This is a genomic window from Lysinibacillus sp. UGB7, assembly GCF_049058285.1.
Taxonomy (GTDB): Bacteria; Bacillota; Bacilli; order Bacillales_A; family Planococcaceae; genus Lysinibacillus; species Lysinibacillus sphaericus_B.
Window position 1 is genome coordinate 111690 of sequence record NZ_JBMGUV010000001.1, and the last position, 52535, is coordinate 164224.

Below are 52535 nucleotides of genomic sequence, written 5' to 3' on the forward strand. Positions count from 1 at the left end.
GAATTGGTAATTGAGGCAACTAAGATGGTATATGATCATCGTTATGAAAAAATGCCTTATGAGGGAATTGCGGTGATTGAATTATTTGATGAAGCGTTGTTATTCAGTTTTGTATTCAATGAGCAGCGATATGTAATGAATGTTATTCGGGATCAGGTAATATTGACGACTGAAGGTAAGGCAAAAATCGAAAGTCTTTTACTTATGCCTGTAAATGAATTGTTATACGGATCATTTCTGAATAATGAATTGACGGTGCTAGAGCTATTTAAGGAAGCAGATGTTGCTTCAATTATACGTATTGGTTGGATTAATGGACGTATTTATCCATTGATTCCAGTAGAAGATTTTATGGATATACAAGACATGATAACTGTTCCTAGTCTATATTACAGCGGAAAAATCAAGCTACAATTGGCTGATGATACAATTGAAAATCGGTTAATCATAGCGTTGCAAAATTGGCAGATTTCAGCGAATAAGATATTGCAGCAGTATGCATACAAAAGTATTCCGTTAGAGGCATTCCCATCGAGTTTACGTAGCATTGTCTTGAATCATAAATCTTATGACGAATCCTTAATGACGCATTTTAAAACAGTAATTCAAATAAAGAAATTAGAGGTGGATGCAGATCTCCGCCATACAACCAATAATTTAATTGCCTTATTTGATCTAAGTACAGAATTATTGGAGCATATCCTAAAAAAGAGAGGTTGGTGAAGTAAAATGAGTATTGTAAAGCATATCGAATCGATGAATTGTCAGGAACAGCAGTCGTTGAGAGAAGAATTGATCCTTTTAATGAATGAGGACGCTACACTATTAAAGGATAACCCTACGAAGCGTTTTATTGTGCCTGTAAATGCGGTGATTGCTGACAGGGTAGATGTAGTGGAGGATTTAATGGATGTGATTGAGCGTGTTGACAGCGGCACTGACTTTTTTGTATCAGCATTGTTGATTCTAGTTAAAATATTTACTTCTGAACAATTGATAGGTATTAGCCATTTGGAACAAGCGAGCTTTTATGAACAATTTAAGGCTGCTGGTTATTTAGATGAAATATCTACAAATATTTAAGTGTCCATACTGATAAAAAGAGCGTTTTCTTCTAAGAGAAGGAAGCGTTTTTCTTATGAACGTGTGTTCGATTCTGTGAGTTGTAATAAAATTGAAGAATAATTTGTATTAGCTTTCCTATATAGGAGAGCTTTTTTTGAATAAGTGAATCGCTAAAAACATAGTGTGTAGAAATAACGTAAGCAGGAGTGATGAAAATGAATTGTAAAAAATGTTTTCGATGTAGCGATACGTATCCAGTAGATGACTTAACACCTGATGGTTTCGGTGATTCAAGTGTATGTATGTGTAATTCATGCATGAGTGAGTTAAAGACGGATCATAGTCGCTATATATTAGTAGAAACACCTAATTATTGTGGCACAACTTTTGTTTTGAAGCAGGAGCTGGCGAATTTACAGGAATATTGGGGAAAAGATCAAGTAACTGTTTTAACACCAATTGAATAAGCTATATAAAAGTACCTTTGTTTAAAAATAAGGTACTTTTATTGTTTTTAAGCAAACAAAAAAGCAAGCTCTCATTTGAGAACCTGCTACCTTGATTAGAACACTTTCGTATCGATGGCAGTCAGGAATTCGTTAAAAGTGATTAATTGAATACCAGCATTTTTCTTTTCATTTAATGATAAAAAACGTTTATGCTTTGTTCCATCTTCATAATCACGTCCAACAATAAAGTAATCCGTATCTACTGAAAGCTTATCATCATGTTCTCCACCATGTAATACGATAATTCTGCGTACATGTTTATTAGTCATGGGGAATGAGCCAGCTAATACAAAACGTTTATTTAAAAACGTATCATATTTTACTACCGATTCATCTTTTTGTGTAGCAACCTCTTCAATACCAACATTCATTTTGTACAACATAATAAAATCCATCCCTCCATAATTGTTCACTAAGGAACACCTGTATTATTAAAATCCTTATACTCTATGTAGGAAAGTGTCGTTCACTACTGATATTTGTAAATATTTCTTGAAAAATGTGTCTGATCAGCAATGCTAAAAAATCGTTTGTATATATGACTATTTTGATATACAATAATATTATGTGTAACGTCAATTATTATTTACAATAACGATTTATGAATTATAAATTAATTAAGAAAGTGCAAGGGGGTATTTAGTTTGACCAAACAAAGTATTTGGGAAATTCAACATCCGAATAAGCAGCTTGTGGAAGCATTTATGGAAGAATTCAAATTAACATCTATTTCAGCGAAGATCCTGGCGACTAGAGGATGTGAAACGATTGAAGATGCTCGCAAGATGCTTTATGCAGATATTAGCGTAGTCCATGATCCTTTTTTAATGTATGGAATGGATAGGGCAGTAGCACGAATCAAGCTGGCGATTGAACGAAAAGAAAAAATTCTTGTTTATCACGATTATGATTGTGATGGCGTTTCAGGAGGAAGCGTAGTTATTGCTGCTTTAGAAGAGCTAGGAGCTGACGTAACGTATATTGCTCCAAACCGATTTAAACATGGTTACGGTCCACATGCTGATTTATTTAGAGAGGCACACGCAAATGGCATCCAATTAATTATTACAGTGGACAACGGTATTAGCGGTATTGAGCCAATTCGAATAGCAAAAGAATTGGGTATGGACGTAATTGTAACGGATCACCATGAGGCAGGTGAAGAATTGCCAATTGCAGACGTGATTTTGCATCCACGTGTTCCTGAAGGACACTATCCGTTTGGAGAGCTTGCTGGAGTAGGCGTAGCATTTAAACTGGCACATGCATTACTAGGGAGATTCCCAACAGAACTATTGGAGTATGTAGTTATTGGAACAATTGCTGATATTGTGCCGCTTGTTGATGAAAACCGTTATTTTGTACGTGAAGGCTTAAAGTTGCTTCGCTATACCGATAGCTTATGGGTAAAAGAAGCATGTCGTGTGTCAGGTGTTACACAATCAACTATTAATGAAGATAGCATTGGTTTCTACATTGGACCTCGTTTTAATGCAGTAGGACGATTAGGTGATGCAATGCCAGTTGTAGAGTTTTTAACAAGTCGTGATCCTGAAGTAGTGACAAGATTAGCAGATACGTTAAATGATGCTAATAATAAGCGTAAAAAACTTGTAGAGGACATTATGAATGAATCAATTGAGATGATTGAAAATGATCCTAAAATTGCAAATAGCGATGTTTTGATCGTAGCAAAAGAAGGGTGGAATGCTGGCGTAGTCGGAATCGTAGCCTCACGCTTAGTAGAGCGTTACTACAAGCCAACGATTGTTTTAGGTATCAATGCAGAATTAGGCTTAGCAAAAGGTTCAGCTCGTAGTATTGAATGTTATCATCTATACAATTCACTTGCTGAAGCGAGGGATTTAGTGCCTCATTTTGGTGGGCATCCAATGGCAGCAGGTATGACGCTCCCTGTAGAGAATATAGATGCATTGCGAGAGCGATTAGATGGTATTGCTAAACGTGACTTAACGCCTGAGCAATTAATTCCGAAAATTAAAATTGATATGTCTCTAAGCTTAGAAGAAATTACGGTGAAAGCGATTGAGGATATGAAAATGTTGTCACCATTTGGAGCTGCATTTGCTCGTCCAGTATTTGCTATCGAGGAAGCAAGAATAGTAGATAAGCGTAAAATGGGTAGTGAAGGGACGCATTTAAAGATAACAATCGAGGACATGTATAACAAAATTGATTGCGTTGGTTTCGGTAAAGGTGAAATGTTTGACGACATCGTAATCAAAAGCATGATGGCGATGGTAGGTGATTTACAGGTAAATGAGTGGCGAGGGAATAAAACGCCTCAATTTATGCTGAAGGAGCTACGTGAGGCTGATGAAAGAATTGTGGATGTGCGTTTCCCAACAAACTTATATGATATTAATCGAGTGATCCCCGATTTTAGCAATGTAGAGTTTGTTGCTTTTCGTAAAGATACAAAGGATATATATGCAGGTAGAGTACCGATGTCGATCACACATATTAAATTGGGGAATAATTTATCAAAATCATTTTGGGATAATTTAAAGCCGAATATCGTGTTACTAGATTTCCCTACTCGTATTGAATCGTTACGTGATGTATTTGCTAAAAAATCATTCAAAAAAATATATGTATTTGGTCATGGCGTAAAGCCGTATCGCTTAGATACATTCCCTGGTCGTGATATTTTCGGGTGGTATTATAAGCACATTCAATCGTTAGAACATGGGCTCGACATTATGAATGTCAAGGAGATGGAAAGCATAGCGTACAGAAATAACATTTCGTTCCGAGTGCTTATGTCAATGACATTAATTTTTACAGACATTGGCTTGTTTGAATCAAATAATGGCATTATTCGAGCGGCAGTAAATCCTGAGAAGAAGGAATTATCATCTTCTACTTATTATAAGGACTTACTTGTTCAGATCAATACGGAACAAAGGCTGCTGGAAAATCCAGTAGATGATTTAAAGGAATGGTTTAGAGTACGAATGTAAATTAATAATGACAAGCTTTTTGAAAGTGGAGAATGCTTCTAAAGAGCTTGTCATTATTTTTTCGTTTATTCATATTGATTAATAAAATAGACGATGTGAACGTCTTAAAAAATCACTTATTACATTTTCAAAGCGGAATGCAATTCCTGAGCATACTAAGATAAAAGTACACAATAAGAAAGCTTGTGAAGCATATGATTGTCGAACTGCATTTTCGATTTGTAGAGCTGAAGTAGAGACGTGTTGTTGAACATCAATCGTAGCATTTGAAGCTAGTGGATTAGTAAGCATTTTATCGATAGGCTTCATAAGCGATTCATAAATGCTATAGAATGTGATGTTTGCTTGATAGAAAAGCAATATTGCAATAAATACAGTTGTGAAACCAATGAATATAATTGTTGTTCTTACTGCTGTTTGAGCATTGATCAATAGATGTACCTCCTTTCAAAATATCTTTCATATATAAGTAATATCGGAGGAAATATTGTTAATAAGAGGGGATTCTAAAAAAAAGGAGTGAAGTGAATGAATTCGAAATTGAAACTAGCTATTTTACTATCAATCAGTAGCTCTATTTTATTAGGGTGTGTAGAATCGTACCAATATAAAGATGTTAAAGGTGTTGTGATGGCAAAGGAACATGATCCAGCTGGTTACACTACGAAAACAAAAATTGATTCAGAGGGTAATACGGTTAAGAAAAAAGTCTATGAAGCAGAGGAATTTGAAGTAATTATTGCTTATGGTGACATCGAAAAAGAATTTGAATTTGAAGATGATCGTTTCTATAACAAGATCTCTATTGGCGGTGAAGTTCCGCTCGTTTTAGAGCAAGGGTTAGATGCAGAAGGCAAGATTGTCACACAAGACATTGAATTGAAAGAAAAAAATATCGGAGAGAAATAATAGGGGGATTCATTAATGAAAGAACAAGTTCTATTGACGAATAATTATTTAGCCAATAACGTGCAAAACTACATTGAAAAAATAGGAAAAGCAGTGCATTGGGTAATTAATCGAAGCGGATTAACGGAAGAAGAGTATGCTGGCTTAATAAAAGGTGAGTATACTGAAGAAGGATTAACTAAGTTAAATAAACTATTCCGAATTTCCGATCAAAATTACTTCTTATCAAAAGATATTATCTTGCCACGGTCACTTGATGAAATTGAGGCAGATCGGGCAGATCGTAAGGAAGAGCCTGTGTATGTGCATGATCCACGTATTTTGAAAGTAGAGGAAATCGAGATTCAATTGGCTGAATTAATGGGAAAGCACAATATTTCATACGATTCTCCTTTAGGGAAGGATTTATTTGAAATCATGACTAATATTCGTTATAAGATGAAAGCAGCTGAAGAAGTGAAGCAAAATCTAATGGAAATCGTTAAGTCTATTTAGATAACGTAGTGAAAGGTCAAAGTTTTTAATTGTAATCAATGCGAGAGAACAGTGTATCAATTATAAGAAAGAAATGTGCAGTATAAGAGAACTTCAAAAAGCCAAAGAAGGCAATTTGAAAGTGATTTATTATTAAGCAACGAACCATGAAATTCAAGGTTCGTTAAAAGATAGTAGATAGACCATGTTTACCATCTTGAAGTTCACGATGGTTAGCAAAACGTTAAATTATTTGTGTGAAGAAAATGGTCTGTCACGCAATTGAAAAAGAAATAAGAAGGAGCAGAATCAATGAAAAAGGATTTTTTTGATGCATTACAAGAAGTGTATACCAAAGGTGGTATAGGGAATACGCTTATGTGCCAATTTTTTGAAAATAGTAATGGTGGAGGCGAAAGCCAATTTGCAAAGCTTGCTGTATATATGGAGTGGAAATACGGGATCACATGTACAAAGCAAGTAAAAACAGAGCACATATATGAACTTTTAGAGCTTTTAAAGGAGAACGGCTTTAAGGATACAACTCTTAAAGGCTATATATCGGCTTTTAGACAAGTTTATAAGTGGAATAAACACTTGTTTTTGGAGAGTTTTGAGATACCAACAAACACAGGATTTGCAAAATGGGCAGAAAAAAGAAACACTTAATGAATGATGAAAGTAGCAGAGCCATTGCAATCTATATTTAGTTAATTTATGAAGAGGTTGAGGATTAATTTCGTACTCGAAAGAAAATGTGCTGTTTGGAATTGGAAGGTGATATGAATGGAGACGCAGCGAGCTAAAGAAATAATTCGAGCTGGGTTCTCGTGGGCTGATTGGACAGATGAACAAAAAGAAGCGTTTAAAGTGGCTTATGATGCTATCGACAATTATACTAAATTGCAATTTGATTTTAACCAGTTAAATCAAGAGTGGCTTGAATTAGCTACCTTTAAACGAATAGCAGAGCAAATACTAACAGAAAAACAATTCGAAGAAATTCAATTGGAGATGTATCGACAATTTGAAAAATAACTACTGAACATTTTGATTAAAATTAAAAGTTAATAGAAAGGAGAATTTTCAATGAATGATATTGCGAATGACATTGTAAAGGAATTAAGAAAATTTGAACAACAGAAGCAACAGAAAGAAATAAATTTTGCTATTGCAAATATTAAAAATGAAATGAATGAAATTAGAAACAAATTTTATTCAGTACAGATTGTTATGTTGCTTATTCCTACAGTCGTTTTGATATTGGTAGAAAGTCCAATACGATTTCTATTAATGCATTGGGTAATTCAATTTACAATAGGAGCTTTAGCGATTACGTACATGTATCGTATACAGAAGAAATCTATATCCAATTTTTATAGAAGGCTGGTTGATATTGTTGAGTAGATTGCAAGAAGGAGATATTGTTTATATAACAGGTGGTCTAAGGTGGCATAAAATACCTTTAAGCACTCAAGTAAAAGTATTATCGGCAAAATACTTTGTGGATTATTTACGTTCGGTCTATGTTGATTTTGAAGGTAAAAAGGTATTTATTGCAGGCAGACATATCGAGAGAATGAAAAAATTATGAGAGTGGAAGTTAAGATTTGGGCGGCTTAATAAGCTGTCCTTTTTTTATTGAATGAGTAAATGGGGTGAAGCATAGCATATGTATAAAAAGGGATGGTGATGACATGGTAGTATATATGATCGCTATGATCATTGGTGCAGCATGGGGCATTTTAAATATATGGGCATATCATAAAGAAGGTAGCAGCATGGTCAAAATGTATGTAGGAATTTCTAAGTTTATGCTCATGGGTTTAACATTCTCGCTATTGGTTAGACAAGGGGTGATTGCGTGACTGGATTATTAATATTGATTGATATATTTTTCGCCTTTTTTAACTTTAAAATGTACGAAAAGACTAATCTGAAATTTTATCAAATATGTGGCTTTATCTATTTGGGTTTCATTGCTGTGATCCTATGGAAGTCTACAAATACATTTGAAACATCATTGATTAAAGGGTGGCTAAGCTAATTAGGTTGTATGGAAACAAACAAATAGAACAGAAGGAGAGAGAATGCGTGAATGAATTGTTAGATCGATTGAAATTACCAGGAGAAATTTTATCGAATGCGGCAAGAGGCTTGATGAAAAAGCGTGAAGGAGCGGCTTATGAGGTAACAACGAGATTGATGATTGATTTGGAGCAACAAATGTCTTATGTGGTCCATATCCTAATCGGCTTCAATTATGCAGCATTTGAAAAGCGATTTAAAAAAATGATTAAGGAGCTCGACTTAGGGATACATCAGGATTTCTATTATCAAGAAGTAGGTACTTTCTTTAAGCCTAAGCAGGAACTGCGGTTAAAACTTGATGTTTTCTAAAATCGAAAAAGTGCTATCGTGAAAAGTGTAGTGGCGGAAGTAGCAAGCTTTGGGATAATCGAATTGAATTTAGCTTCAACGACATTTAGTTTGAAAGGAATCGCTAATCAAAAATTCAAGTTTGTTAATCGTGAACGTGCAGAACTTTTCATGGAGAAAATGGGAGTAGTGTTGAACGGATTATTGGAGCAAGAATACGAAATTTACGCTAAATTGGTTTCTGAGATCAAAGCTGAGAGTAATCGAAGTTTGAATTAATGGGTAATACCCTTCTACGAATAGCCTTGTAGAGACAGGGCTATTTTTTATATCAAAAATGCTATAAGTTTAGTCATGAAATGAACTTTTGGCGAGTTAAACCGTTTTTCCATGAAAAGTAGGCTACTTTTAGCCATTTTCCATGAACTTTTGGGTTTTAATAGACATTTTCCGTAAACATTTAGGAAGATATTTGAAGTAGAAATGGTTAATCTAGAAAAAGTATAGACAAATAGAAGGTGAAACAGGTGGTGTTAAAGATGATGAATGAACAGAATTTGAATAAATTTGGGAAGCAGGTATTTACCATGCTAAATGAGCAAAAGGAAATACTGCATCATAGGCAATCTCTTTTTTTACTGGACGATCCGATTGCTCCAGGTGAAAGGATTGAAAGTTTGCAAGGCAACTTTAGAAATAAATTAAACGTGCTGCGTGCAAAGCCTATTGAGCTGAATATAGGATTTATTAAATCACTTCATAACAATTTTTAAATAAATATAAAGTAAAAAAAGGGAGATTAGATGGATTTGACGGATTATTATTGGTTAATAGAGATTTTTTTTATTGCAATAGCTATACTTTCACTGCTGCTTGCCTATTTGAATTTTTCCACGCTTAGGAACAGTTTGGATAGTGTGTATTTGTATATGGGCTGTACTTGTGTTGTATTAGCTATTTTTGCTATATATATAGGCTACTTTGGCGGCATTGAAGAGTTGGTGAGTGGTTTAAATAGATGAAAGTAAAGGTCTTGCTGAGCAGGGTTTTTTATGTTTAAAAGCATATAGATTGCGTTTCGGAAGATAATTGAAGTAGGAATATTAGATTTGTGACAAGCATAGAATAATGGAAGTAAGGCGGTATTTAAAAAACTTAACAGAAGGGTGGAATTAAAATGAATGTGTTTGACTTAGTATTACTTATTGTAGGAGCGATTTTAATTTTTACAGGAATACACTTTTTATCGAAGAAGAATTTTAGTAAATCGGCTATATACGGAGGTATTGGTCTAACAATGTTGGTCCCCGCATTGCTTCATGAAAAAACGATTGATGTGCTTTGCTTAGTATTGCTTATTGCAGGTGCGTTATTTACATTTAAAGGATTGCTATTTCTATTGAATTTAAATAATGCTAAATCAGCAGTTATATATGGAGGTATTGGTGTAATAATGACATCTCCTGTGTCTGTTTATGTATTTTATTTCTCCCCGATGGCTTAAATGAAAGTTTGTAAGAAAACTTTTAAAACAAGTAGTTTGTGCTGCGTGCAAAGTCTATTGAGATGGGAAGTAGTTTGAATAGATGAAAGTAAAGGTCTTGCTGAGCAAGGCTTTTTTTTATGCTCAAAAGTATATAAATTGTGCAATAAAATGAACTTTTGGCTAGATCAGGCGTTTTTCCATGAAAAATAGGCGACTTTTGCCCATTTTCCACAAACTATTTGCTACTTGAAGCCATTTTCCATGAACATTTTTGGCGTATATGTTCGTGTAGAACGGCTTTTTTGATTGAAAATGGTAGTAGGGTGGCAGAAGAGTAAAATATAATAGGAAGAAATTGTTCGTAGTATTAACAGTGTTTTTTATTCTAGCTCCAGCAAACACTTCGGTAATTATAAAGAAGTTTAGTAGGGGCAGTAAAGATGCTTAAACGAGTTGATATATTCAATTCGAAGTATGTTGTATAACATTTATATAACATGTATATAACTCGTTGTTGGATACAGAATGAGTAAATATATTGGTTTAAAAATAAGTTGTATAACTTATATATAACATTTATACAACTTTATGTAGAGACTAATAGTTGAGATATATCGCTTTGGAAATAAGTTGCATAACACATATATAACTTGTACATAACTTATATTGAAAATGAAATAATATGAAAAATTAGCATTCTATATTCTTTTGGAAATAAGTTATATAACTTATATACAACATTTGTATAACTTTTTAGAATCAGATAGAATATGCGACTATTTGCAATATATCGAAAATGAAATAAGTTGTATAGTATTTATATAACTTATATGCAACTCTTACATAACTTATGTAATTTTATGCATAATGTCAATATGAATGATATATAAATTTCTTTATCCTCCTTTCAGATGTCTTGTTGGTCAAATGGATCAGCAAGGCGTTTTTTTGTGCTTATTTTGCAATACAAATAACAGTCAAAACCTCTCTAAACCCTTGATGCGACTACGTTCGTGGTATGTTTATATTAGCTTTTACTACACTCGAAACAAGCATCTAAAACCCTTTTCAATTTAAAAGCAGGAAGGTTTAAATTGATACATTTTTACGATTCAATTGTACCTCATTTTAATGATTTTTGAGCCGCTAAAACCTTTCGTATTTTGAAATGAAAAAGCACTCTTTTAATGCCCGATTTTGATGATAAAGCGATGAAAAAAACTTTTAAAAAACTTTTTCACTTTTTTCAGAAGAACCGCATAGTACCAATCCCCCATGCCAAAAACGCAAACGGCAATATCCCCCTCACCGATTGCCGACTGCTCGCTGGATTCGATACCGAATCGGGGGAATCCGTTCACTGCTCCAAAAGGACGTAAATGTGCGTTAAAAAGGTGCTCCAAACAAGTATATTTCCGTAGTCATGAAATATCAAATTTTTATCATCAAATAAGTCTAAATCCATCGCTTCGAAAAAGCGGCATCGTTGCAAATAAATCTGTGTTCGTATCGGTCATGCTACAAATGAGTGGAAAGGTGATTCATTTAATTAAAGTGGAACAGGCGTGGTCAAATGTATTCGATTTACAGGCGTAGAGGTAAAAAGGGGAAATGGTCAGGTGTTTTGCTGAAAACAAGATGTAGCGTGGGTGGTTTAAATTAAGATAAATGCGAACAAAAGAGGCGTAATAGTAGACGCTTTGAAACGGTGAAACTGGATGTAAATTAAGTCGTAGCAAGGTTTGTTCGAAAAAAGAACCTGTTCGGTTTTTAAAATTGCAATGAATAAAACAAAGATATGAGCAAGTTTTTACATTTGGATAAAATCAGTGATTTGTAAAAAGGAAAAGCCGGATTTTTTTAAAAGGCTGGATCAGAAGATGGAATTAAAGCTGGATAAAAGTATGGGGAAAAAGGCAAGGAATCTTGATTGATAAAAAAAATGGTAAAAAGTTTGGTAATAAACAAGGGACAAAAGTGGCGAGATCCGATTGCCCGATTTAGATGAACACATCCCTGCACAATACAGATGATTACTGAAGAATAAACGGTGCGTAACGTGCTCCACATCCCCCTTCGAAAGCATGAAAGTAAATACGAATGTGTTGTAAGTCGTGGTCAAAACGAGTGATGCGGAGTAAAGGGCGTTGTGGCGTGATCAAGGTGTGAAGCAGGTGATAGCAAGAACAGGGATAAAGCACGAAGTCTGCTGAATAGGCGAAGGAGTGAAAGGGTGGGGCGTGGTGAAGGAAAGGAAAATGCAGCGAGGCAACGAGTGGAAGAGTCAGGAGATAGAAAACTATTAATTGGGTGAAAGTTTAGAAGCGGTTGCAGGAAAAAATGCGTCTAGCAAGGCATTCGTAGCTCACCACCAGGAGCGGCAGCAAAGAACCCTTTCAAGCATGACCAATGTGCAAAGAGCTATTTCTCCGAACAAGCCAAAACTCGGCAACGCATTCGATCCGTCCTACACGAACGCACTCGTTACCGCTCAATCTTGTCTTTCATTGACCAAAAATGAATCAAGCCTTCTTCACGCTATACCATGTTTAAGCGTTGAACATCTGTACACGTTATGGAGCAATGAGGTAAAACAGGTAATCACATATAGCTCGTTCTAAGCTTATTAGAATGACCGCTTCATCAGATACGTTTATTAATGCCGAATAAATGCTGGAGAGGGAGAGGGAGGAAGAGAGTGAGATTAAAACGACTTGTAATGCGAGTAGGGAAGTTAAGACGGATTAAACTGCATTCTTGCTGTCAAAAAGGCTACTGGATGCTCAGAAGGACTTCCTAGCAAATCCAAATTCATCGTTTGAAACAATTTAAGCACGTATGCCCATAAGGTATAGTACAAGGCACATGTATTTATGTCTGATAGAGGGGAGAATAGAGATTCGTCTATAGAGGGGATAAACATAGTATTTGCTTGATCGTCTATAGAGGGGAGAGCTACTAACAAATCTATTCGTTATGACACATACGCCTCCTACACCGAATAAACCTGACTTGCTAAATCTATTGATACTACGAGTTATATGTTCGGAGGGCGAGGGGCTACCGCTTCATACACGTCACCTATTCTTAGCAAGCGATTCGTTCAACCTTGCCTTGGTCCTTCTTGCAACCCATTTGAAGTTTTCTACAAGTACTGAGCGGCAACTCATGGAAAGCACAAAACGTGTAGGAGCAACACCTTCGAACAAGTTGATGGAGCAAAGCGAAAGCGAAATAACCATTCTTTGCGTCAAAGGAAGTGGCTACCTACAACGATACAGGGCTACTACGTATTACAAGTATGAAGCGGTCAGGTCAAGGTTGCACCAAAGGATAAGTGATAGTTTAATTGTTCTAAACAATATAGATTATACGTCATTCCATATTGGAAAATTAAAAATCAAGTATGGCTCATAACGCAATCAAATAAGAGAAAGGGAGGAATTTGTCAATGGGATCATTAGAATCTTATTCGTCTGTAGAGGGGAGAGCACCTATAACAAGTTTATTCTTAGTCGGTCATTCATCTGTATTAGGTATAGAGCGTAGGACCACTTTATTGTCCATTCCCTGCCTCCTGCATTCATTCAGACATTCTTCGTCTATAGAGAAGGCGTAACACCTCCGAATAAGCAAGAAGTTCGTTTCATATACATATTTCATAGATTACTAAGAAACTATTCGATAAATCATCCATTTCTAGCCCTTAGAACGTATCAAATTCGTTTGCTAGGAATCAATTTGAACAAATATAGCTTCTTATGACCGACTAGCGTGAAAGCTCGTTCTAAGCATTTATACGTTAAACTGGCAAAAGGAGAGAGAGGAAAAGTGGAATAAATCAAAGTTTTTATCGAAAAGGCCCTTTTCAATGTTTCGTTCAATACATTCTCAAGCATTTATTCGTCTATATGTCTTGCTTCTCTATAGAGGGGAGAAGTCTATAATTGAATCTAACTCTTACTCTTACTCTTACTCCTTATAAGCAGATACTCGTTTGACGCTAGAACTGACCACGTTGCACATTCGTATAACCATGACTGTTCAGGCTATACATTCGAGGGAGCGGCATCTATCGGGTGAGGCGGTGTATCGGTTTCATTGCTACCATTCGTATTGACCGAACAACCTCACAAGCTTTCTCTCTATAGACGCAATTAAGCCTTATTCATTCTTTGCTACGCTATACGGACGAGTGGCAACGAGTAGAAGGTTCAACACATACTTTTCTATTTCTGTCTATTCGTAGCACGTGCCGCTACGGATAATATTCACTTCGTTGCTCTCTACTTGAACGAGCGGCTTCACCATATACATTTTCCAGCAACCACACTTCCTATTCGTATTTCCCAACAAACTACAAGCTCTTTCCATGCTCCTACTTTTGTACACGCCTATTCACTCCTATGCCTACTCCACCATCTCTCTTGCTTTCCATCCAGCCGTTTGTAAAGCTTCATGACCAATTCGTACCGTACTGGAAGCATCCATACTTACTTTTCTATTTTGTGCGTGCTTGACTTACGATGCACCTTTTATTTACTTCCTTTCGTTCGGAGGGGAGTGGCTTATAACAGACTTCTCGCTTCGTTCATTTTTTCAGTTATCAATGTTTAAATCCAAACGTATAACGAAGAAGATTTTAAAAATAAGGATATGGTTACTAAGCCATGATTTTAGGAGGAATTTATTATGCAGCAGCAATTAGAAAACCCTTTAGTAGCACGATCATTTCAAATCGATCCAGCGTTCCCATTTAAGCCACATCCATTTGCGATGTACAGTAAGACAAATAATGGCTACGCAAGCAGTAAGCAATCCTATGAGGTAGATGAATTTGGACGTAAGCATTTTCTAGCAAACTATTACGGTGAAAACCTTTATATTGCACATGAAAATCCATTACTTTACGAATTCAACATGCTCCTACTACGTGAAAATATTAATTTACCTGATTTGAATAATCCATTTGACGTTGCTTATCATAAAGGTTTATACAGAGAATGGCTATTTGATTTAATCAAATCACGTGATCAATTTATTCTTAACACACTGGCAGAGCTAAAGAGTGCTTATTATCAAGTTAATGCACCGACTGACGAGCCACTTCGTATTATTCAATTGGATAATCAATATGATGTACTTGCTCAGATTATCGTGCCAATCCTTGACGAGTTTGTACGTAAATCTTTAGACCAATTACAAAAACGTAGAGCGGATAACCAAATTGCTAACACGATTCAAGGTTTATTCCAGTACCGTTTAATCAGTCAAAGTGGCAATTACGTTTTATTGGATTTAGAGCCTGGACAAACGATGATTGAAATTCAGGGGAATAATGGACAGCCGATTCAATTAGCCATTCAAGATATTTTGAACGGAAACACGTTTATGACGCTCCAACGTTTTAGCGGTGTGACGGACATTGAGGGAAATCCATTATTTGAAGGAGATCAAGTACAGACGTTGCAATCCGAATCGTCTTTTGGTCCATCAACAGCAGTTGTGCAATTCAATTCAGTTGACCAACAGTTTTACTTATTTCGAGAAATGGACGAAGGAGTACGACTTGAGCCTGATATGTTGATTGTAAAAAAATAAAAAAAGGTACAAAGGGATGCACTTGTTAGTTTCGACTAATGACGCATCTTTTTGTTTACAAAAATACAGAAGAGGATATAATATATCACCTGTATTATTTATGCATAATTATTAGTGAATGTGAATATTGTTAAATTGATACAGATAAGGATCACCCGAAATAATAAGCGAAATGATTTCATGGAGCTGTTCCAAATTGGCGAGGGGGATATTGCCGTTTGCGTTTTTTATCTCAAACCTTGTTGTTATGCGGTTCTTCTGAAAAAAGTGAAAAAGTTTTTTTCGAGTTTTTTTAAAGGGTTTTTGAACAATGTTTTTCATTGACAAGGGGTTTTGGGCTTGCATATAAGGGACTCTATATACAAATTTTATGTATAAAACTATGACAAAACCTTCCCCGAAAAAGCCTTATTTTGCAGCGTTTTTAAATACGGATAGGATTGACTAGAAAAAGTATTTCAAAACCTTCCAGTAATTCATCTAGTTGGATAGGATTGACTAAAAAATCTATTTCAAAACCTTCCAGCAATTCGATTTCTTAAATTAGAAGTGGATAGGAACGACAAATAAAAATACAATCATAACCTTCCAGTCAAAATAAGTGTCCAGGATGGTGAGAGAGTGGTGGCGATTTTACGCCAATTTTGGTTCAACAAAGGCATTTTTGTATACATAATTAATCAATAATGAGCGTTTGTTTTACAAAATATGTTTTCTAGTAAACTAAAAAGTCTTGCTAAAAGACCATATTTTGCTGCTAAATATCGCTTTATTTTGCTATAATTGGTTTGAAATCATGATTACTTTTCGGTAGAGGATCACTGTTACTAAATATCGGTAATGAAGGAGAGAGTGACATGCTGACGAAAATCCTCAAATCTTAAAGGTAATGAAGCGTTATCAAAAGTGGGAATAACAACCATTTTTAAATTCAATTTGAAAGCGAGCGAAGTTATGATGATTTACGGATTCACTGAAGGATTAGTTTTCCCCAATATTGCAAGTTACCCCAAAAATCAAGACGTTACATGGTGTGATTTTCAACCAGGTCAAGCCGTTATTTATATGGGTATTCCGAAGATTTCAAGAAACGAGGTAAAAACAGTTAAAACAGGTGCAGTAGAAATCGGTGCATTTCGACAAGACAATGTTATGTTTTTAACATCGAAAATTTATCAACCATCTAAGAAATTGAAAACATCACTTAATTTTGAGTGTATGTATCATCCACGTATTAAAAATGATGAAGAATATGATTATTCAAAACAGATAGCGGAGCTTATCGCTGATCCTCAAATGGAAATGCTGCTTGGAATAGTCCTATTTGATACAACTACAGGTATTACAGAAGCATTGCGTACAGTTCATCTATCGAACGCATCTGCATTAGGTATTCTTCAAATTGTTTCTTCAATTAATCAACATGACATCAGCGAGCAAGAATGGCAAGGGACAATGCAAAAAATTCATCAATATTCTCCTGAAATGACGGAACAATTTGCTACAGTACGTTTTTTAGAAGTGCAGCCTAAACGATAATTTATTATATAAAATGTAAAAAGCTCCTGAAGGTTGTCCTCAAGAGCTTTTATATTATTTATACATATGTTCCTTTGCCATGTTCGATCCAATCATCTAATAATTGTAATAGCTTCTCTTCAGATTCAGGAATGTTTTCAAAAATAATATCATCATTTGTTTTTCTCGCTAAATCAATTAATGCCCAATAATGTGTCACGTTGACGCTTTCCAATGCAATTGTGTCACGATTATTAAGTTCGACCATTAATTCATAGGCTCGATTTTTCCCTTCTCCAATCAAACACAATGTTATCTTATAAACATCGAAATAGGATACCTCTTTACTCCATTCAGGAATAAACACTCGATCCTGCGTTGCTTTAATCTTATTCGTAGCATTTAATTTTGAAGCAAATAGAATGATAAATAACATACCGATTATAGCGATGATGATGATTGGATTAACTCCTAAAATTACTTGCAGTAATGTAATAGACAAAAGGGGAACAAAAGCTGTCATGATTTTAGATTTCAAATCATACATTGTAAAACCTCCTTTTGTTTACTGGATAATAGAAATTAATGCTGTCACAATAAGAGCGATTGTAATCACTGTTATATATAACAAATCATTACGTTTTTCGTGATGACTATCTGCTTCTTTTTGAGTTTGATACGCCTCAATAAGTTTTTGATAATTCACTTCATCCAACGGCAAAGAATCTTCTACATAGATAGCAGGATTGGCATTACGAGCTGCTTTTACTAATTTTAGAAAGTCTTGACAATGAATAGCTTCGAGCGTATAACGATTCCCTTTTTCGGTCACAATATCCAACATCATCTCTTCTGCATTAAACTGGATCATTTCGATGTTTGAATAATATAAGCTTCCTTTACGATGGGGAATTAGTACGTAGTCATTCTGAATTGCTATAGGTTGATAGTATTTCCATTTCGTCAGTCGTAAAATGATTGTCACCAATAATATAAGTGATGCCCATTGCGTCAAGATTAGTAGCTCTTTATAGAAAAATGAGGCAAAGCCCACTAATAATAAAAGCCCTGTTGTTAATAATAGCGTAATTTTTTTCAATATGAACGCCTCCTTTATTTAGTTGGTTAGCATACAATTAAGACGTTGCTTAATTTTGCTGTTTTTGCATTATACGCATTTCGATATAGCAATATTGCTCATTTTGTTAAAAAAATGAAATGATGCTAAGATAATGTCCATCTATTATTTAGAGATTGTGGGATTTTTAAAGCTTTTACATTTCCCCATGACATACGAGTACCATCAAAGCATTTAATTACGTAGTAGCAGCCGTCCGATTTGCCTTCAATTGTTTCTAAAATGCCGATTTTTTTACTAATTGGCACAATAGAGGAAAGATTTGCTAGATAGACTAGGCTGCCTATATTCGGGTACGCCATTTCTTTTTTCAATTCCTTATCCTGCAAATTCTCATATAATAAAAGCACGCTGGCTTCTAATGGCTCTAATAAAATATTTAATTCATCAAAATTAATCGTCATTAAGCATTCACTCCTTTCTAAACGTTTTTATATCCTACGTATGCTTAATAATAATTATTTCGGATGTTGATATTTTTTTGATAAAACAAAAAAGCTCCCCCGATAAAGGAGAGCCATAATCATTTTACTTTTCAGTTGGTATTTCAAACGGATTGATATATTGCATATTTTCAGATGAAGGATTGATCTGAATAACCTTGCCACCGAATGATTCAGCTAGTTTGCTATATTCACCTGCTGTTGGTCCAACTATGATTGTTTTAATCGGTTGCTTTTCCTTCGCTTGTCCAGGCATTTCAACTAAGATAGGTGTTGTTTGATGATCCATATTATTCATTCCCTTCATAAATAGGTATTTTTGTAGTGCTAACATGCGGATTGTAAATAAACTGCACATGATAAGTCTGTTTGCAGCTTGAGCATTCATGAGCGAACTGTCCATCAAGATCTCCTGTATCTACTGCCATATCTGTAATGCCTTCTTGGTTTACATAGTAACAATGAGGGCATTGAATGCGTTCCGTTTGGAGCATATTAGGTGAAGTAAGTAACTCAAAGTCTTGTAATAGATGAAGCATTTCTGTTTTCCCTAAGTCAATATACGTACTTTCCGAATACAGCCGATCCGTTTCAGCATCTAAATGCTGGAGCTCATAGTGCTTACCTTTCCGCCAGGTATGATTTTCATATTTCACATCTTGAATAGTTATTACTAAAATTAATTCTTTCCCCATTCTTTAATCACTTCTTTCGTTAGAGTATTATTTCGAGCACGTAGTTCATGTATGCCGAATTCGGCAATAAATTGTAAGAATACTTGTTTTACAGCTGCAACAAAGGCAGTTACGGCACAAAGCTCATTGCTTTCAAATTTAAAATATAGTTCATGCTTCTCAGGATCATTTTCAGATGAAATTATTTCAAACTCTGACGTATAATCAGCTAGTGCTTGAATGATAAAAATCACTTGTTCTTCTGAAAATACTGGAAGAGGGGAGCCATCATTGTCTACTAGGTAACTACCATTATGAAAGACAACAACATCTATACTCGATTCAGCATGTTCAGCATGAACGCCATTCGGATGTTCAAAGTGTACTTCATAGGCATCTCGGACATTCACCACAAATTCTTCCGTCAATTGCGATTTTACAGAATCAACTTCACCGCTTTTTTCTAGTTGCTGCACAATAAATTCATCATAAATTCCTTTTAATTCACGTTGAACAATGGCATCGACACGTTCCTTGTGTTTAGCGAGGAAGCTTTGAATGTCTTTTATCGTAGATCCTTCAAAGGCTATATCTAAAAATTCTCCTATTCGCTTAACGCCATATAACAGGGAATCATATTCCCAATTTAAAATTTCATTCTTTTTATAGGCTTCAGTAAGAATTGATTTTGCTTTTTCAATGCCTTCAGTTTTTGTATTGGTAATTGTTGACATAACATCACTCCATTCTATAGTTGTTATAGCGGAGCATTTTCCATACAGGCTGCTGGTTGATTTGGTTTAGCTGTAATACCAGCTCCTACGCCAAACCCTTGTATATTTGAACTTATTTTTTCAGTATAGACAATTAAGTATTCACATCCGTCACTATCAACATACTCGCTTACTTCATAATTATGAGGCTCTTTTTCTACAGGTTTAGGATTTTCTGATTTATAGTTGCCTTCTGAACATCCAACGAGAAGTAAAGAAAATACTGCTATTCCTATCATTTTATTAAGTCGGCTCATTTATTATTCATCCTTTCTCGTATTCTACGAGGGATGTCCCACTGCTTATCTTCAGGAATTTCACTCTTATGTTCTTCACAATAGTAATTTCCATCAGTATCACTAGCAAAGAAAGTATTGCAGCCGCAAACAACACATTTTTCTGAAGGCTCAAACACCTTTGATTTGAATATGTTACATTTTTTACAGAAGCCAGCACCGTTTCGGTAGCCTCTTCGTTCAAATTCATGTCCATCACAATTCAATACTCGTTGGTATTGTTCCCATGCATCATCTTCAGCTTCTGAAATCGTTTTGCCTTCGCCACGAATGAAGGTTCGAGGATTTTTAGGGAATGCTTCTACAAAGGCGGTTTTGTAGTTACCCTTATCGGTTAAAACCAATCCAACATCGCCACCTTGTACAGTCGTGTCGCCCCAATCGTATTTTGCTGTATAATTTGTATTTTGAATAATCATCTCAATCACTCCTTTATATATTAAATTTTGACGTTGCTAATCGTTTAGAAATCTGAAAGATATATGGTGAACATTGATATTGTTTGGCTGTTCATGTATCAGATCATTACGATAAAAATAAGTCGCCTTTACATGAAAAATACCTTTCAATATGTTTATATGTTCAAATGTCGGTTTCTTATAGCCATTTTCATATTGCCATATGTCATGTTCAGAAATATTGCTAAGCTCACTCAATTTGATTTGTGTGTAACCATGTAAAATCCGTAAATTGCGTAGGTTTTTGCCAATAAATATAGTGTTCACATCCTAACAAATTGACTATAAAATTATGAGTTTCTTCTATTGTATAGTCGGATTAAATTTTTCTGTTCCACCGTCCCAATTCGGCAAATGATTTTGTGTTTTGCACCAATGTTTGTAATCGTTCATTGATTTAGTAAGTAAATCATAACGTTCAATGAAGAACGGCTGCCATTCATACTCATTAACTGATAAAAACCAGCTCGTAAATGAGAGGGGAGAGATAGAGGGTTCAACATCTTCGTCCTCTTCAAATCCTATCAATGGATTGTGAAATCTCATTTGGGTAAATAAAGCCAGCACCATAATGATTAATAAAGCAATTAAGATAATCCAAGTTGGTGTAAATACACCGTTTTCAAAAAAGCTAGACGTTCCATTGTTTAAAATTAAAAACTGCATATTATTGATCACCTGCATTCATTAAGTTTTCTTTAGATCGAATACGTTTGCCACGTAGAATACGTTCTTTTTCATCCAATTCAAAGGCGTAATAATTTTTACAAGACAGACACCATAAATGCCCTTTATCTGATGTAGATAAATAAGGGTTAAATCGACTTATTTTTCCGTTGCTTCGAACATTTAATATCACAAATGCCTGTCCTGAATAACGCAAGTCACTTCCACATTCGCATATCGGTTTCTGATAAGCCATAAATGTCACTCTCCAAACTTTCAAGTTTCTGTATACTTCTTAATTAGAGTAGAAAAAAGGGGAGCAGTCATTGCCGCCCCCTTGAAATGATTATTTTGCAAAGAACTTTCGAATCAAGCTATCTTCTGCTTCAGGATCGAAATCAATTACTTCACGTATCATAGCGATAGTTTGAGCATTTTTATCTGCCATCTTAGTAGGGTTTACTTTAAGCTTACCGTACATATCGTCATTGCTATTAACGTTTAAAGTGAAGTCCACTTCGTCATTTTGTGATTTGAAAATCACACGATCTAAATGAATGTTGTAAACAGGATAGCCAAACAGCTCTTCATATTTATTCTCATAGAATAAACGTAGTTTTTCAAACAGCTCATAGCCGCTATATACGAGTACTGATAATCCATCGGGATGATCCTCTTCCTCTTCTGCAAAAAATTCAATCGTCGCAAACACTGGAAAAACTACTTCATTTTCTTTCATGTTGATCAAGCTCCTTTAGTTAAATGATTTGTGTAAAAAGTATATTCATTTCAATATAAGTTGGCTAATGGTTATATAACTGTTAATTAACTTATAAAAGTATGTTGCAAACATTTAGGTTTGCTAAAGTTGTTCTATGTATAACTAGCCGAAGCTAGTCTAACTGATATTGCTGAATATCTGCTAAATCTTGATCCAGCTCCTTCAAACGCTTTTCCAATATCGGCTTCATATGAGCCATCGTTGTTTCTTCCTGGATTGTTTTCTTCAATTCTTCAATCTCAAGTGTTAAATAACTAATAGCATAGCTGTAGCATTTACGTAAGTGTTCAGTTTGCACGTTCCCTCAACTCCTTTGTTCTTTATTACAATTCAAATCCTTTTCGGAATATTTAGTTCGCTTTTTCTTTTAATTGATTTTCAATGTCTTTTTCAATCTCTTTAACAAAAGAAAAATAAATAAGTCCAAAACCAACGACTAAAGGAATTGCTGTTAATACTAAATACATTTTTATGATTCTCCCTTCGCTTATTAAGCTTTTTTTCGTATTATTCTCGAATTATTTAGTATTAAATCCAATCTTTAAATGTGTTGAAACAAACAATAACTACAAAGTGCAAAGACAAAGTATGCTGCGTAGTACCTCTTTTTTTCGAAAATATCTTCTTCAATTATCTATACTCAACATTTTTGACGTTATGTTGAGTTAAACTAACACACGAAAAAATACCAAGTCCATTGTCGGATACATGCGTCCAGAAGCAATAAAGTAATGTTTGTGACACAATAGTTCTTCAATATTTGTCCTCATTTTTTCACCCCACTACTGCACAAAATGTTTCAAATACTTAGTCGGATATTTCAAATGTTAGATTCCACTATTTATTATGAATAGCCCATGCTAGTGAGCTCCTTTTTCAGTAAATTCATCTACGCCTTTTTCTATAATCTTTTCTAAGTTTCGTTTCGAATCAATCAATGCGTTCCAAACGCCATTTTTCAAACAATTGTCCTGCTTCATTAGTTCTTTATATTTTCCAACCAATCGATCCATATGTGCCAATTCTTCATACATATCCTTTTGAATGCCAGTAATGTTGTGTACTGCATAGCCATCGTCTAGTAACTGCTTAAACATGTGTAATTCATGGTCAAAAACAGGGAAGCCATAATCAATATCGCTTTCATTACGTAAATCATCAAAGTATACATCAGCATATTTCATAAAACTTTCCCATTGCGGAGCGTTGGCTATAATTGGTGTAGCATATTCACGAAGCTTTAAATAACTTTTCCATCGTAAGTTCGGCTGTAGATAGCATTTATTAAAAATCGCTAGAGCAAGTGTTGCCGCTATTAGCAATACAATTTCTATCATAATCCCACCTTCTTTTTCGATGAATTTTGCTCCATCGAACGAATTAAGTTTTTAAGCCTTGTAATTTGAGGCATCACTTGATTTTTCCAATTTGGGATATAGGTATTCATCAGATCTAATGCGAGCGTAAATGAATTGATCCAATTATTCGTAAGCTCCTTGATGATTTTATCTTTTTTCGCCAGCTCATGATGCATGAATCGATTCTGTTGCTCCAGGTAGGCAATGTACTGATCTTTATCCATTAACATATCAACTCCTATTCAATGATTTCATCGTATCGATCTACAATGATGTTGATAATACGCTTTTTATGATCTAATTGAGTAGTCTTTCTAAAATCATAATGCACGTTTTCTGCATATTCAGTTGCCTTTTTAAAAGGCATGTATTCCGTTAAAATCTTATTTTCATAAATAGCGTAATAGGTGTTCATCTTTCTACGCTTAAAGTACGCTTCAATGCCACGCTGAATGCTTTTCATGATTAAGATTGTCACAATCATTATCATTAAACCTTCAATGTCCAATTCCTAGCCTCCCTTTAGAAAGAAAGAAGCTTGCTCGGCTTACGAGTGCGGTACGTAATAGGCTGCTCTTCCTTTAACCGTTTTTTATGTTCATCGTATGTTTCACAAACAGCGTGGTTTTGAACAAATTCATCATATTGGCGTTTTTCAGCAGCTGTCATTTCTTCATATGGTTTACCTTGAATTCGTACAGGCAGCGTTCGTTTTTGTTGCTTTTTCTCCGTTCTTTTGTTCACCAACAAAACCTCCCATGTTAAATGAATAATCTCGTTCTGTTTATTTTATGTAACTCTATTGTCTAATAAAAAATACTATACGTCAATTATTTTTTACAAAAAATATTTGAAAATTTATTTGTTGTACTATACAATAAATTTATTAATGCATTTAATAAAGAAGGGAAGCTGATATTTTGAGTTGGATAGGTGTGAAAGGGAAGGACTTTTTGGATAAGTATTGGGATATTGCAGCCCAAAAGGGGTGTTCGTGTGAAACAGATAAACACTTTTCACAAGACTATTTGGGCTCGGTTCGATGTGATAGATGTGATACGCTCGTTTTGTCACAAGAAGAAATTGACCTGACTGAGAAACGAAAAAAAGATGCTGCTAAGTATGGTCCAGTTGCATTGAAGAAAACAGATTCCAAAGAAGCATTAGACATTGTAAGCATGTTTACTTCTGACATTAGCAGTGGTCTAAGTGATGAAGATAGTTCGATGATTGTGAGTGAATTAGATCTAAAGCGAATGGATGTTTTGAAGCAAACAATTAGAGGATTGGAATCTGACTATGAACGCCTGTATTACAAAATTGTGGCAGTCATGTTGTTACGTGCTCAGGAAATCAATAAGGATGCATTTAGTACAGACTTTATTATGAAAGTGTTGGATGCTATTACTCGATCAGAACGTACACAGGAAGTATCTCAAGAGTTACATTTCGTTCAGATGCAGCAGGAACATCAACGTTTGAAAGATGCGTTAGAAGAAATCTATTCTTTGCCACACGATAAAAAATTAGTAGATGCTAAATATATAGCAGGGCTTTCACTTAACAAAGGGGGATGACAACAGCTGAAAATAACTTTTAAAAAGTTGCAAATAGAAGGAAGTGAGGTAAGCAATCAAGATAAAGTCAATAAAAGTGATGCTGAAACCGAATAACCGACAGCGAACGAAGTTGTTTCAGTACGCCAATACGTCAAGATTTGCTTATAACTGGACCATCGCTAAGCAGCAAGAAAATTATACGAATGGCGGTAAATTTATCTCGGATAGCGAGTTAAGAAAAGAATTTACGCAATTGAAGAAAACGGACAGTCATAAATGGTTAAATGAAATAAGTAACAACGTCACAAAACAAGCAATTAAAGATGCTTGTAATTCATATAAGCATTTCTTTAAGGGATTATCTAAGTATCCTAGATTTAAAAGCAGGAGAAAATCAACACCAAGTTTCTATCAAGACAATGGGAAAATAAAATTTACTGCTACTCATGTCAAGATAGAGGGGTTTTCATCCAGTAAAAAGAAGAATAAGCAGAAATTAAACTGGATTCGATTAGCTGAAAAGCATCGCATACCCTTTGATGAACATGTTAAATACATGAATCCACGTATTACATTCAATGGTTTAAATTGGTGGGTGTCTGTAAGCGTTGAATCGGCTTCAAACGATGCTCCGCTGCAATCAGAGGGTGTAGGGATTGATCTAGGCTTAAAGGAATTAGCTGTAGTGAGTGACCATACGGTTTATAAAAATATCAATAAATCAAACAAAGTGAAAAAATTAGAAAAGAAAAAACGTAGGTTACAGCGTAAGGTATCAAGAAAATACCAATATAATAAGGAAGGAGAACGTTACAAGAAAGCACGTAACCTTATCAAAAGTGAAAAACACCTGTTAAAAGTTTCACGAAAACTAACGAATATTCGTCACAACTATTTACATCAAGTGACTTCTACAATCGTAAACCGAAAACCAAAGTTTATTGTCTTAGAAGATTTGAATGTGAGTGGCATGATGAAAAATAAACATCTATCGAAAGCGATTCAACAGCAATTGTTTTATGAATTTAGACGACAAATTGAGTATAAATCGAAATGGAATCACATACCGTTTATTTTAGCGGATCGATGGTTTCCTTCTTCTAAATTATGTAGTGGCTGTGGTGACATTAAGAAAGATTTGAAATTATCAGATCGCCTCTATCAATGTCGTTGTGGCAATTATATCGATAGAGATTATCAGGCTGCAATCAATTTGAAGCAGTATGGAGAACGTGTTTTACAATCTGCATAATTCATTTTACAAGATGATGTAGATATGTACCGATTCGTTAGTCGGGAATTTAAGACTTTGGAGTGTCATATCAAATGTGAGTAGTGAGAAGTGTGACGAAAACAGACACGTTGAAGAAGTAATGAAACGTAAAGGTTTTGTAACTTTTTATAAGTTTTCTGTAACGGATATGTAAAAATGAACAAATTTTCTATTCAAATTTCAGTACAAAAAGGATATGAGTTTGTTGCCAGTTTATTTAAATCAGGTGAAATTATTGGTGACATTGGATACAGGAATGAGGAACAAGTGTTTCTCATCAAATTGAATCGGACATTAACAGTTCGAGAAATGAGTGAGCTTACAACGTTTGCTTTAAACTTAAACGATTATTATGAGCACGCTCAAATGAGGGTCCTTTTTACTGAAGATATTGAAACGATGAAACAACTTGAGGAAGAAATCCAACGTTTAATTGATGCCGAAAAGCACCTATTAGATGTAATAAGTCAATTGATTCATTACGTCAGGTATTTTCTCCAGCAGAAGTAGATCGCTTTTATATTCGAGGCAGCTTATCGGGTGTAATCGAAGGGATGATGCGTGCTATTCGATTTTTACGTATGCAATCTGAAAATGTAAAGCAGGGTGTTGATTTTGCTCCAGGAGTTGAAACGAAACGTCAGTTAGAAGTTATTCTGTTACGCTACTGGCTAGACAATAAAGTAAATGAAATCTATAAATATAAAAGTTCCATTAAGGAGCATATGGCATCTGAATTAGTAAGCAATTTAGATTTTGGTTTATTTGCAGACATGGAGGATATTGCTTCAGCTGATAAAGGTGAGGAAGCGAAGCGTTATAAAGTGGCTGAATTATTAAAAGTACGTGAGGAAACATTATTGAAAGGAATGGTGAGTAATTAATGTCACGCATAAGCTATAAATATGGACATGTCGAAAAAGTAATTGTCAAAGAAGCTTTTACAGTAATTGAAGTAGATGAATATGATGAAAAGGTTTGTGAAAAATCGATACCTCAAGGAACAATAGGTATTATTGAATCAATGGGTTACGGTACAGGCGATCATGATTTACACTATGACATCTTGTTTACAACAGAAGAATTTGGTGACTTATTTGTAGCTATTTATGAAGGATCATTTGATAAATGGCTGGATATTTTATCTGTAGAGGGGGATAACAATGAAGAAAAGACAGCGTAAAAAAGAGAATAAAAAGTACGTTATTATTCCTTGCGATGAGTTCAATCTAATGACTATGACAGCAGATGAACGTGAGGCGGCATTGAAAGAGCATCAACGATTTGTTAAAAAGTATTGCTATTGCAAAACTTATAAGGAATTAAAAGCTCGAAAGGCAGCTCGATCACATAAAATGCCGTTTTATGCATTTCCAGTCGGCTCAAAGCTAAATGATTCAATACAGCGTATAGCAGCAATGGCACGTAGAACAAAAGTTAAATCGGTGTTAGCTATTCAGACAATGGATGATTTTAAAAAAGCTGAATAATAAGCATGAAAAGCCTTAATGAAATATATTAGGGCTTTTTTAATTGTAAAAAAAATAAGATTTAATGTTGTGATAAATACAAATAAAAAAACAACCTAAAAGGCTGTTTTCTAATGTAACGATATTTATTTAAGCAGGTACTCGTTTGCCAGTGCCATTACACTTCGCACAGGGCTTGTCTGAATTGTTCATTGTTCCTAATCCATGACATTTGCTGCATCGGTTCAGCACTTCAGCAATGGCTGCCGTTAAACTTGTTTGACCATGCCCAACATGTCCAATTTTTCCAATGTTAGCATGAGTTTTTGAACGATCAAACTTTTCTTTCGTCACCAAACCTCACCTCCTACCGTTCTCTTAATTTTTCCGTTTCTATTTGATGTTTTTTCCATTTTTCATTCAGTTCTTTTATTTCATCGAGTGTAGCAGGGCGTAGGCTTTTTGCATTTTTCAATTCCTTAATAGATAAAGAACGAATACGAGCACTAAAGTTCAGATACGTTTCGTCAGTATTGTCATAATGCCATAAAGATACAGCGTGCCACACTTCTATATTATCTTGAGTGCTTGATTTATAGAAGTGTGTGATATATTTCATTGCATTAGGTACGCTATCTGTTTCAGCAGTCCAATAGATTTGAAAGTAATCTGTATGGTCTATTTCTTCTTCAAAATGGCTATGACTTTCAATTGCGTGGATAAACGATGAATCTCCAATAAAATCCTTCCATTGTAGATTGGAAGCACGTTCAATTTCAGAAATGACCATGTTTAAGCCTACATGAGATAATTTACAAAGCAGTTCAGATTTATAAAGTAAGTTGTCGAAATCGATAGTATCTAAGCGGTCTAATTCAGGATTCAACATAATGTGTTCTAACATACTATTAATACTTTTGATTTTTATCTTTTTAGAATAATTCATCATTTTCTCCTTACAATGTTTAATTGCATACTTATTTAGAAAGAGTATTCAATTTATTCGAAATGCTTATCAATCAATTCATCAAGACCAATAAGGGGAAAACTACAAATAATACAATTCCACCAATTAATAAGAAAGCCATAAAGAATCTATCGAAATTTTTACTGACTAAATAACCTTCGACTTTTTTTTCTGCCATATAGTCCTCCTGCACATTTTCTTTCCAGTGTACAAAATACTCAAAGTGTCAGTAGTTATTTATTCTTTTTTTTCGTGCTTATATGGACATTTCTTTTCGAAAGCAGAGTAAATTCTCTTGCATTTATCACATCTTACAACTGGACTCGATTCATATTCCCATTTCTTTCTCATTTCTATTCACCTTCCAATAATCCTCATATTGTGCAGTAATTTTTACGGAATGTTGATTAAATATTTATTTAATAATTGAGTTTTCGGTGTCCGACATTAATGATTTTTCCGTCAGAATCTTCGTCAAATGAGAAATCCGAATTGCAATTAGGACACTCTAAAAACTCCACTCCTAAATCATCATAGTCTTTAGAATGTACTTTTTTAGACAATCTCCCGTCTTTAGTAATAGACCTTATTTCCGAATATTCGTATTTATGAAGATGTTGTAAATTCCCTTCGTTACAATCTGGACATAACATAAGAACACCCCTTTCTTACTCAACAATTTGTTTCTTTTGCTGAACCATTTCTTTTTAGTGTGCAGAAATTTTCTTCATCATTCTTCCACCTCTTTATTAAGCAATTCATCTAATTTATTATCGATAGCTTTATAGTAATCCGTATAGGTGTCATAATGATTTATCGATAATATCCATTTGGTATAATCTTCTATACCACTTTTTGTTCTTTGAAATTTATCGTTTATAATCCATTGATTTGGAAAGGACATCAATATCTCAATCGCTTTTTTCTTTCCTTCATAAATTTTTTCATAGGCTAAAAATTGTTTTATATCCTGTTCTGAATCGAATTCAGCAATAATTTCATCAGTTACTGTATTTAGGATCTGCCATTCTCCATTTTTAGTTTCTATTTGATACGCCATATTTATAACACTCCTTTTGCGGTGGAATCCCCAATGATTTTTTTATTGTTTACTAACCAATTCTACATATTGTGCAGTAATTTTAACTTTATATTTAGTAATCAATCGTATACAGTATTGAAATTCATCACTACATCCCAACCAAATAGCGGTTTTTCTCGCACATTTTTTCTTGATTTCCCTTTACGTGATTCCTCAAAATCTTGTATAGCCTTTTTATCTGTTACTCTCTCGTAAACATTGTATTTAGGTCTATCAATACAAACATTATTTTGATTTATAAACATGTGACAACTACGGGTGAAATGATAAAAGAGTAAGATTTCATTTGTTCGCTTATCTCTATAATGAAGCCCTTCTTTCAATAAAATCACTCTCCTTTTTTTACTGCACAAAATTGTTCTTATACGATCCTCAAGATTATTCCTCAGTTACAAACCAACCATTGAAGCTGTCACCTAACTCAGCATAGTTGGCAATTTTCCATGCAAAGTGTGTCATTTCAATAGAACCTTCTTCAGCAACAAATCTGTCAATATCATCATCTTTGTAACCTAAGTGCATTATCTTTTCTCGGTTTTCGTTGTTATCTATGCATGTGACTGTATAAAGGTCATCACTATCAGTGTCATAGTCAAGCACTGGAATACTATTTAAAATTTCTAATTTAGTTATGAGTTTAGGAAGCTTTGCATTTATCCATCCTTCAAAATCTTCTAATTCAACAACGGCTGGACCAGTACCTAAAAAATTAAATTCGTTTCCTAAACAAGTTGTTATAACACCTTCGTACTCTACTTTGTCACCCTTTTTTAACATCTTCATTTCTCCTTTCTTTGCTGAACAAAAATCTTTCAAATGAATAGTAGAATATAATTTTTAAATATTTTATTCGACTACCAATTACGAACAGCTTTTAGAAATAAACGCTTGTATTTCTTCAGGAATTTGCCAGCCCCATAAGCCTAATTGACCTTTTGCTGGAATTGGCTCAGGTAATGCATATACATTGTCTAATTCCCAACCAAAACGACCTTTTTCGTAAAAACCATATTGATATTCTCTTCCATCAATAACAACATCTTGATTCGATAGGGCGTATTCTTTATAATCTTCAACGATTTCGTGACAGCGTTTGATCTCGGCAGTAGCAACAACTACGCCAACTGGCAAGTCGTTCATTGAATGAATACCATATGTTTTAAGCACTTCTGCAAATCGTTCATATGCATTCTTATCGATTTGTTTACCAGCATGAATTGCGATGATACCTCGATGATGCGTTCTACGAGAGCGTGATTCAAGCTTCTTTTCTCCTAGTGCAATTAAAGTCGCCCAGGGCTGCCTAATCGTTAATCCTTTCATTTCTTCCATTATTACACCAACTCCTTTTGTTTAATAGCTTATTCTTTGAAAAAAAACTTCATAATAAATGTATTATTATTATATGAAGGCATTGTATTTATTCAGTTACTAATTCCCATTCGTTAGCGTCTATCATGTCAATTTTGAAGTACATAGGCGTATCATCATTCATCAGTTCAATGATGACTAATTTTCCTCGATCTTCGATGGGGCAGTGTGTAGGATCATGATACGTTTTTTTCATCGGGTAAAGCGTATACTCTCCGCCAAATGCAAAAAGGTTGTCGCCAATATAATTAATTTTTTGACCTTCTTGTAAGGTTGAAAAGTCCAAATAACTTACCTCCTTTACTTCTTTATTTCGAGCGTGCTTTAGCTTTTAAGAAGCTTTTTAATTTACGTTTCACATAATCAGGTGCAGGATTGAGTGGGACTAATTTAACTTCATTTTGTTCATTCAAATATGCTTCTGATTAGAATTGACAAATTGATTGAAATGAATGACGATTTTTTCGGCATCCTCGTATAATTTATGCATTAATTCGGTTACTGGAATAAGTTTATTTTCATGAAATAATGCATTTAACTCAACTAGCCCTTTAGATGTTAGGTTTAAAACATTTTCGTTAGATTCAATCAATCCTGCTTCTTCATATATGATTAATCGATTATTATCAATAATTGCTTGCCACTTAGGATGAATCGTATAAGATGTTATTCCTTTTTGTACATTTTCATAAAGAGCTTTGATAATGATACCTGTATTGATCTCATTCTCTGTTAAGTCCACTGATACCACCGTCCTTTTTCAATATTGTTTTCGTTCGTTAGTTGCCTTTACAATGGCTTCAGATATATCAGATTGCATTTTCTTCAATAGAGCCTTTGCTTCATCTATGTTTAGATTGTCTATATCGACATCTAAATTAGCGGAAGCAACTTCAACTGTTGATTTATAAGTATCGTGAGCTAATACCATTCCTACGGATACAGCAACAGGTGAGGGCTTAGTACGACAACCGCAATTGTAATAACTAGGGGAATGTTCCTTTATTGGTCCTTTGCAGTAAGCACATTTAGCTTTAGCCATCTAAAACACTCCTAATCTCGATCAACAGTAAAATAGAAGCCTTCTTCGGAAAGCTGCTTGATTCGTTCAAGACTTGAAATCAATGAACGATTATCTTCCTCTATTTCACCTATTGTTTTATTTTCAAAAAGATATTCTATGTCGCCAGCAACTATAATTCGAGGGTTGCTATGCTTTTTTAATAACTCAATTGCCTTTGATGCAGCTGCCGCTACTAACTCAGGCTGAATTAAATCGTTTATTTTATGTGGTTCATTATAGATGTAGTCACATATCGGCAATAGGATATTGTGATGTGCTAATAGCGAATATAATTGACCGCTACTTTGATACGCATAGCCGTAAGAATCGCCATCAAGATAATTGATTTCTCCTGAAAAAGGATCAATGTTATATTCTTTAAAATGATTCCAATCCCTACCCATTTAACACCTCCTAAAAATTACTATACTTCATTATACGCTTACTATAAAGTTGTTGTCAATTATATTTGACAATTACAAAAAGGGGAATATCTTAAAAAGCTTTTCTACATATAATCATTCAGCACGTTTCTATTAATAGGGGCTCTTTTGTTATGAAGAAAACTTTTCCTACATAAAGTATTTTAGATTTTATAAAATAGGAGGCTTTCGTTATGACAGCTAGTTTTAATTTGGACAGTAGATTTTTTATGGAAAAATATGATTTTGTTCATATAAGTTTAGAAGTTGGTGGCAGCAATTCATTTTATCCACGTGTACCTGAATATCGTTCTTCACAAGAGGACAGCTTTACAAAACGTGTATGCGTTGCTCGTGATTTAGAAGGGGCTTTGACTGCGATTCCAGGAGGCTCATCTGGCTTAGGTGTTTATTTGGCGGATAACTCAAATGTATTGAAAGTATGCGGCATTAGTTGTGAAAAGTTAGGGATTACACCAGCAGACATCATTTTGGATACAACGTTGTACGAAAAGGATATGGTTGAAGATGCTAACTTGACAAAAGAGTGTTGGATTACTAAATCATTTGTTGTGCCTGATGAAGATATTTATCATATTACAATTGGTTATTGGAATGAAGCAGAATTTGATTTAGTGCCAGCCGTTGTCCGACATTTAGCAAACGAAAAATACGGAGGAGACTTATCTGAAGCGTGGGATGAACTGTATGATGGAAAAATGCCATCAATTCAAGTAATCGAAAATGTTTATTTCAGCTTAATTGGTCACTGTTCTGAAAATCTATTTATTGTAAATGAAGATGATATTGTTAAATGGTCCGAGGGATTGCAAAAATGCGAAGCAATTAAAAGTTTCTATGTAGAGGATTTTAGCTTTGACATTATGCATACCACTATACCATATCAAAAATTAGTAACAATCCAAATGAAGCAGCAAGAGGAATTGAATGTCACAATGCCTGCCGCTTACGAAAAGCAGATTGTACAGCTCGCTTTGAAGTTTGGAACAATACATTTCAAATCAGAAGGGGTAGACAGATGATTAAAACGATGATTTCAAATGGAATGTTTGCTGGGGTTGGCGTTATGATTGCGATGTTTATTTTAATAGGTTTTACATCAATTTAGATGATGAATGAGCAGTGTCTTTTAGGATACTGCTTCTTTTTTTAGGTTCAAAGGAATATCCTATCTAGCTCATGTGTATATTGAAAAAGATATAAAGGAAGGGTGTTTTTAAAAATGGGACAATCTATTGTTATCATTGTTAATTTATCAGCTTATTTCATATGTTTTGTATGCATTATATTCGTTACAGCTGCCTTAATCTTAATTGTTAATGCATTGAGAGAGAAGGTAAATTTATTGAAATATTGCAATCGATTACCTTCTAAAGAACATATTCGAATTTGGTCATTTGTGTTCTTCGTAGGTGCAACTATTACTTATGTAATATATGTATTTTTTGGTTTATTCATATAAAAATGATAAGGGAGAATGAATATTATGTTAATGACAAAAGAGGCATTAAAGGAGAATCATGCATCTTATATAAAGGGGTTTAACGAAGCACAAGACACTATTGAGACAGCTGTTGGAATATGTACAATTGCTACAATTATTATTCTAGTCGTAGCAGTATTGGTATCGATCCTAAAACATACTACTACTCATGTCATGATTGGCATAGGAATAGTAACGGTTATATGGATGGGCTTTGGTTTGCTTATTATAGCTACAGGCATAAACGAAAAAAAAGATGGTTTAGACGTAGAGTATAAAATTAATACGATCATGCCTTATCTATTTAAAAATGAGGAAACGGCTGATACGCTAAAACGCTTTGATAAGGTAAATATACAGATTGATCAAAATGAGTTATTAAACACTGGCATTATTAAAGGGCAGGTAGTCGTTGACGATAATGGTAAAGAGGTTATTTATCCATTTAAGCAAATTACGTTAGGTGTGACATCGGGTACTGCATCGTATTTAGAAGTTAATATGATGGATGTAGAGTTAAATGAGGACTATCCAAAAGGAAAAGTTTTTAATGTTCTTTATTTGAACGAAATAGATTATACGACATTAATGAACTTGTTTGGTGAAATTCCAATTCGAATAGAAAAATAAATGTTTGCAAGTAAACAATAAGAAAGTGGGAGTGTGAAGATGACGAATTATTGGTTTTATCGATTGAAGGAAGTAACTGATTCAGAATGTGCTTATGATGGCGTTGAAAATGTAGAGCAGGATGTATTTGTGGCAGTTGATCGGGAAGCAGCAAAGCAACATTTAAAAGCAATGTTTCCTGACTTACCGTTTAGGAAACCTAGAAATGCAGAAGCTGGTACACGATATTTATATTTAATAGAAAGTGATGAATATTGGTATAATCGTATTCATGGCAAAGTAACAGTAGATTGTTGCTGGTGTAGTAAAACGGTGACGATTATCGGTGAGCAAAATGTTCCACGCAATCGTCATGGTAGCTTTTGCACGAAAGATTGTCGAGATACTAGTGTCAAAAAAGATCGTCAAGAATTGATCAGTAAAGGTGATCATGTGGCAGTTGTTCAAAAAGAGGGCATTTTAGTAGGTTATGTGTATAGAATTACAAATAAACGTACTATAAAATGCTATGTAGGACAGACTGTACATGCTCCGTTGTTTAGATGGTGGCAGCATTTAAAAATTGATCAAAAGTTTGAACAAGCAGATGTATCAGAATTAGTATTCGAAGTATTAGAAGTCATTCACTATGATCCAAATACAGATAGTCAGTTTGAAAATGCGAAGGATAAGTTGAATAAACGTGAAGCGTATTACATTCGTTTATTCGATGCTGTAGAAGAAGGTTATAATGAGGTTCAACCAAAAGAAAACGAAATCACATTATTTAATTTTGAAACAGCTTAATTTTTAAGGCAATCATCATTCGATGGTTGCTTTTTTTATATTTTATTAGGCATATATTAGGCATTAATAGAATATAACAGAATATGATGAATTATAAAACAATAATTAAGGGAGAGAGTAAATATGCACAATTTTGATTTTGGTATTTTTCCAGTGTTGTTGAAATGTGTTTATAACTTAGATATTTTATTTTCTGAAAAAGCGACTATAAATGAACTTCCTGAAATTATTTTGAAACCAATATAGTAGACGAATTAAAGGGTGCAGTTTAAAGCATGATAAAAGCTGCTTTTATTTTGCCAGGATTTTAAAAAAGTAAGTTTTTTAACATGCTTTTTAATTCTTTCTTTATGAATCTATCAATGCCTACATAGGATATAAAATATCTTATAAAAAAAGGTGTCTATTGATAGACAAAGGAGGAATTTTAGATGGGAATAACGATTGCAGAAGTAGGTTTAACAAAAGCAGAGCAAGTTGAACTGTCATACATGCTGTTCCAGGGTTATACACATGTAAATACGACACGACTAGGAATCACAATTGTTTGGAAGGGAACGATTAGCCCTTCAGGAGAATTTATAAAGGAATGTAGTAAATTGCTGAATCTAGGCAAATATGCAGCGATCAAAGAAAACTATGAATTTGAACTTGTAGAAATCAGTTCAATTGTTGAGATCTAAAAAGAGATTTCATTAAAAAGGAGCGACAATATGAGCATGAGAGTATCTAAGATTATAAGAACACGAATAAGACGTGTATGTTGGGGATGTGGAAAACAATTTGAAAGAGGCTCACTTCTACGTTCGCAGATAGATGCAAGCAAAGGTCTAATTGGAAACTCCTATTGGTGTAAAGTATGTGATAAGACAATTGAAAGTGAGCAGAAGGATTCATTCGATAGGAACATTTTGTTTGCTAGTGTATGTAATTATGAAAGTTGGAAAGATAATTTAACAAAGTATAGCCGCACATATACTACAAAAGAAGATGATAAATTGATTAAATCCTCTACAGAAAGTAAAAAAGAAGTAGTAGCTACAAAAGAAGATGTTGAATTGATTAAATCCTCTACGGAAAGTGAAAAAGAAGTAGTAGCTACAAAAGAAGATGTTGAATTGATTAAATCCTCTACGGAAAGTGAAAAAGAAGTAGTAGCTACAAAAGAAGATGTTAAATTGGTTACATTTCCTACAGATAGTGAGGCGATTTCCTTACATAGTAATGGAGATTATATTGAAGAGTTTCTGAAATATTTCAAATCGTTTAACGTTGATACATTGCTAAACGATTTGAAGGAAATAAAACCAGACTATGAAAACAATCATAAGTTCCTTGACATTGCTGATGATTTAGAGGAATTTGAAGTAATTAAGGATCAGCTGTTGACCAATATTGAAAACTATGTTTTTGAACCAGTATTGAGAGAAGATGAAGATAATCGTTCTTTATATTTAATTTATTTGACAAATAAGCAGAAAAATCCATTAGAAAATCGACTAATCGGTGTTGCGGATAATATGGAACGCTTACAGTATTCAGTAAATGAATTATTAAATCAATATATCATTGGCAAAAACAGCGAAACTTATAACAAAAGGCGTTTTAATGATTTGAACTATTTAAACACAATACCATATTTATTTATTGATAAAACAACATTAAATCATTTTGAAACAGATGCCATTTATCTTTCGGAGGCAGAATGAAACATGAGTATATATCAATCTGTAGCGTTCAAGACGATACAGCAAAAATCGTAGTGAAAATTGAAGAAGCGAAAATAGAGCTGGTTTAAAGGACTAGAGATAGATGGGAAAACGAATCATTCGTATTATAAGTGATTCAATCACGTTTATATGTGCTTAAAAATTAAAACGAATAAAAAAACGTACAAGATCAATAACTGATCTTGTACGTTTTTTTATTCTATTTTTTCGTGAAATACATGAAGCATGAGGTCGCCATCCAGGAGCATGGCAGTGTTTAAATATTGGATGGTTTCTAAATCTAACGGTACAGATACGCCAGTAGGAATGACATGGAATTTATGCGTTTCCTTTTTCTGAGCTATGTTGCCGCTAGAATCTAATACAAGGGCAATATAAACAACAATATTTCCATGCTGTACCTGCATAGATAGAACTTTGCTGTTAAGTGGCAATTCAAATATATTTGATGAATGTGGTTCTAATGTATACTTGTGAACTTTAATCATGTGATTCCTCCAAAATCAGCTCTTTAAGCTGTTTTGATTTTCGATCCTTTAATTGGTAGACTTTGCTTCGTCCATCCTCATTTAAAGGGGTACGAGGCGTTACGATTAATTGAACATCTAAATTTAATGCTTCAGTCAGTCGTAGTAATGTTTGTAATTTTGGAACAGTTACGCCATTTTCCATGCGAGAGATAATTGATTGAATAACAGATGACTGTTCAGCCAGTGTGACCTGTGATACATTTAATACCTTTCGATAAGCGTAAATTTCAGCAATTAGTGCATTACTAATTGTAGATTCAGAAGTGGTAGATGGTTCGGGTATTAAAAAATCATTAAAATCTTGTGTAATATTTGATTTCATTGAATCAACCTCCTTGATGTTTTTTAAGATATATTAAGCTATAGAAAGTGTTTTATTTTCACATTGAATAGCTTCATACGTATGTGTTTGAATGTATCGTAGCTCTAGTACAATTGCCGATTTTTTTGTCATAACTGTTTCATATTCGTTTAATTTGCCATTTTTTATTGAATCTAATATGAAGCGAATATCATTTTCGAATTTTTCCGAATTAGCAGTCGCAAGATCCATGATGTCACAAATAGTCGGCACAACGCTTTTGCTCACCCACGTATTTTGTTCATTGATAGCCTCGATTGATGCTGTAAACGCTTCTACGTTTTCATTTTGATTAATGTTGTAAATTTGGCAGATACGATTGATTTGTACTGCAAATAATTCAACTAATAGCTCTCGGACCGTTTCGGTTGCTTCAGGCGTGAATTGATAATCGATCCAGCTTTCAAATTCTAAAACGTTCATATAGCGATTTAATTCATTCATTATTAATACTCCCTTTCAAAATATATCTAATGCAATATACACATTTGATTTTCTATTTATTCGTAATCATTGCAATTAATCCTGAATATAATCAAAAGTATTGAATAAGCATGGATGCTGAACAGCTAATTGTTTTGAAGGTAACAAATGATAAAATGGAGTGAATGGTTATGACAAAGGTAAATTGCAGTGAAAATCTTGATCACGTAGTACCAAAAATCAGTAAAGTTGCATAAGAGGGGGGATGACAGAATGTTGCATATTGAATGTATTGATTCAACGAACTCTAATACATTAGAAAATGGGAATTTATATTATGGTTTCCCTACAGGTGGCGGAGCATTATATGTAAGTCGCTTTCCGAGAGAAGGCTCTCATATGGGAGCTTTTCAACGTAGTCGATTTAACATTTTAACAGAAGAAGATTTTATTGCAAAGAAAGAAGCGTTAGAGGTTAAGCCTGTAGCGTTAGTAAGCAAACTGTTTAAGCAAGAAGTAGCTTTAGAAAAAGAAGGGATTATTAAAGAGATTATCGAGGCAGATCAAGTTATTGAGGAAGTTGTTGAAGAAGCAACAATTGAATTAGTTGAAAGATCAGATGTTAAGAAGAGAACATCTGATATAGAAAACGATCAAAAAGTCGAGGCAATTCAGGAAAGTGTTACTAAGGGAATAGATTTAATCGATGAAGAGATTTTATCATCTGAAATACCATTAGTAGAAGATGTTCAGGAGCAAATCGTTGAAACGAAGCTTCAGAAAAGTACAGTAGTAGAATCAAATAAGGAATCAGAAGAAGAACAATATAAACAATTAAGCATATTTGATTTTTGATAAAAAATTTATTAACAGAAGTATTTTATGAGTGTTATGCTTATAAAAACTTCTGTTTTTTTGTATACATAAAAACTTTTTAGGGTATCCGACATATTTTTTGTCAACAAAAGTTGACGATATTTATATAATAAAATATAGTAATATAAACACTTTAAATTAACAATATGTGAGAGAGGTGAATGAAAGCTTATAGAATTCTATGTATTAGCTAATACAGATGAAGAGGAAATCTTCTATGATATTGCAAAAGGGTAAGACGCTAATGCTTTAAATAGCGGCTGTTTCCTACCATCAAAGGATTTAGCAGAGCAGTATATTGAGGATCAATTGTGTTCTAGTTATATCCCTGTAAAAATTAATGTAGAAACGCTTTCTTTAACTGGTAATTTTGTATAGACACGTGAAGTTGTTTCACAATGGGGCAATTAACTCAACTCTAGTAGCCACATAAAATAATTTGAATTATTTCACATAGATTGATTTAGAGAAAAAATAGACTATAGAAATGAGGAATGTATAAAATGAAAAAAATATTTGCATCAACAGGATTGGCAGCAACATTATTATTAGCTTCAATCGCTGGTACTACAGCGGCATCGGCAGCAGAGCCAGCAGTTACATCAATAACAAATCAATCACAATTCACAACATTTGCTTCACTAGATGGTAAGGAAGGGCATTTCCAAACGATTCCCTTAAACGAAGATGATGTGGAAATTGCACCGCCAAATTATGCAGATGAAGATGATTATACTGATAAAGATGAAGCAGAATCATTATGGGTTCGTGAAGCTCCAAACTTCAAGGATATTTCAGGTCATTATGCTGAACGTCAAATTATCGCTCTTTACCAAATGGGGATTGTAAATGGGACAAACGAAACTACCTACGGTCCAAATAAGCAGTTAACAAGAGCACAATTTGCTTCAATGCTGATGAACACAATTGTTGAAGTTGAATCGGAGGTAAAAGATGCTCCTGGATTTAAGGATATTAACAATCATTGGGCAAAAGAAGATATTGTGCAGCTTTATAAATTGGGAGTTATCAATGGTAGTTCTCCAACAACATTTGAGCCAGATAAACCAATTACTCGTCAACAAGCAGCAGCAATGATGGAGCGTTATTTAATTGTAGTAGGTGTAGATATGGATGAATTCTCTAATACACTTCCTTTCAATGATAGCAACAAAATTAGCGAATATGCTCGTAGCGGTGTTAGCGTGTTAGCCAATATGGGTGTTGTGAGTGGTGATCCAAACGGCTACTTTAATCCATCGGATACTCTTACAAGAGGTCAAATGGCTAAGATATTATACGGTGTTATTGAGTATATGATTGTAGAAGAAGCTACAGCCCAATAATAAAAGACTATTCTTAATAAGTAGTGAAATCCACTGTATGAGAGTTATATTCTGCTAAATATTTTTTGAACAATTATGTTGAGCGTGTGCGTGTCTTATTGGAAGAAAGTCTAATAGTTCAACAATCAAAGTCCTGAACATTTCAGGGCTTTTTGTTTTTTTAAGTAGAATCGGAATACTTCCAGCAATTGTTACATAAAATCTAACAAATTATGATAAAAAAGGGGTTTTTATTAAACAAATTAAAAGGGGAAATGTGAAACTTTATTGATTGCGGAAAGATAATGACTTATTAGAAAGAGAAAGGTTGATATAAAATGGAATTGAGCCTATATCATGGAACGAACGTGAAAAATGAAGAGTTAAGAAATGATAATGTTTTCTTCTCAACATTAGAGATTTTGCAGCTGATTATGGAGAAGTTTCAGAGTATGAGGTGAATGTAGGAGAGGCATTTGATTCTACTTCTCAGGATCATATCGAGGACTTATTGCGTGCCATTGATCAGATGTATGATTCATATAATGAAGAATATGTGACAACCTTTGAGGAATACGAAGAGGCTTCAAACTACCTATCAGACACATGGGAAGTAATTGAAAATCATTTAAGTGCTATTTACCGATTAGGTTATGACAGTGCATTGATTATTGTAAGGAAGATAACATTGAGAAATTGCATATGATGAGTTTTGTTTCTTTTCACTTATTTAATCAGTTATATGAAGCGTTGGCATGGGAGTATCAATTTGATGAAGAAGATTATTGTGAGCCAGCATTTAACTAAGATGGCTATTCTGAATCGTCAAAATATATGGTAAGGTAAAAACAATAAGAAATGAGGCATTTGTAATGACGAGCTTAGCTTATGTGAAGGAACGAAGATGTATGCCTTTTTTAAAAAGAGGTATGCGTGTTGAAGTAGATGGAAAAATGGGTGTTGTGACATCAGGAAATAGCAGCGGCAATATCAATGTTCGATTTGATGGACAAAAGTATACTGAAAATTGTCATCCTCATTGGAGAACAAGATATTTCGATAAATTAGGCAATATAGTAGCAGATTATTATGAAAAATAATAAATGACGATATACAGGGGGCTGGAAAAAGTGATACCTAAATACGTAATGAAAGATGCAGAGCGATATGTGGAGACTGGCGATGAACAATATGCAAAGAAGATTAAAAAGTGGTTGGAGTTGAGTGGATATAGTTTTTCTCAAATTGAGGGTTCAGATTCAGTTATTAATCGTTTAAAAACGGTAACAGATATATCGAATCCAGAGTTAGAAAAAGCATTTGAGTATTAGCTGAAGAACAGGAGGATGAAAATGAAATTAGACGCATATGAGGACTATAAGGCAGACTTTATTGCTTTTCTAATAAAACAAGGGTTCAGTCGAGTAGAGGCTATTCGAGCATTTGATGATTATGAAGAGCAGGAAGAGTTAGAGTATCAAATGATGAAGAGTGATCAGGCGGTACGACACTAAGCTAATGGAATGAGGCACAATTACATGGATGAAACAAAATTATACATTATTGAAACAAAAAATGGAAAGTACATTTCGATGGGAAAGAATGAGCACGAAGCAAAAATTAACTTTACAATTACATTTCCTAACGAGAAAATTCGTACAATTGAAGAATCAGAAGATAAGGCGTTATGGCTTACACTTCTTTAAAGATAAGAGCTTGTCTATTAATTAGACAGGCTTTTATTTATTCAAAAGTGAATAGTTCAATGTTTATACGCATACAATCATAAATACCAAAATTAAATTGGAGTTTGTTTCACAAATTATTTCAACAGGATTTTTTTTTTGAGATGGATTCAGGAGTTATTTATTGTTGGTAAAAAAATTCATTATATTTTAGGAGGATGATCGATATGACGAAACGATCAATTATTTTTGTAAAATCTTTAGAACAGCATGGTGTATTTATGGGAGTAACTGATGAAGATGAATACGTGGTGCTATGTGACGGTAAATTTTATACTGTACACGAATCAGATGTAGCGTAAGCAGGATTTTATTTTGCGAGCAATCTAACATTTATTAAAGGAGTATATCACTATGAACAAGCAAGTAGAAAATGAGTTAGTGGCAAAGGATTCATATAAAATAACCGTACCTTCTCGAATAACTATTAATGTGTCTGAAACGGTATCGTTATTTAATACAAAACGCTTGCAGCTTGTAAAGGATCAAATAATCGATGCTAGAACGGAACAATTTATGTATATGGAAATTTATCGACTACGAAGTGTGGAAGAATGCTCGATTGATGATTTTTGGAAAGAACTTAATGAAAAAGCTCCAAAAGTCTTAGAGCATTTATTAATAGACTTTGAAGATGCTTCTGATTTGTATATACAACGCAACAATCTAATCTCATTTGTTGGAGAAACATATACAATCACTCGAACAGAAGTAGATGAAGCATTTGTGGCTTATGAAATTTCAGGTACATTAGATGGTTTGATTACAGCAAATTTTGATAATGAGGCATTTACAGGTGGCATTTATTATCAGAATCATCCATACGTGGAAGATGAAGATGGAAATGCTGAAGAGGTAGATGTGGATTGGTCTAATGTAGAAAATGATGATCTTTACGATGAAATTGCGAAGTATGCTGTTAGTGACTATAACGAAATTCATTTGGGGTTATAAGGGAGTGTTGAACATGGATTTTGTTAAAATTGATGAAACGTTAGAGGTAAAATTGGCAGTAATATTAATTACCTGGCATCAGGAGTAATCAATACTATTGTAGAGGTGCAGATGGATGACGGTAAATTCAATGGACATATCTATTATTACGATGGGGATGTAAACGATGATGGTAATTTATTGTGGGAAAAATTGGAAAATAAAGTTGTTAAAAATAAAATCATTGCAGAGCATAATAAGCTTGAGGCTTTACCAGCAACAGCTTAGGTATCTAAAAAAAACTAGAAAGGGTAGCTATATGCTGCTCTTTTTTTATGTTAGTGAGCCGATTAAGCAAGGATTTTACTGCATAGGTACATAGAATTTAAGCAATTAGGAGTTTGAATTCAAACATATAAAACAGGATTTTATTTTCTTATCGAGAGGATGTGTTAATCGTACTAAAAATTTGATGCAGACCGAGGTTGTTTAGCTCATTGGGTGAATTATAAAACAGAACAAACTGAAATTCATCCGTTTTTAGTGGATTTTAATGCAATTCAGGAGGGAAAGCATATGCCGTTCAATAAATGTAATGTTTTTTGATTATTGTTACACTCCAAACGTTTTAAGGAGTAGAGAGTTGGCGTATCAAATCTATAAAAACATTAAAAATGCAGTTTTAACAGATTTGCGAAATGTAGAAGTAGTTTAAGAGGGGGCATTAATATGAGTGGAGAAAATGTGACTAAAATTATAACAGCAGGCAAGCGTGTTGTCGTGATTGAAGAAATTGTAGAAAAGCTACAGTTTGCAACGGAATTGTTTGGCTTTATACATGAATATGAAAATTAAATCAATAATGTTGGCGGTTTATGTATTGCCTCCTTTACACATGAGGAAACGGATGATTATTTAACAGCTGTAGAATTAAAGGTGAATGTGCATCCTGATTCGAAAAACCTCAATTCATTATAAGTATTGGCTATAATGGCGATGAATACCTATATGAAGATGAATTTGTAAAGGCATTAGAAGTCTTTTTGAATAGTGTCGATGAATATGCAGATGAATTAGATAAGAAAATATAAATAACGCAAAGGTTTAACTATTATAGTTGAACCTTTTTTAATTTACATATAGTGTACAACAAATTTTAAGTTGAATATAGTTAAAAATAGTGTAAAATAGATGATGCATAGTAAGTAAAATATAATTTACAAATTTAATATGAAAGAGTGGTTGAGGAAATGATTAATATAGAAGATAGAACAGATCTTGCATATGCAATGGTGTTTGCTGAATTGGCACATAACGGTCAATATCGCACTTCAGTTAGTGGGAAAGGTGAGCCTTATTTCAATCATGTATTTCGTGTAGCAAAGGCATTATTGAAAAAAGGATTTTCATACACTTACGTAGTGACTGGTTTATTTCATGATATTTATGAAGATACAAAAATGACAAAGGAAAATATTCAACGAATTGTCGCAAATGATGAACTGGCTGAAATTATTCATCAATCCATTTTGCTTCTTACAAAATCGTCTGACATTAAAAAGCAAACATATGGGATGCATATGTATATCAAAAACATTAAAGAATCAACTATTACATCGGGTATTAATGAGCCGTATGAGATTTCGATTCCGTTGGCAACAAAGCTAGAAGATCGAATTGATAATTTAACATCAGCTTTGGATAATACATTGGCTTTTGCAGCAAAATACATTGCTGAAACAGAGAAATATTTTATCGGTATGGCGAAAGATACGATCTATGAAGCAGAATTAGCAGCTGCACTTGATAAATTAAAAATCCATTATAAAAAGATGACAGCGGAGACTCAAGTATGTTAGTGCCAATATTGTTGTCTGTTGCTTTAGGGATCACTGGATTGTTAGTTTTGCAGCATTATATTGATAAAAAACAAAAGGAAATCCGCCAGCTAGAGTTAGAACGAAGAGAATTGATCATTTTGGTGGAACGTATCCGATATTGTTGGTTCTCAAATGTTGGTTACGACATCGAGAACCCGCTCTTTTTACGCCTACATGAGATGTCACGATTCTTAAATGCTTTAAATGAGGCAGAATTGGCACGTATGACCGAGCTTTGTTATGGAGATATGATTTCTCTTAGAAAAATAGACAATGCTTCTAAGTCAGCAGCATTTACGAATTCAAGTGTAGCCTTAATTGAATTGCTAGGAATTGTCATGGATAACCTAGATGGACACAAACGGATTTGCATCGAAAATAGCAGCTCAGAAATAGTTGAAGAACTTCATGTAGTAAAAGGGTTAAATGCAAAAAAAGTAAATGAATTAAATTTTTTTAATAATATTTCGGATTCTCAATCATTAAAGATGTCTGAAATAGCCTTTGTTGAAATTATAAAGCAATCTGAATTAACAGGTGTGGAGAATAAAGAACCTCGCACTTTTAGTGAATCAATCGAAAAATATGAAAGCGGTGATTTGAAATGCAAGGAACGATCTTATTTGGAGGACTAGCATTGTACGCCTTATGTTATATAGGTTTAATGTATAAAGCTCATAAAAACAGTATGGGGAAAAAATCCATCAGCCTTGTCGAGCGTAAGGAATTAGAATTATTAACCGTTGGTGCAAATACAAGTTATGCATTAGACGTACCTACTTATAGCATAGGTAAGGAATTGAATGGTGAAGAAATCCTAAAACGTCTTTTAATAGTTATAGATAATGCAAGAGGGCAAATTAAATTCGAACGCTCAGATGTGGTCTACAATGATTTACAGTTCGTCCTTGATTTTATGAAAGGATTAAACGAGGAATCGTTAGAAGATTTTGTGAATTTTTCAGCATTTCATGAATCAGTTGCAATCGCAACCATTAGTAATTCTATTAATAAAGGCGTATTCACACAAGACAATGCCATGCTTATCTACTTGTTAGTAGAAGTAAGTGACCAACTAAAAGAATCTCGTCTACGCTACATTGAAAGGCATAGTAAGGATATGGAAGAAGAATTGTCAATTTTGAAGAAAACGAAGGATTTGAATCAAAAAGTAATTCAATATTGAAATAGGAGGAAACACTATAATGACTATAATGGATTTTTTAATCGCTACATCACCATTTTTGCTTATTATTGGTGGAGCAGTATTTGGATTTATTTCGTATACCGTATCTGAAATAAAAGATAAAAAGAAGCTAGAATCTGATTCAGCAAAAAATCATGTAGATATTAGCCGCATTTTTTCAAGAATGATTACTTACTTATCACTTGTAGGCGAGCAGTCAGTTGAAATGAGAAATTTAAAGAGCAAAATAAAGAGATTAGATACATTTGTTCAAAAACTCAATAATGAAGAATTAAGTCGCTTTGAAGCTCAGTGTATGGATGAAATACCAGCTTTGTTAAAGATTCAAAAGACTATGCTTACACCAAAATTTAATGTTAAGAATGAAACATTGATGGAGTTGATAGAGTTTGTAATAGATAATTTAATTATTCATAGTAAAGAGTCTGAAAAATTGGCAAATATCGATTTAAAGGGTGAGCTAGAACAATTAAAAGGCATTAAGGCGAGACGTGAAAGTTTAATCGAGAATATAAATAAGTCATAAATTATTTGGAATGAAAAAGATGTTTGGTTGCGTATAGTGAAATGTGCTAACTAAGGAGATGTCTCAAAATATATTAATAAATCCCTTTGGTTAATACGAATTAATGAAAGGAAGGAGCTGATTAAATATGGAAGGTCTAACGGATAAGCAAGTGGTAGTCGTTGAAAAGTTAATTGAATTAGCCAATACAAAAGGTGAAGCTGTAACTCCAACGGAAGTTGGTATTGCATTAGAGTATGACTATGCTTCTGCTTCAGCGAAATGCATGAATGCTATTAATGCAGCAATTAAGCGAGGTTACATTAAGCGTGTCGGCAGGGGTAAATATGTAGCCGCCTAATCATTTAATAAAGGAGAGTGAATATATATGGTAGTAAAATCGAAATTTGATGGAAATAAAGGGGTGATTCGAACAGTAGCATTTTCATTGTATTTTTATCATATATCACTATCTTATTCACAAGTAAAATGGCATAAAGGAGAAGAATTTAAGGATAAGTGGATATGGAAAGGCGAATTAAAAGGAATACCAGCAGTCTTCATCGGTAAACTAGCAATACTTTATAAGAGAAATGATAGAAAGTAGGTATGAGAATGAAGAAAAGGTTGTTTAGTATAGTGGCTATAATTGTAATTACATTTTTCATTCTTTTAATCGCAATTGCAGCAATGATGCTTTTTAATGCAATATCCAGTTACGTAGCAAATGAAAAAGGCACATACCAAATGGTAAAAATCAATGAATTTGATATTGAGGAATTTAGTGATACTACTGTCGTTGAATTAATAGACAACCAATCGTCCAATCCAAAATATCAATATTTGCGTCATATGAAAGATGGTAGAAAGATTGGTAGCTTACCAGCGAATCGAACAATGATCCACGAAGATCTTGTAGATTATCGTGTAGAAGTTTATCAGAAGAAGCCTAATTTATGGTCTGATGCATACTTTGAATGGATAAGGGATTTAAAGTTATACAATTTCGAAGATGTTGAATACAAACTTTATGTGCCATTAAAAATGATAACAAGAGCCGAGTGATCGGTTCTTTTTTTTGTGGAATATAAAGGGTTGAATGTAATCGTTTCTAGTAAGCAGGTAGGGGATGATATTGTTCAATGAGTTGAATGGCTAAGTCATATATATGGCATTAAAATGGCATCGTTTTAAAAAGAGTTAAAATCTATCTAACTTATTTTTTAAATCCTTCGAATAATGATTTTATATCAGGGATAGTATGTTAATATTCTAAATCAAAGGAGTGGATGCAACGTGTTTAAAAAAGTACGTGCTTCCATCATAAATAGACGACTATATAACAATGAAGAGATACACAAATTAGCCAAAGACCGCTATATTAGAACAATTTGGATTGTTATAGACGAACGTGAAATTATTGATCCTGAAACAAAAGTATTATTTCAGCATCTTGATGAATTAATGTTAGATAATGCAAAAAGTATGAAGCGTTTACGTTATAAAGAGGATTGGACGTTTGTTGATGATGGTGTATTTTTTCATATTAGAGGGATAAAAGATCAAGAAGTTGATATTTTAGTAGAATTATTCATGGTAGTAAAAAATGAAATCGAATAGCGATACAGGGAGAGTGAGCATAAAACTGCTTGCTCTTTTTTATGTCAGTGAACTTTTTTTGTTGAATATAGTTAATTTGTAGTGAAATGGTGAATATAGTTTATGTTGAGTGTATATAGTAAATATAAGTATTTTTTATGGGATAAGAAGAGATTACTAGGAGGCATTTTAATGAAACAGCAAACTATTCAAGAAACGATCAAATCATTACATTACAGTTCGAAAGGTAGACCATCTTTCTTCAAGAGTGTAGCAAATTTAAAGATTGGTAGCCGAAAAAAAGTGCTGCAATCAATGAACAAATTCCTGGTTGAAATGGTTCAGTGTAAAAATATTCGGAAAGAGCTTGCTGAAACGAGTAACGATGAATTTAAAAATCTACAACGATTTGCTAACTGGATTATTGCTGATTACGAAAAAAATATGAAATATCGTGAATTAGATGAATTAGATTATCAGATTAATTGGTATGCATTGCGTATTCGTCATATTACGTATAAAAAAGTGCTTGATGTGACAATGGAGCAGCTACAGGCTCGCACAGAAGAAATGAAAAACATTATTCAACATTATCGTGGGCAATTACGCTACTAGGTTAAAGGAGAACTAAACAATGGACGTATTAATAGCTAAAATCGATTTCGAAAAACTATATTTCAGACCACATTCAATCAAACGAGCTGTAGAACGCTTAGGTATTGAAAAATCTAAAGTTGTACCGCACGTTAAAAGGCTGTTAAAAAGTGCTCAGTTTTTAAAATTTAGGGAGGATAAAAACAGCGTGGTCTTTCATCACAAACGTAGTAGTACATCCATTGTTTTATCTGATGACTTAAAGCGTGTTATTACAGTATATAAAAGTAAAGAAAAGGTGGGTGATAATATGTCAAAGGTTGAACATTCGGGAAAAGTGAGTGAAACAATTGAACAAAAAGAAGCTAATGCACCATTTTCTATCACAAATCATCATTTCATCGAGGCGATTATTGAAAAACGTCAGGCGATTGAGTTAGAAATTACGGAGCGTATGTATGCATTGAAAGCTAAGATCGGGCGTTTACAGGCAATGATGTTTGAGGCAAAGATTGCTCAATTACATGAAACGGTTGAATCTGAATTGGTTCGTTTAAAAGAAATTGAAGTAAATTCACATCTTCAAGTAAAAGAAATTAGATCTGAATTGAAAGCACTTGAAGAAGAGTTAAAGGCATTAAATGCTGTTGCGGAGCAATTAGTTGGTAAAGAAAAAGCTTATTTGAAAGCAATTTAGTTAAAGGGAGGGGATTTATTTTGGAATTTAAGCCTGGAATTTATCGAAACGAGCAACGCCAGTTGTTCAATATGATACAAGTTCTTTCTCACGTTGAATATGATGAAGAACAAGTTTTATTTGAAAAAGCCGATGGAGTAAAGGCATTGTTAAAATTTGAATCATTTGTTCAGCATGTTAAAGATGATGCACTTGTTTATCTTGAAAATCAAGAGCGTGCTTTTGAGTTGTTTCAAATGAATCGAAGTGCAGCCAAATTTATATAATCATTATATAAGAATGCTGGCATTAAAAAAAGAAAAGACAGGAGGGATTTAATTGAGTAAGGCAGTAGTAACACTTACAAAAATGGGTAAATTTTTACGCAAATTACGAATTGAAAAATCTGAATATATGCAGGACATGGCAAAAAGGCTAGGAGTTACAACTTCTTATATTTCAGCGGTTGAGCATGGGAAGCGAAAAATGCCGAAAGAATGGGTTCAGTTGATTGAATCATCTTATGAACTGACATCTAATGAAAAAATGGAGCTAACTCTGACATATATTGTTACAAACTTAACATCGAAAGAGTTAAGTGTGCTGGAATTGGCAGTTGCAGCTATTTCTAAATTAGAATCGCATACGAAAGAAGAATTAGAATACAAAACGATTATGGCTATTATTGGTAGGGAAACAATGAGCAATGATCAATTCCAAATGGATGCCTTAGTAAAGATAATGATGTAAGGAGTGTGTAATTGTGAATATATTTGTAGTTAAAGCATCAGATCCATTGAATGAATTAGAGTTGATGAAATACGGAAAGGTAATTGGCTACCCGATGATGGATCAGAACTATCGTTATTTGTTGATAGCTGAAAGTCCTCATGTATTAGATTCGGTTCTTATGTTGCCTGGTGTCATCTCAATCAATGAAGAGCATACCAATAAAGCCATACCTTATCAGATAGGCGATTTACTATATGCAATCACTACTGTATTAGGAATAGTTGAAGGTGCAGCTCATACAAATCCTGCAATGGATAAAGCGAAAGATGTTATTATGAGTTTGCTTCAACAAGGTTATGTAGAGAATACGGGAGAAAATAACCTCTATTTTAATCGTGGCTTATATGTTTGCAACCATACATCAGACAATAAAGCTTCTTGAGAAAAAACTTCTCAAGGAGCTCTTTTTTTCTTAAAAACAGGTGGTACATATGAATATTGCAGTATCTGTTGCATAGAGTACAAGATGAAAATTACAAAATAAAAAAGGAGTGTGGTGTTCGTGGGAGCAGCAAGAAGTATTAATTCAGGTAGGCTAGATAAAGCCGAGATTTCAGAAAATCATAAAAAGGTATTGAAGCATTTTTCATTCATGTGGGTGCTAACAGGTGCTGGTATTTATGTAGGTACGCTAGTGCCATCATTTGTCGCTTTGATAGCTGGTATTTTAGCTATTTTAATTTTAATATTGGCAGTTTTTGTAGAAGGCTTGCGTAGAAATCCAATCACATACCATTCAGTTCCTTTCCTTTTAGGGATAGGATTATGGTTTACGACAACGTTCTATATCGACAAGATGGGTACAGGAACGGTCCTTTCAATATTTATAGGAACAGTCGTACTATTTTTCCTATTAGGAGTGATCGGTCACTTTATGCGTGACATTTCAGGTTGGGGTAAATATTTGTTCTTTGCACTTATTGGTCTTATTCTATTTTCTATATTAGGTGTATTCATTGCTTCGAATTTGTTTGCAACGATTATGGCAGGTTTAGGTATTGTATTATTCTCTTTATATACAATTTATGATTTTAACGAGATGGCATACTATCCGATTTCAGACGAAGAAGCTCCAGCTGTTGCGTTGGGATTATATCTTGATTTCATTAATCTATTCTTAGACATTCTTCGTTTCGTATGGGGATTAATTTCATCTGATTTATTCGATTAATCATCAAAGCTCTTGTTCATTAAACAGGGGCTTTATTTTTATGGCTAAAAATGGGCAATAAAAAAGGGTATTCGTAAAGTAGTGAAATACCCTATTTCGTATTAAGCTTCATTTAAAAATAATATCCTTCTGTATTTACAATTATTTTTTTCTTTAGATTTGAAAACATTGAAAAAACGCTTACTATATCTTCTATATCTGTACTGTTTAAATGATAATGCCCACCGCAATATTTCTCGCCATCAGAACCATCATATATTAAATATAAATTCCAAAAAGGGTATTCCTCGCTATGCCTTGAAATATATCCATAAACGTCTCGCTCAGATGTATCATCTTTAAGAATACTATCAACAAATTCCATTAATTTCTGCTTTGTAGTCATCCATCCATCTCCTTTCCGCATAATATTTATCAATTATTTAGTGAAACATAATTTCATTCCGCTACTTATTACGAGTAGCTAAAAAAAAGCTCTATGAAAGAGCTCTTTATCTTATACTTATTTATTGATTTCTTGCATGTGTGAA

At 33.9% G+C, this 52535-nt stretch carries 89 protein-coding genes and 1 pseudogene (2 of these 90 cut by a window edge); 55 read left to right on the plus strand and 35 right to left on the minus strand.

The window, feature by feature from the left end; translation table 11 throughout:
* The 3 genes from ACOMCU_RS00625 to ACOMCU_RS00635 all read left to right on the plus strand — a co-directional run.
* On the plus strand, positions 1-723 hold the 3' portion of the coding sequence (locus ACOMCU_RS00625) for a hypothetical protein (RefSeq protein ID WP_421049036.1). It extends 9 nt beyond the left edge of the window; only the last 723 of its 732 coding nucleotides appear in the window; the start codon falls outside the window, past its left edge; the stop codon is at positions 721-723.
* Between the two features lie 6 nt (positions 724-729).
* On the plus strand, positions 730-1083 hold the full coding sequence (locus ACOMCU_RS00630; RefSeq protein ID WP_421049037.1) for a hypothetical protein: 354 nt from the start codon (positions 730-732) through the stop codon (positions 1081-1083).
* A gap of 197 nt (positions 1084-1280) precedes the next feature.
* Positions 1281-1532 carry a hypothetical protein gene (locus tag ACOMCU_RS00635; protein WP_421049038.1) on the plus strand — a complete coding sequence of 84 codons (252 nt, stop codon included), beginning with the start codon at positions 1281-1283 and terminating at the stop codon, positions 1530-1532.
* A gap of 95 nt (positions 1533-1627) precedes the next feature.
* Here ACOMCU_RS00635 and ACOMCU_RS00640 read toward each other — a convergent pair whose 3' ends face one another.
* Complete coding sequence (locus tag ACOMCU_RS00640) at positions 1628-1987, minus strand: BRCT domain-containing protein (protein ID WP_421049039.1); 360 nt, start codon at positions 1985-1987, stop codon at positions 1628-1630.
* Positions 1988-2218: 231 nt separating this feature from the next.
* Here ACOMCU_RS00640 and recJ point away from each other — a divergent pair, with 231 nt between their 5' ends.
* Positions 2219-4558 carry a single-stranded-DNA-specific exonuclease RecJ gene (recJ, locus tag ACOMCU_RS00645; protein ID WP_421049040.1) on the plus strand — a complete coding sequence of 780 codons (2340 nt, stop codon included), beginning with the start codon at positions 2219-2221 and terminating at the stop codon, positions 4556-4558.
* Positions 4559-4636: 78 nt separating this feature from the next.
* Here recJ and ACOMCU_RS00650 read toward each other — a convergent pair whose 3' ends face one another.
* Entirely contained in the window at positions 4637-4990 is a 354-nt protein-coding gene (locus tag ACOMCU_RS00650; RefSeq protein ID WP_421049041.1) for a hypothetical protein, read from the minus strand.
* 96 nt (positions 4991-5086) lie between these two features.
* Here ACOMCU_RS00650 and ACOMCU_RS00655 point away from each other — a divergent pair, with 96 nt between their 5' ends.
* The 15 genes from ACOMCU_RS00655 (at position 5087) to ACOMCU_RS00725 (ending at position 16946) form a co-directional block, all read left to right on the plus strand.
* Positions 5087-5467 carry a hypothetical protein gene (locus ACOMCU_RS00655; RefSeq protein ID WP_421049042.1) on the plus strand — a complete coding sequence of 127 codons (381 nt, stop codon included), beginning with the start codon at positions 5087-5089 and terminating at the stop codon, positions 5465-5467.
* A gap of 15 nt (positions 5468-5482) precedes the next feature.
* Entirely contained in the window at positions 5483-5962 is a 480-nt protein-coding gene (locus ACOMCU_RS00660) for a hypothetical protein (protein ID WP_421049043.1), read from the plus strand.
* Positions 5963-6253: 291 nt separating this feature from the next.
* Positions 6254-6610: a site-specific integrase gene (locus ACOMCU_RS00665; protein WP_421049044.1), complete on the plus strand. Its 357-nt coding sequence runs from the start codon at positions 6254-6256 to the stop codon at positions 6608-6610.
* A gap of 117 nt (positions 6611-6727) precedes the next feature.
* Positions 6728-6979, plus strand: coding sequence for a hypothetical protein (locus ACOMCU_RS00670; protein ID WP_421049045.1), 252 nt, complete (start codon positions 6728-6730; stop codon positions 6977-6979).
* 51 nt (positions 6980-7030) lie between these two features.
* Positions 7031-7348, plus strand: coding sequence for a hypothetical protein (locus ACOMCU_RS00675; protein ID WP_421049046.1), 318 nt, complete (start codon positions 7031-7033; stop codon positions 7346-7348).
* Positions 7341-7535: a hypothetical protein gene (locus ACOMCU_RS00680; RefSeq protein WP_421049047.1), complete on the plus strand. Its 195-nt coding sequence runs from the start codon at positions 7341-7343 to the stop codon at positions 7533-7535. Before ACOMCU_RS00675 ends, ACOMCU_RS00680 begins: the two co-directional genes overlap by 8 nt.
* 103 nt (positions 7536-7638) lie before the next feature.
* Positions 7639-7809, plus strand: coding sequence for a hypothetical protein (locus ACOMCU_RS00685; protein WP_421049048.1), 171 nt, complete (start codon positions 7639-7641; stop codon positions 7807-7809).
* 226 nt (positions 7810-8035) lie between these two features.
* On the plus strand, positions 8036-8341 hold the full coding sequence (locus ACOMCU_RS00690) for a hypothetical protein (protein WP_421049049.1): 306 nt from the start codon (positions 8036-8038) through the stop codon (positions 8339-8341).
* 18 nt (positions 8342-8359) lie between these two features.
* A complete protein-coding gene (locus ACOMCU_RS00695; protein ID WP_421049050.1) occupies positions 8360-8599 on the plus strand; it encodes a hypothetical protein in 240 nt (79 codons plus the stop codon).
* A gap of 260 nt (positions 8600-8859) precedes the next feature.
* Complete coding sequence (locus ACOMCU_RS00700; RefSeq protein ID WP_421049051.1) at positions 8860-9093, plus strand: hypothetical protein; 234 nt, start codon at positions 8860-8862, stop codon at positions 9091-9093.
* Between the two features lie 30 nt (positions 9094-9123).
* On the plus strand, positions 9124-9342 hold the full coding sequence (locus tag ACOMCU_RS00705) for a hypothetical protein (RefSeq protein WP_421049052.1): 219 nt from the start codon (positions 9124-9126) through the stop codon (positions 9340-9342).
* A gap of 155 nt (positions 9343-9497) precedes the next feature.
* On the plus strand, positions 9498-9824 hold the full coding sequence (locus ACOMCU_RS00710) for a hypothetical protein (protein WP_421049053.1): 327 nt from the start codon (positions 9498-9500) through the stop codon (positions 9822-9824).
* 1257 nt (positions 9825-11081) lie between these two features.
* Positions 11082-11402: a hypothetical protein gene (locus ACOMCU_RS00715; RefSeq protein WP_421049054.1), complete on the plus strand. Its 321-nt coding sequence runs from the start codon at positions 11082-11084 to the stop codon at positions 11400-11402.
* 3096 nt (positions 11403-14498) lie between these two features.
* Positions 14499-15407, plus strand: coding sequence for a hypothetical protein (locus ACOMCU_RS00720; RefSeq protein ID WP_421049055.1), 909 nt, complete (start codon positions 14499-14501; stop codon positions 15405-15407).
* 954 nt (positions 15408-16361) lie between these two features.
* On the plus strand, positions 16362-16946 hold the full coding sequence (locus tag ACOMCU_RS00725) for a hypothetical protein (protein WP_421049056.1): 585 nt from the start codon (positions 16362-16364) through the stop codon (positions 16944-16946).
* Positions 16947-17004: 58 nt separating this feature from the next.
* Here ACOMCU_RS00725 and ACOMCU_RS00730 read toward each other — a convergent pair whose 3' ends face one another.
* The 17 genes from ACOMCU_RS00730 to ACOMCU_RS00810 all read right to left on the minus strand — a co-directional run bounded on the left by ACOMCU_RS00730 (position 17005) and on the right by ACOMCU_RS00810 (position 24256).
* Positions 17005-17472 carry a hypothetical protein gene (locus ACOMCU_RS00730; RefSeq protein WP_421049057.1) on the minus strand — a complete coding sequence of 156 codons (468 nt, stop codon included), beginning with the start codon at positions 17470-17472 and terminating at the stop codon, positions 17005-17007.
* An 18-nt stretch (positions 17473-17490) separates the two neighbouring features.
* Complete coding sequence (locus ACOMCU_RS00735) at positions 17491-18024, minus strand: hypothetical protein (protein WP_421049058.1); 534 nt, start codon at positions 18022-18024, stop codon at positions 17491-17493.
* A 125-nt stretch (positions 18025-18149) separates the two neighbouring features.
* Positions 18150-18467 carry a hypothetical protein gene (locus ACOMCU_RS00740; RefSeq protein ID WP_421049059.1) on the minus strand — a complete coding sequence of 106 codons (318 nt, stop codon included), beginning with the start codon at positions 18465-18467 and terminating at the stop codon, positions 18150-18152.
* A 124-nt stretch (positions 18468-18591) separates the two neighbouring features.
* Complete coding sequence (locus ACOMCU_RS00745; RefSeq protein WP_421049060.1) at positions 18592-18795, minus strand: hypothetical protein; 204 nt, start codon at positions 18793-18795, stop codon at positions 18592-18594.
* Position 18796: 1 nt separating this feature from the next.
* The gene (locus tag ACOMCU_RS00750) at positions 18797-19201 is read right to left on the minus strand and encodes a hypothetical protein (RefSeq protein WP_421049061.1); all 405 of its coding nucleotides are present in this window, start codon (positions 19199-19201) and stop codon (positions 18797-18799) included.
* Entirely contained in the window at positions 19186-19914 is a 729-nt protein-coding gene (locus tag ACOMCU_RS00755) for a hypothetical protein (protein ID WP_421049062.1), read from the minus strand. Before ACOMCU_RS00755 ends, ACOMCU_RS00750 begins: the two co-directional genes overlap by 16 nt.
* 23 nt (positions 19915-19937) lie before the next feature.
* Positions 19938-20210 carry a hypothetical protein gene (locus ACOMCU_RS00760; protein WP_421049063.1) on the minus strand — a complete coding sequence of 91 codons (273 nt, stop codon included), beginning with the start codon at positions 20208-20210 and terminating at the stop codon, positions 19938-19940.
* On the minus strand, positions 20207-20668 hold the full coding sequence (locus tag ACOMCU_RS00765; protein WP_421049064.1) for a hypothetical protein: 462 nt from the start codon (positions 20666-20668) through the stop codon (positions 20207-20209). Before ACOMCU_RS00765 ends, ACOMCU_RS00760 begins: the two co-directional genes overlap by 4 nt.
* A 36-nt stretch (positions 20669-20704) precedes the next feature.
* Positions 20705-20974 carry a helix-turn-helix domain-containing protein gene (locus tag ACOMCU_RS00770; protein ID WP_421049065.1) on the minus strand — a complete coding sequence of 90 codons (270 nt, stop codon included), beginning with the start codon at positions 20972-20974 and terminating at the stop codon, positions 20705-20707.
* A 36-nt stretch (positions 20975-21010) separates the two neighbouring features.
* Positions 21011-21373: a hypothetical protein gene (locus tag ACOMCU_RS00775; RefSeq protein WP_421049066.1), complete on the minus strand. Its 363-nt coding sequence runs from the start codon at positions 21371-21373 to the stop codon at positions 21011-21013.
* 1 nt (position 21374) lies between these two features.
* On the minus strand, positions 21375-21629 hold the full coding sequence (locus ACOMCU_RS00780; RefSeq protein WP_421049067.1) for a hypothetical protein: 255 nt from the start codon (positions 21627-21629) through the stop codon (positions 21375-21377).
* 90 nt (positions 21630-21719) lie between these two features.
* Positions 21720-22112 carry a hypothetical protein gene (locus tag ACOMCU_RS00785; RefSeq protein ID WP_421049068.1) on the minus strand — a complete coding sequence of 131 codons (393 nt, stop codon included), beginning with the start codon at positions 22110-22112 and terminating at the stop codon, positions 21720-21722.
* A 154-nt stretch (positions 22113-22266) separates the two neighbouring features.
* Complete coding sequence (locus ACOMCU_RS00790) at positions 22267-22452, minus strand: hypothetical protein (protein WP_421049069.1); 186 nt, start codon at positions 22450-22452, stop codon at positions 22267-22269.
* Between the two features lie 562 nt (positions 22453-23014).
* Positions 23015-23491: a hypothetical protein gene (locus tag ACOMCU_RS00795; RefSeq protein ID WP_421049070.1), complete on the minus strand. Its 477-nt coding sequence runs from the start codon at positions 23489-23491 to the stop codon at positions 23015-23017.
* Positions 23488-23736, minus strand: a complete 249-nt coding sequence (locus ACOMCU_RS00800; RefSeq protein ID WP_421049071.1) for a hypothetical protein — start codon at positions 23734-23736, stop codon at positions 23488-23490. Before ACOMCU_RS00800 ends, ACOMCU_RS00795 begins: the two co-directional genes overlap by 4 nt.
* A 14-nt stretch (positions 23737-23750) precedes the next feature.
* On the minus strand, positions 23751-24020 hold the full coding sequence (locus ACOMCU_RS00805) for a hypothetical protein (protein WP_421049072.1): 270 nt from the start codon (positions 24018-24020) through the stop codon (positions 23751-23753).
* 14 nt (positions 24021-24034) lie between these two features.
* Positions 24035-24256: a hypothetical protein gene (locus ACOMCU_RS00810; RefSeq protein WP_421049073.1), complete on the minus strand. Its 222-nt coding sequence runs from the start codon at positions 24254-24256 to the stop codon at positions 24035-24037.
* Positions 24257-24432: 176 nt separating this feature from the next.
* Between ACOMCU_RS00810 and ACOMCU_RS00815 the strand changes: the two genes are divergently transcribed.
* From ACOMCU_RS00815 to ACOMCU_RS00840, 6 genes are all read left to right on the plus strand, one after another.
* The gene (locus ACOMCU_RS00815) at positions 24433-25089 is read left to right on the plus strand and encodes a hypothetical protein (RefSeq protein ID WP_421049074.1); all 657 of its coding nucleotides are present in this window, start codon (positions 24433-24435) and stop codon (positions 25087-25089) included.
* Between the two features lie 61 nt (positions 25090-25150).
* The gene (locus ACOMCU_RS00820; protein WP_421049360.1) at positions 25151-26323 is read left to right on the plus strand and encodes an RNA-guided endonuclease InsQ/TnpB family protein; all 1173 of its coding nucleotides are present in this window, start codon (positions 25151-25153) and stop codon (positions 26321-26323) included.
* Between the two features lie 177 nt (positions 26324-26500).
* Entirely contained in the window at positions 26501-26854 is a 354-nt protein-coding gene (locus ACOMCU_RS00825; RefSeq protein WP_421049075.1) for a hypothetical protein, read from the plus strand.
* A gap of 44 nt (positions 26855-26898) precedes the next feature.
* A complete protein-coding gene (locus ACOMCU_RS00830) occupies positions 26899-27228 on the plus strand; it encodes a hypothetical protein (RefSeq protein ID WP_421049076.1) in 330 nt (109 codons plus the stop codon).
* Entirely contained in the window at positions 27228-27527 is a 300-nt protein-coding gene (locus tag ACOMCU_RS00835; RefSeq protein WP_421049077.1) for a hypothetical protein, read from the plus strand. The genes ACOMCU_RS00830 and ACOMCU_RS00835 overlap by 1 nt, the downstream gene beginning before the upstream one ends.
* The gene (locus tag ACOMCU_RS00840; protein ID WP_421049078.1) at positions 27508-27834 is read left to right on the plus strand and encodes a hypothetical protein; all 327 of its coding nucleotides are present in this window, start codon (positions 27508-27510) and stop codon (positions 27832-27834) included. Before ACOMCU_RS00835 ends, ACOMCU_RS00840 begins: the two co-directional genes overlap by 20 nt.
* A gap of 192 nt (positions 27835-28026) precedes the next feature.
* Here the strand turns inward: ACOMCU_RS00840 and tuf are convergent.
* The 11 genes and pseudogenes from tuf to ACOMCU_RS00895 all read right to left on the minus strand — a co-directional run.
* Positions 28027-28167 (minus strand): annotated as a pseudogene (tuf, locus tag ACOMCU_RS00845) (elongation factor Tu); the annotation flags it as partial.
* Between the two features lie 13 nt (positions 28168-28180).
* Entirely contained in the window at positions 28181-28759 is a 579-nt protein-coding gene (locus ACOMCU_RS00850; protein WP_421049079.1) for a hypothetical protein, read from the minus strand.
* A gap of 73 nt (positions 28760-28832) precedes the next feature.
* Positions 28833-28958 (minus strand): hypothetical protein, encoded by a 126-nt coding sequence (locus ACOMCU_RS00855; protein WP_421049080.1) that lies wholly within the window; start codon positions 28956-28958, stop codon positions 28833-28835.
* A gap of 552 nt (positions 28959-29510) precedes the next feature.
* On the minus strand, positions 29511-29840 hold the full coding sequence (locus tag ACOMCU_RS00860) for a hypothetical protein (RefSeq protein WP_421049081.1): 330 nt from the start codon (positions 29838-29840) through the stop codon (positions 29511-29513).
* A gap of 101 nt (positions 29841-29941) precedes the next feature.
* A complete protein-coding gene (locus ACOMCU_RS00865) occupies positions 29942-30205 on the minus strand; it encodes a hypothetical protein (protein ID WP_421049082.1) in 264 nt (87 codons plus the stop codon).
* A gap of 55 nt (positions 30206-30260) precedes the next feature.
* Entirely contained in the window at positions 30261-30659 is a 399-nt protein-coding gene (locus ACOMCU_RS00870; RefSeq protein WP_421049083.1) for a hypothetical protein, read from the minus strand.
* 84 nt (positions 30660-30743) lie between these two features.
* Positions 30744-31214: an ASCH domain-containing protein gene (locus ACOMCU_RS00875; protein WP_421049084.1), complete on the minus strand. Its 471-nt coding sequence runs from the start codon at positions 31212-31214 to the stop codon at positions 30744-30746.
* A gap of 88 nt (positions 31215-31302) precedes the next feature.
* Positions 31303-31539, minus strand: a complete 237-nt coding sequence (locus ACOMCU_RS00880; protein ID WP_421049085.1) for a hypothetical protein — start codon at positions 31537-31539, stop codon at positions 31303-31305.
* Positions 31540-31662: 123 nt separating this feature from the next.
* On the minus strand, positions 31663-31995 hold the full coding sequence (locus tag ACOMCU_RS00885) for a hypothetical protein (protein ID WP_421049086.1): 333 nt from the start codon (positions 31993-31995) through the stop codon (positions 31663-31665).
* 18 nt (positions 31996-32013) lie between these two features.
* Positions 32014-32295: a hypothetical protein gene (locus tag ACOMCU_RS00890; RefSeq protein ID WP_421049087.1), complete on the minus strand. Its 282-nt coding sequence runs from the start codon at positions 32293-32295 to the stop codon at positions 32014-32016.
* Between the two features lie 11 nt (positions 32296-32306).
* The gene (locus ACOMCU_RS00895) at positions 32307-32720 is read right to left on the minus strand and encodes a hypothetical protein (RefSeq protein ID WP_421049088.1); all 414 of its coding nucleotides are present in this window, start codon (positions 32718-32720) and stop codon (positions 32307-32309) included.
* 212 nt (positions 32721-32932) lie between these two features.
* Between ACOMCU_RS00895 and ACOMCU_RS00900 the strand changes: the two genes are divergently transcribed.
* The 5 genes from ACOMCU_RS00900 (at position 32933) to ACOMCU_RS00920 (ending at position 37367) form a co-directional block, all read left to right on the plus strand.
* Positions 32933-33781 (plus strand): hypothetical protein, encoded by an 849-nt coding sequence (locus ACOMCU_RS00900; RefSeq protein WP_421049089.1) that lies wholly within the window; start codon positions 32933-32935, stop codon positions 33779-33781.
* 464 nt (positions 33782-34245) lie between these two features.
* A complete protein-coding gene (locus tag ACOMCU_RS00905; protein ID WP_421049090.1) occupies positions 34246-34872 on the plus strand; it encodes a hypothetical protein in 627 nt (208 codons plus the stop codon).
* 39 nt (positions 34873-34911) lie between these two features.
* Complete coding sequence (locus ACOMCU_RS00910) at positions 34912-35658, plus strand: GIY-YIG nuclease family protein (protein WP_421049091.1); 747 nt, start codon at positions 34912-34914, stop codon at positions 35656-35658.
* A gap of 431 nt (positions 35659-36089) precedes the next feature.
* Positions 36090-36341, plus strand: coding sequence for a hypothetical protein (locus ACOMCU_RS00915; protein WP_421049092.1), 252 nt, complete (start codon positions 36090-36092; stop codon positions 36339-36341).
* A gap of 30 nt (positions 36342-36371) precedes the next feature.
* Positions 36372-37367, plus strand: a complete 996-nt coding sequence (locus tag ACOMCU_RS00920) for a hypothetical protein (RefSeq protein ID WP_421049093.1) — start codon at positions 36372-36374, stop codon at positions 37365-37367.
* 215 nt (positions 37368-37582) lie between these two features.
* Here the strand turns inward: ACOMCU_RS00920 and ACOMCU_RS00925 are convergent, their stop codons facing one another.
* Genes ACOMCU_RS00925 through ACOMCU_RS00935 form a run of 3 tightly spaced genes read right to left on the minus strand, consistent with a single transcriptional unit; the run spans position 37583 to position 38723 of the window.
* Positions 37583-37876 carry a DUF7352 domain-containing protein gene (locus ACOMCU_RS00925; protein WP_421049094.1) on the minus strand — a complete coding sequence of 98 codons (294 nt, stop codon included), beginning with the start codon at positions 37874-37876 and terminating at the stop codon, positions 37583-37585.
* Positions 37869-38240 carry a helix-turn-helix domain-containing protein gene (locus tag ACOMCU_RS00930; RefSeq protein ID WP_421049095.1) on the minus strand — a complete coding sequence of 124 codons (372 nt, stop codon included), beginning with the start codon at positions 38238-38240 and terminating at the stop codon, positions 37869-37871. The genes ACOMCU_RS00925 and ACOMCU_RS00930 overlap by 8 nt, the downstream gene beginning before the upstream one ends.
* A 33-nt stretch (positions 38241-38273) precedes the next feature.
* On the minus strand, positions 38274-38723 hold the full coding sequence (locus ACOMCU_RS00935; protein WP_421049096.1) for a hypothetical protein: 450 nt from the start codon (positions 38721-38723) through the stop codon (positions 38274-38276).
* 252 nt (positions 38724-38975) lie between these two features.
* Between ACOMCU_RS00935 and ACOMCU_RS00940 the strand changes: the two genes are divergently transcribed.
* From ACOMCU_RS00940 to ACOMCU_RS01060, 25 genes are all read left to right on the plus strand, one after another.
* The gene (locus ACOMCU_RS00940) at positions 38976-39557 is read left to right on the plus strand and encodes a hypothetical protein (protein ID WP_421049097.1); all 582 of its coding nucleotides are present in this window, start codon (positions 38976-38978) and stop codon (positions 39555-39557) included.
* Between the two features lie 524 nt (positions 39558-40081).
* Complete coding sequence (locus ACOMCU_RS00945; RefSeq protein WP_421049098.1) at positions 40082-40924, plus strand: S-layer homology domain-containing protein; 843 nt, start codon at positions 40082-40084, stop codon at positions 40922-40924.
* A 436-nt stretch (positions 40925-41360) separates the two neighbouring features.
* Positions 41361-41609 carry a hypothetical protein gene (locus tag ACOMCU_RS00950; RefSeq protein WP_421049099.1) on the plus strand — a complete coding sequence of 83 codons (249 nt, stop codon included), beginning with the start codon at positions 41361-41363 and terminating at the stop codon, positions 41607-41609.
* Positions 41610-41775: 166 nt separating this feature from the next.
* Positions 41776-42003, plus strand: a complete 228-nt coding sequence (locus ACOMCU_RS00955; RefSeq protein ID WP_421049100.1) for a hypothetical protein — start codon at positions 41776-41778, stop codon at positions 42001-42003.
* A 30-nt stretch (positions 42004-42033) separates the two neighbouring features.
* On the plus strand, positions 42034-42234 hold the full coding sequence (locus ACOMCU_RS00960; RefSeq protein ID WP_421049101.1) for a hypothetical protein: 201 nt from the start codon (positions 42034-42036) through the stop codon (positions 42232-42234).
* Between the two features lie 21 nt (positions 42235-42255).
* Positions 42256-42417, plus strand: coding sequence for a hypothetical protein (locus ACOMCU_RS00965; RefSeq protein WP_421049102.1), 162 nt, complete (start codon positions 42256-42258; stop codon positions 42415-42417).
* 24 nt (positions 42418-42441) lie between these two features.
* Complete coding sequence (locus tag ACOMCU_RS00970; RefSeq protein WP_197224843.1) at positions 42442-42609, plus strand: hypothetical protein; 168 nt, start codon at positions 42442-42444, stop codon at positions 42607-42609.
* Between the two features lie 206 nt (positions 42610-42815).
* A complete protein-coding gene (locus ACOMCU_RS00975) occupies positions 42816-42950 on the plus strand; it encodes a hypothetical protein (RefSeq protein ID WP_421049103.1) in 135 nt (44 codons plus the stop codon).
* A 52-nt stretch (positions 42951-43002) separates the two neighbouring features.
* A complete protein-coding gene (locus ACOMCU_RS00980) occupies positions 43003-43602 on the plus strand; it encodes a hypothetical protein (RefSeq protein WP_421049104.1) in 600 nt (199 codons plus the stop codon).
* 111 nt (positions 43603-43713) lie between these two features.
* Positions 43714-43869: a hypothetical protein gene (locus ACOMCU_RS00985; RefSeq protein WP_421049105.1), complete on the plus strand. Its 156-nt coding sequence runs from the start codon at positions 43714-43716 to the stop codon at positions 43867-43869.
* Between the two features lie 441 nt (positions 43870-44310).
* On the plus strand, positions 44311-44436 hold the full coding sequence (locus ACOMCU_RS00990; protein ID WP_421049106.1) for a hypothetical protein: 126 nt from the start codon (positions 44311-44313) through the stop codon (positions 44434-44436).
* Positions 44437-44831: 395 nt separating this feature from the next.
* Positions 44832-45440, plus strand: a complete 609-nt coding sequence (locus ACOMCU_RS00995; protein ID WP_421049107.1) for a hypothetical protein — start codon at positions 44832-44834, stop codon at positions 45438-45440.
* Positions 45434-46096: a hypothetical protein gene (locus ACOMCU_RS01000; RefSeq protein WP_421049108.1), complete on the plus strand. Its 663-nt coding sequence runs from the start codon at positions 45434-45436 to the stop codon at positions 46094-46096. The genes ACOMCU_RS00995 and ACOMCU_RS01000 overlap by 7 nt, the downstream gene beginning before the upstream one ends.
* A gap of 2 nt (positions 46097-46098) precedes the next feature.
* Positions 46099-46647, plus strand: coding sequence for a hypothetical protein (locus ACOMCU_RS01005; protein ID WP_421049109.1), 549 nt, complete (start codon positions 46099-46101; stop codon positions 46645-46647).
* A 19-nt stretch (positions 46648-46666) separates the two neighbouring features.
* Positions 46667-47194, plus strand: coding sequence for a hypothetical protein (locus ACOMCU_RS01010; RefSeq protein WP_421049110.1), 528 nt, complete (start codon positions 46667-46669; stop codon positions 47192-47194).
* Between the two features lie 127 nt (positions 47195-47321).
* Positions 47322-47534, plus strand: a complete 213-nt coding sequence (locus ACOMCU_RS01015) for a hypothetical protein (RefSeq protein WP_197224837.1) — start codon at positions 47322-47324, stop codon at positions 47532-47534.
* Between the two features lie 27 nt (positions 47535-47561).
* On the plus strand, positions 47562-47780 hold the full coding sequence (locus ACOMCU_RS01020; RefSeq protein WP_421049111.1) for a hypothetical protein: 219 nt from the start codon (positions 47562-47564) through the stop codon (positions 47778-47780).
* An 8-nt stretch (positions 47781-47788) separates the two neighbouring features.
* The gene (locus ACOMCU_RS01025) at positions 47789-48238 is read left to right on the plus strand and encodes a hypothetical protein (RefSeq protein WP_421049112.1); all 450 of its coding nucleotides are present in this window, start codon (positions 47789-47791) and stop codon (positions 48236-48238) included.
* 231 nt (positions 48239-48469) lie between these two features.
* On the plus strand, positions 48470-48793 hold the full coding sequence (locus tag ACOMCU_RS01030) for a hypothetical protein (protein WP_421049113.1): 324 nt from the start codon (positions 48470-48472) through the stop codon (positions 48791-48793).
* A 171-nt stretch (positions 48794-48964) separates the two neighbouring features.
* Positions 48965-49387: a hypothetical protein gene (locus ACOMCU_RS01035; protein ID WP_421049114.1), complete on the plus strand. Its 423-nt coding sequence runs from the start codon at positions 48965-48967 to the stop codon at positions 49385-49387.
* Positions 49388-49406: 19 nt separating this feature from the next.
* Positions 49407-50063, plus strand: coding sequence for a hypothetical protein (locus tag ACOMCU_RS01040; protein ID WP_421049115.1), 657 nt, complete (start codon positions 49407-49409; stop codon positions 50061-50063).
* A 20-nt stretch (positions 50064-50083) separates the two neighbouring features.
* Positions 50084-50329, plus strand: coding sequence for a hypothetical protein (locus ACOMCU_RS01045; RefSeq protein ID WP_421049116.1), 246 nt, complete (start codon positions 50084-50086; stop codon positions 50327-50329).
* Positions 50330-50381: 52 nt separating this feature from the next.
* Positions 50382-50792, plus strand: coding sequence for a helix-turn-helix domain-containing protein (locus tag ACOMCU_RS01050; protein ID WP_421049117.1), 411 nt, complete (start codon positions 50382-50384; stop codon positions 50790-50792).
* Between the two features lie 13 nt (positions 50793-50805).
* Positions 50806-51216 (plus strand): hypothetical protein, encoded by a 411-nt coding sequence (locus ACOMCU_RS01055; protein WP_421049118.1) that lies wholly within the window; start codon positions 50806-50808, stop codon positions 51214-51216.
* A gap of 120 nt (positions 51217-51336) precedes the next feature.
* Entirely contained in the window at positions 51337-52005 is a 669-nt protein-coding gene (locus tag ACOMCU_RS01060) for a Bax inhibitor-1 family protein (protein ID WP_421049119.1), read from the plus strand.
* Positions 52006-52117: 112 nt separating this feature from the next.
* Here the strand turns inward: ACOMCU_RS01060 and ACOMCU_RS01065 are convergent, their stop codons facing one another.
* Positions 52118-52390: a hypothetical protein gene (locus tag ACOMCU_RS01065; RefSeq protein ID WP_421049120.1), complete on the minus strand. Its 273-nt coding sequence runs from the start codon at positions 52388-52390 to the stop codon at positions 52118-52120.
* A 117-nt stretch (positions 52391-52507) separates the two neighbouring features.
* Positions 52508-52535 carry the 3' portion of a hypothetical protein gene (locus ACOMCU_RS01070; RefSeq protein WP_421049121.1) on the minus strand. It continues 512 nt past the right edge of the window, so only the last 28 of its 540 coding nucleotides appear in the window; its start codon lies off the right edge, out of view; it ends in the stop codon at positions 52508-52510.

What these genes read in the sequence shown, in the direction of transcription:
- ACOMCU_RS00630 (WP_421049037.1), top strand. Translation starts at nt 730, where the DNA reads ATGAGTATTGTAAAGCATATCGAATCGATGAATTGTCAGGAACAGCAG.
- ACOMCU_RS00635 (WP_421049038.1), top strand. Translation starts at nt 1,281, where the DNA reads ATGAATTGTAAAAAATGTTTTCGATGTAGCGATACGTATCCAGTAGAT.
- ACOMCU_RS00655 (WP_421049042.1), top strand. Translation starts at nt 5,087, where the DNA reads ATGAATTCGAAATTGAAACTAGCTATTTTACTATCAATCAGTAGCTCT.
- ACOMCU_RS00660 (WP_421049043.1), top strand. Translation starts at nt 5,483, where the DNA reads ATGAAAGAACAAGTTCTATTGACGAATAATTATTTAGCCAATAACGTG.
- ACOMCU_RS00665 (WP_421049044.1), top strand. Translation starts at nt 6,254, where the DNA reads ATGAAAAAGGATTTTTTTGATGCATTACAAGAAGTGTATACCAAAGGT.
- ACOMCU_RS00670 (WP_421049045.1), top strand. Translation starts at nt 6,728, where the DNA reads ATGGAGACGCAGCGAGCTAAAGAAATAATTCGAGCTGGGTTCTCGTGG.
- ACOMCU_RS00675 (WP_421049046.1), top strand. Translation starts at nt 7,031, where the DNA reads ATGAATGATATTGCGAATGACATTGTAAAGGAATTAAGAAAATTTGAA.
- ACOMCU_RS00685 (WP_421049048.1), top strand. Translation starts at nt 7,639, where the DNA reads ATGGTAGTATATATGATCGCTATGATCATTGGTGCAGCATGGGGCATT.
- ACOMCU_RS00700 (WP_421049051.1), top strand. Translation starts at nt 8,860, where the DNA reads ATGATGAATGAACAGAATTTGAATAAATTTGGGAAGCAGGTATTTACC.
- ACOMCU_RS00705 (WP_421049052.1), top strand. Translation starts at nt 9,124, where the DNA reads ATGGATTTGACGGATTATTATTGGTTAATAGAGATTTTTTTTATTGCA.
- ACOMCU_RS00710 (WP_421049053.1), top strand. Translation starts at nt 9,498, where the DNA reads ATGAATGTGTTTGACTTAGTATTACTTATTGTAGGAGCGATTTTAATT.
- ACOMCU_RS00715 (WP_421049054.1), top strand. Translation starts at nt 11,082, where the DNA reads ATGCCAAAAACGCAAACGGCAATATCCCCCTCACCGATTGCCGACTGC.
- ACOMCU_RS00720 (WP_421049055.1), top strand. Translation starts at nt 14,499, where the DNA reads ATGCAGCAGCAATTAGAAAACCCTTTAGTAGCACGATCATTTCAAATC.
- ACOMCU_RS00725 (WP_421049056.1), top strand. Translation starts at nt 16,362, where the DNA reads ATGATGATTTACGGATTCACTGAAGGATTAGTTTTCCCCAATATTGCA.
- ACOMCU_RS00730 (WP_421049057.1), bottom strand. Translation starts at nt 17,472, where the DNA reads ATGTATGATTTGAAATCTAAAATCATGACAGCTTTTGTTCCCCTTTTG.
- ACOMCU_RS00740 (WP_421049059.1), bottom strand. Translation starts at nt 18,467, where the DNA reads ATGACGATTAATTTTGATGAATTAAATATTTTATTAGAGCCATTAGAA.
- ACOMCU_RS00745 (WP_421049060.1), bottom strand. Translation starts at nt 18,795, where the DNA reads ATGGATCATCAAACAACACCTATCTTAGTTGAAATGCCTGGACAAGCG.
- ACOMCU_RS00750 (WP_421049061.1), bottom strand. Translation starts at nt 19,201, where the DNA reads ATGGGGAAAGAATTAATTTTAGTAATAACTATTCAAGATGTGAAATAT.
- ACOMCU_RS00755 (WP_421049062.1), bottom strand. Translation starts at nt 19,914, where the DNA reads ATGTCAACAATTACCAATACAAAAACTGAAGGCATTGAAAAAGCAAAA.
- ACOMCU_RS00760 (WP_421049063.1), bottom strand. Translation starts at nt 20,210, where the DNA reads ATGAGCCGACTTAATAAAATGATAGGAATAGCAGTATTTTCTTTACTT.
- ACOMCU_RS00765 (WP_421049064.1), bottom strand. Translation starts at nt 20,668, where the DNA reads ATGATTATTCAAAATACAAATTATACAGCAAAATACGATTGGGGCGAC.
- ACOMCU_RS00775 (WP_421049066.1), bottom strand. Translation starts at nt 21,373, where the DNA reads ATGCAGTTTTTAATTTTAAACAATGGAACGTCTAGCTTTTTTGAAAAC.
- ACOMCU_RS00780 (WP_421049067.1), bottom strand. Translation starts at nt 21,629, where the DNA reads ATGGCTTATCAGAAACCGATATGCGAATGTGGAAGTGACTTGCGTTAT.
- ACOMCU_RS00785 (WP_421049068.1), bottom strand. Translation starts at nt 22,112, where the DNA reads ATGAAAGAAAATGAAGTAGTTTTTCCAGTGTTTGCGACGATTGAATTT.
- ACOMCU_RS00795 (WP_421049070.1), bottom strand. Translation starts at nt 23,491, where the DNA reads ATGATAGAAATTGTATTGCTAATAGCGGCAACACTTGCTCTAGCGATT.
- ACOMCU_RS00800 (WP_421049071.1), bottom strand. Translation starts at nt 23,736, where the DNA reads ATGGATAAAGATCAGTACATTGCCTACCTGGAGCAACAGAATCGATTC.
- ACOMCU_RS00825 (WP_421049075.1), top strand. Translation starts at nt 26,501, where the DNA reads ATGAACAAATTTTCTATTCAAATTTCAGTACAAAAAGGATATGAGTTT.
- ACOMCU_RS00830 (WP_421049076.1), top strand. Translation starts at nt 26,899, where the DNA reads ATGATGCGTGCTATTCGATTTTTACGTATGCAATCTGAAAATGTAAAG.
- ACOMCU_RS00835 (WP_421049077.1), top strand. Translation starts at nt 27,228, where the DNA reads ATGTCACGCATAAGCTATAAATATGGACATGTCGAAAAAGTAATTGTC.
- ACOMCU_RS00840 (WP_421049078.1), top strand. Translation starts at nt 27,508, where the DNA reads ATGAAGAAAAGACAGCGTAAAAAAGAGAATAAAAAGTACGTTATTATT.
- ACOMCU_RS00850 (WP_421049079.1), bottom strand. Translation starts at nt 28,759, where the DNA reads ATGAATTATTCTAAAAAGATAAAAATCAAAAGTATTAATAGTATGTTA.
- ACOMCU_RS00855 (WP_421049080.1), bottom strand. Translation starts at nt 28,958, where the DNA reads ATGGCAGAAAAAAAAGTCGAAGGTTATTTAGTCAGTAAAAATTTCGAT.
- ACOMCU_RS00860 (WP_421049081.1), bottom strand. Translation starts at nt 29,840, where the DNA reads ATGGCGTATCAAATAGAAACTAAAAATGGAGAATGGCAGATCCTAAAT.
- ACOMCU_RS00870 (WP_421049083.1), bottom strand. Translation starts at nt 30,659, where the DNA reads ATGTTAAAAAAGGGTGACAAAGTAGAGTACGAAGGTGTTATAACAACT.
- ACOMCU_RS00875 (WP_421049084.1), bottom strand. Translation starts at nt 31,214, where the DNA reads ATGGAAGAAATGAAAGGATTAACGATTAGGCAGCCCTGGGCGACTTTA.
- ACOMCU_RS00890 (WP_421049087.1), bottom strand. Translation starts at nt 32,295, where the DNA reads ATGGCTAAAGCTAAATGTGCTTACTGCAAAGGACCAATAAAGGAACAT.
- ACOMCU_RS00895 (WP_421049088.1), bottom strand. Translation starts at nt 32,720, where the DNA reads ATGGGTAGGGATTGGAATCATTTTAAAGAATATAACATTGATCCTTTT.
- ACOMCU_RS00900 (WP_421049089.1), top strand. Translation starts at nt 32,933, where the DNA reads ATGACAGCTAGTTTTAATTTGGACAGTAGATTTTTTATGGAAAAATAT.
- ACOMCU_RS00905 (WP_421049090.1), top strand. Translation starts at nt 34,246, where the DNA reads ATGTTAATGACAAAAGAGGCATTAAAGGAGAATCATGCATCTTATATA.
- ACOMCU_RS00910 (WP_421049091.1), top strand. Translation starts at nt 34,912, where the DNA reads ATGACGAATTATTGGTTTTATCGATTGAAGGAAGTAACTGATTCAGAA.
- ACOMCU_RS00915 (WP_421049092.1), top strand. Translation starts at nt 36,090, where the DNA reads ATGGGAATAACGATTGCAGAAGTAGGTTTAACAAAAGCAGAGCAAGTT.
- ACOMCU_RS00920 (WP_421049093.1), top strand. Translation starts at nt 36,372, where the DNA reads ATGAGCATGAGAGTATCTAAGATTATAAGAACACGAATAAGACGTGTA.
- ACOMCU_RS00925 (WP_421049094.1), bottom strand. Translation starts at nt 37,876, where the DNA reads ATGATTAAAGTTCACAAGTATACATTAGAACCACATTCATCAAATATA.
- ACOMCU_RS00930 (WP_421049095.1), bottom strand. Translation starts at nt 38,240, where the DNA reads ATGAAATCAAATATTACACAAGATTTTAATGATTTTTTAATACCCGAA.
- ACOMCU_RS00935 (WP_421049096.1), bottom strand. Translation starts at nt 38,723, where the DNA reads ATGAATGAATTAAATCGCTATATGAACGTTTTAGAATTTGAAAGCTGG.
- ACOMCU_RS00940 (WP_421049097.1), top strand. Translation starts at nt 38,976, where the DNA reads ATGTTGCATATTGAATGTATTGATTCAACGAACTCTAATACATTAGAA.
- ACOMCU_RS00945 (WP_421049098.1), top strand. Translation starts at nt 40,082, where the DNA reads ATGAAAAAAATATTTGCATCAACAGGATTGGCAGCAACATTATTATTA.
- ACOMCU_RS00955 (WP_421049100.1), top strand. Translation starts at nt 41,776, where the DNA reads ATGACGAGCTTAGCTTATGTGAAGGAACGAAGATGTATGCCTTTTTTA.
- ACOMCU_RS00965 (WP_421049102.1), top strand. Translation starts at nt 42,256, where the DNA reads ATGAAATTAGACGCATATGAGGACTATAAGGCAGACTTTATTGCTTTT.
- ACOMCU_RS00970 (WP_197224843.1), top strand. Translation starts at nt 42,442, where the DNA reads ATGGATGAAACAAAATTATACATTATTGAAACAAAAAATGGAAAGTAC.
- ACOMCU_RS00975 (WP_421049103.1), top strand. Translation starts at nt 42,816, where the DNA reads ATGACGAAACGATCAATTATTTTTGTAAAATCTTTAGAACAGCATGGT.
- ACOMCU_RS00980 (WP_421049104.1), top strand. Translation starts at nt 43,003, where the DNA reads ATGAACAAGCAAGTAGAAAATGAGTTAGTGGCAAAGGATTCATATAAA.
- ACOMCU_RS00985 (WP_421049105.1), top strand. Translation starts at nt 43,714, where the DNA reads ATGGATGACGGTAAATTCAATGGACATATCTATTATTACGATGGGGAT.
- ACOMCU_RS00990 (WP_421049106.1), top strand. Translation starts at nt 44,311, where the DNA reads ATGAGTGGAGAAAATGTGACTAAAATTATAACAGCAGGCAAGCGTGTT.
- ACOMCU_RS00995 (WP_421049107.1), top strand. Translation starts at nt 44,832, where the DNA reads ATGATTAATATAGAAGATAGAACAGATCTTGCATATGCAATGGTGTTT.
- ACOMCU_RS01000 (WP_421049108.1), top strand. Translation starts at nt 45,434, where the DNA reads ATGTTAGTGCCAATATTGTTGTCTGTTGCTTTAGGGATCACTGGATTG.
- ACOMCU_RS01010 (WP_421049110.1), top strand. Translation starts at nt 46,667, where the DNA reads ATGACTATAATGGATTTTTTAATCGCTACATCACCATTTTTGCTTATT.
- ACOMCU_RS01015 (WP_197224837.1), top strand. Translation starts at nt 47,322, where the DNA reads ATGGAAGGTCTAACGGATAAGCAAGTGGTAGTCGTTGAAAAGTTAATT.
- ACOMCU_RS01020 (WP_421049111.1), top strand. Translation starts at nt 47,562, where the DNA reads ATGGTAGTAAAATCGAAATTTGATGGAAATAAAGGGGTGATTCGAACA.
- ACOMCU_RS01025 (WP_421049112.1), top strand. Translation starts at nt 47,789, where the DNA reads ATGAAGAAAAGGTTGTTTAGTATAGTGGCTATAATTGTAATTACATTT.
- ACOMCU_RS01035 (WP_421049114.1), top strand. Translation starts at nt 48,965, where the DNA reads ATGAAACAGCAAACTATTCAAGAAACGATCAAATCATTACATTACAGT.
- ACOMCU_RS01040 (WP_421049115.1), top strand. Translation starts at nt 49,407, where the DNA reads ATGGACGTATTAATAGCTAAAATCGATTTCGAAAAACTATATTTCAGA.
- ACOMCU_RS01065 (WP_421049120.1), bottom strand. Translation starts at nt 52,390, where the DNA reads ATGACTACAAAGCAGAAATTAATGGAATTTGTTGATAGTATTCTTAAA.